The organism is Borrelia sp. P9F1 (assembly GCF_030436115.1).
In the GTDB taxonomy this organism is placed as follows: domain Bacteria; phylum Spirochaetota; class Spirochaetia; order Borreliales; family Borreliaceae; genus Borrelia.
This window is the reverse complement of record NZ_CP129407.1, coordinates 213,265-270,935: the sequence shown is the minus strand read 5'-3', so window position 1 is coordinate 270,935 and position 57,671 is coordinate 213,265. Positions and strand designations below refer to the sequence as shown.

49 protein-coding genes and 2 tRNA genes (1 of these 51 running past the window's edge) are annotated in these 57,671 nt (G+C 33.6%); 22 read left to right on the top strand and 29 right to left on the bottom strand.

Translation table 11 applies throughout. The features are described from left to right. The 4 genes in view from rpsU to QYZ68_RS01290 are tightly spaced (at most 22 nt apart) and all read right to left on the bottom strand, a layout consistent with a single transcriptional unit that may run on beyond the window. Positions 1-36 carry the 5' portion of a 30S ribosomal protein S21 gene (gene rpsU, locus QYZ68_RS01305; protein ID WP_301383792.1) on the bottom strand. 177 nt of this gene lie to the left of the window's left edge, so the window shows 36 of its 213 coding nt (coding positions 1-36); the start codon lies at positions 34-36; its stop codon lies off the left edge, out of view. Positions 37-52: 16 nt separating this feature from the next. Continuing rightward, the gene (locus QYZ68_RS01300) at positions 53-988 is read right to left on the bottom strand and encodes a M23 family metallopeptidase (RefSeq protein WP_301383791.1); all 936 of its coding nucleotides are present in this window, start codon (positions 986-988) and stop codon (positions 53-55) included. After that, a complete protein-coding gene (recJ, locus tag QYZ68_RS01295; RefSeq protein WP_301383790.1) occupies positions 988-3,102 on the bottom strand; it encodes a single-stranded-DNA-specific exonuclease RecJ in 2,115 nt (704 codons plus the stop codon). The genes QYZ68_RS01300 and recJ overlap by 1 nt, the downstream gene beginning before the upstream one ends. A 22-nt stretch (positions 3,103-3,124) precedes the next feature. Continuing rightward, entirely contained in the window at positions 3,125-3,811 is a 687-nt protein-coding gene (locus QYZ68_RS01290) for a hypothetical protein (RefSeq protein ID WP_301383789.1), read from the bottom strand. Positions 3,812-3,906: 95 nt separating this feature from the next. Between QYZ68_RS01290 and lon the strand changes: the two genes are divergently transcribed. Continuing rightward, the gene (gene lon / locus QYZ68_RS01285; protein ID WP_301383788.1) at positions 3,907-6,327 is read left to right on the top strand and encodes an endopeptidase La; all 2,421 of its coding nucleotides are present in this window, start codon (positions 3,907-3,909) and stop codon (positions 6,325-6,327) included. Here lon and QYZ68_RS01280 read toward each other — a convergent pair. The 7 genes from QYZ68_RS01280 to rdgB all read right to left on the bottom strand — a co-directional run bounded on the left by QYZ68_RS01280 (position 6,324) and on the right by rdgB (position 15,258). Then, positions 6,324-8,639, bottom strand: coding sequence for an efflux RND transporter permease subunit (locus QYZ68_RS01280; RefSeq protein ID WP_301383787.1), 2,316 nt, complete (start codon positions 8,637-8,639; stop codon positions 6,324-6,326). The genes lon and QYZ68_RS01280 overlap by 4 nt on opposite strands. Positions 8,640-8,649: 10 nt before the next feature. Further along, positions 8,650-11,187, bottom strand: coding sequence for a leucine--tRNA ligase (leuS, locus tag QYZ68_RS01275; RefSeq protein ID WP_301383786.1), 2,538 nt, complete (start codon positions 11,185-11,187; stop codon positions 8,650-8,652). A gap of 139 nt (positions 11,188-11,326) precedes the next feature. Then, positions 11,327-11,410, bottom strand: a tRNA-Leu gene (locus QYZ68_RS01270). A 19-nt stretch (positions 11,411-11,429) separates the two neighbouring features. Next, a complete protein-coding gene (locus QYZ68_RS01265; protein WP_301383785.1) occupies positions 11,430-12,038 on the bottom strand; it encodes a DedA family protein in 609 nt (202 codons plus the stop codon). Between the two features lie 9 nt (positions 12,039-12,047). Beyond that, a complete protein-coding gene (pcsA, locus tag QYZ68_RS01260) occupies positions 12,048-12,752 on the bottom strand; it encodes a phosphatidylcholine synthase (RefSeq protein WP_301383784.1) in 705 nt (234 codons plus the stop codon). A 14-nt stretch (positions 12,753-12,766) separates the two neighbouring features. Then, complete coding sequence (gene pepF / locus QYZ68_RS01255) at positions 12,767-14,536, bottom strand: oligoendopeptidase F (protein WP_301383783.1); 1,770 nt, start codon at positions 14,534-14,536, stop codon at positions 12,767-12,769. A 122-nt stretch (positions 14,537-14,658) separates the two neighbouring features. Continuing rightward, positions 14,659-15,258, bottom strand: a complete 600-nt coding sequence (gene rdgB / locus QYZ68_RS01250) for an RdgB/HAM1 family non-canonical purine NTP pyrophosphatase (RefSeq protein WP_301383782.1) — start codon at positions 15,256-15,258, stop codon at positions 14,659-14,661. Positions 15,259-15,477: 219 nt separating this feature from the next. On the opposite strand from rdgB, the gene QYZ68_RS01245 reads away from it, so the two are divergent. From QYZ68_RS01245 to QYZ68_RS01235, 3 genes are read left to right on the top strand one after another with little or no spacing between them, the layout of a single operon-like run. After that, complete coding sequence (locus tag QYZ68_RS01245; protein WP_301383781.1) at positions 15,478-16,503, top strand: M23 family metallopeptidase; 1,026 nt, start codon at positions 15,478-15,480, stop codon at positions 16,501-16,503. Beyond that, entirely contained in the window at positions 16,504-17,055 is a 552-nt protein-coding gene (locus QYZ68_RS01240; protein ID WP_301383780.1) for a bactofilin family protein, read from the top strand. After that, a complete protein-coding gene (locus tag QYZ68_RS01235; RefSeq protein ID WP_301383779.1) occupies positions 17,045-17,539 on the top strand; it encodes a YaaR family protein in 495 nt (164 codons plus the stop codon). Before QYZ68_RS01240 ends, QYZ68_RS01235 begins: the two co-directional genes overlap by 11 nt. A 246-nt stretch (positions 17,540-17,785) precedes the next feature. Here QYZ68_RS01235 and QYZ68_RS01230 read toward each other — a convergent pair whose 3' ends face one another. The 6 genes from QYZ68_RS01230 to QYZ68_RS01205 form a co-directional block, all read right to left on the bottom strand. Further along, positions 17,786-19,351 carry a glycerol-3-phosphate dehydrogenase/oxidase gene (locus tag QYZ68_RS01230; protein ID WP_301383778.1) on the bottom strand — a complete coding sequence of 522 codons (1,566 nt, stop codon included), beginning with the start codon at positions 19,349-19,351 and terminating at the stop codon, positions 17,786-17,788. 36 nt (positions 19,352-19,387) lie between these two features. Beyond that, the gene (gene glpQ, locus QYZ68_RS01225; protein ID WP_301383777.1) at positions 19,388-20,401 is read right to left on the bottom strand and encodes a glycerophosphodiester phosphodiesterase; all 1,014 of its coding nucleotides are present in this window, start codon (positions 20,399-20,401) and stop codon (positions 19,388-19,390) included. Between the two features lie 85 nt (positions 20,402-20,486). Next, a complete protein-coding gene (gene glpT / locus QYZ68_RS01220) occupies positions 20,487-21,848 on the bottom strand; it encodes a glycerol-3-phosphate transporter (RefSeq protein ID WP_301383776.1) in 1,362 nt (453 codons plus the stop codon). Positions 21,849-21,957: 109 nt separating this feature from the next. Beyond that, entirely contained in the window at positions 21,958-23,448 is a 1,491-nt protein-coding gene (glpK, locus tag QYZ68_RS01215) for a glycerol kinase GlpK (protein ID WP_301383775.1), read from the bottom strand. Between the two features lie 52 nt (positions 23,449-23,500). After that, positions 23,501-24,268 carry an MIP/aquaporin family protein gene (locus QYZ68_RS01210; protein WP_301383774.1) on the bottom strand — a complete coding sequence of 256 codons (768 nt, stop codon included), beginning with the start codon at positions 24,266-24,268 and terminating at the stop codon, positions 23,501-23,503. Between the two features lie 176 nt (positions 24,269-24,444). After that, the gene (locus tag QYZ68_RS01205) at positions 24,445-24,849 is read right to left on the bottom strand and encodes a hypothetical protein (RefSeq protein ID WP_301383773.1); all 405 of its coding nucleotides are present in this window, start codon (positions 24,847-24,849) and stop codon (positions 24,445-24,447) included. 255 nt (positions 24,850-25,104) lie between these two features. Between QYZ68_RS01205 and QYZ68_RS01200 the strand changes: the two genes are divergently transcribed. Both QYZ68_RS01200 and QYZ68_RS01195 read left to right on the top strand, forming a co-directional pair. Next, positions 25,105-25,707 (top strand): deoxynucleoside kinase, encoded by a 603-nt coding sequence (locus QYZ68_RS01200; protein WP_301383772.1) that lies wholly within the window; start codon positions 25,105-25,107, stop codon positions 25,705-25,707. A gap of 59 nt (positions 25,708-25,766) precedes the next feature. Then, positions 25,767-26,537: a hypothetical protein gene (locus QYZ68_RS01195; RefSeq protein WP_301383771.1), complete on the top strand. Its 771-nt coding sequence runs from the start codon at positions 25,767-25,769 to the stop codon at positions 26,535-26,537. On the opposite strand, the gene lnt is transcribed toward QYZ68_RS01195, so the two are convergent. Next, the gene (gene lnt / locus QYZ68_RS01190; protein ID WP_301384392.1) at positions 26,480-28,054 is read right to left on the bottom strand and encodes an apolipoprotein N-acyltransferase; all 1,575 of its coding nucleotides are present in this window, start codon (positions 28,052-28,054) and stop codon (positions 26,480-26,482) included. The two genes, QYZ68_RS01195 and lnt, sit on opposite strands and share 58 nt — an antisense overlap. Positions 28,055-28,195: 141 nt before the next feature. On the opposite strand from lnt, the gene QYZ68_RS01185 reads away from it, so the two are divergent. From QYZ68_RS01185 to QYZ68_RS01150, 8 genes are all read left to right on the top strand, one after another. Then, positions 28,196-30,202, top strand: coding sequence for a tetratricopeptide repeat protein (locus tag QYZ68_RS01185; RefSeq protein WP_301384390.1), 2,007 nt, complete (start codon positions 28,196-28,198; stop codon positions 30,200-30,202). A 32-nt stretch (positions 30,203-30,234) separates the two neighbouring features. Continuing rightward, positions 30,235-31,341: a redox-regulated ATPase YchF gene (ychF, locus tag QYZ68_RS01180; protein WP_301383770.1), complete on the top strand. Its 1,107-nt coding sequence runs from the start codon at positions 30,235-30,237 to the stop codon at positions 31,339-31,341. Beyond that, positions 31,338-32,183 carry a hypothetical protein gene (locus QYZ68_RS01175; RefSeq protein WP_301383769.1) on the top strand — a complete coding sequence of 282 codons (846 nt, stop codon included), beginning with the start codon at positions 31,338-31,340 and terminating at the stop codon, positions 32,181-32,183. Before ychF ends, QYZ68_RS01175 begins: the two co-directional genes overlap by 4 nt. 70 nt (positions 32,184-32,253) lie before the next feature. Then, on the top strand, positions 32,254-32,511 hold the full coding sequence (gene rpsT, locus QYZ68_RS01170) for a 30S ribosomal protein S20 (protein ID WP_301383768.1): 258 nt from the start codon (positions 32,254-32,256) through the stop codon (positions 32,509-32,511). 11 nt (positions 32,512-32,522) lie between these two features. Beyond that, positions 32,523-32,849 (top strand): HU family DNA-binding protein, encoded by a 327-nt coding sequence (locus QYZ68_RS01165; RefSeq protein WP_301383767.1) that lies wholly within the window; start codon positions 32,523-32,525, stop codon positions 32,847-32,849. Positions 32,850-32,852: 3 nt separating this feature from the next. Continuing rightward, the gene (locus tag QYZ68_RS01160; RefSeq protein WP_301383766.1) at positions 32,853-33,260 is read left to right on the top strand and encodes a bactofilin family protein; all 408 of its coding nucleotides are present in this window, start codon (positions 32,853-32,855) and stop codon (positions 33,258-33,260) included. A gap of 94 nt (positions 33,261-33,354) precedes the next feature. Continuing rightward, on the top strand, positions 33,355-34,899 hold the full coding sequence (gene rho, locus QYZ68_RS01155; protein ID WP_301383765.1) for a transcription termination factor Rho: 1,545 nt from the start codon (positions 33,355-33,357) through the stop codon (positions 34,897-34,899). A 58-nt stretch (positions 34,900-34,957) separates the two neighbouring features. After that, complete coding sequence (locus tag QYZ68_RS01150) at positions 34,958-35,203, top strand: type B 50S ribosomal protein L31 (RefSeq protein ID WP_301383764.1); 246 nt, start codon at positions 34,958-34,960, stop codon at positions 35,201-35,203. A gap of 33 nt (positions 35,204-35,236) precedes the next feature. Here QYZ68_RS01150 and QYZ68_RS01145 read toward each other — a convergent pair whose 3' ends face one another. Continuing rightward, a complete protein-coding gene (locus QYZ68_RS01145) occupies positions 35,237-38,158 on the bottom strand; it encodes an insulinase family protein (protein WP_301383763.1) in 2,922 nt (973 codons plus the stop codon). After that, positions 38,155-38,871: a hypothetical protein gene (locus QYZ68_RS01140; RefSeq protein WP_301383762.1), complete on the bottom strand. Its 717-nt coding sequence runs from the start codon at positions 38,869-38,871 to the stop codon at positions 38,155-38,157. Before QYZ68_RS01140 ends, QYZ68_RS01145 begins: the two co-directional genes overlap by 4 nt. Before the next feature lie 149 nt (positions 38,872-39,020). Here QYZ68_RS01140 and serS point away from each other — a divergent pair, with 149 nt between their 5' ends. Then, entirely contained in the window at positions 39,021-40,295 is a 1,275-nt protein-coding gene (serS, locus tag QYZ68_RS01135) for a serine--tRNA ligase (RefSeq protein WP_301383761.1), read from the top strand. Here serS and dusA read toward each other — a convergent pair. Further along, positions 40,285-41,292 (bottom strand): tRNA dihydrouridine(20/20a) synthase DusA, encoded by a 1,008-nt coding sequence (gene dusA / locus QYZ68_RS01130; RefSeq protein ID WP_301383760.1) that lies wholly within the window; start codon positions 41,290-41,292, stop codon positions 40,285-40,287. The genes serS and dusA overlap by 11 nt on opposite strands. A gap of 69 nt (positions 41,293-41,361) precedes the next feature. On the opposite strand from dusA, the gene QYZ68_RS01125 reads away from it, so the two are divergent. The 5 genes from QYZ68_RS01125 to QYZ68_RS01105 all read left to right on the top strand — a co-directional run bounded on the left by QYZ68_RS01125 (position 41,362) and on the right by QYZ68_RS01105 (position 46,656). Then, entirely contained in the window at positions 41,362-42,051 is a 690-nt protein-coding gene (locus QYZ68_RS01125) for an SIMPL domain-containing protein (protein WP_301383759.1), read from the top strand. Between the two features lie 23 nt (positions 42,052-42,074). Beyond that, positions 42,075-42,776 (top strand): 6-phosphogluconolactonase, encoded by a 702-nt coding sequence (locus QYZ68_RS01120; RefSeq protein WP_301384389.1) that lies wholly within the window; start codon positions 42,075-42,077, stop codon positions 42,774-42,776. Beyond that, positions 42,763-43,977 (top strand): flagellar motor switch protein FliG, encoded by a 1,215-nt coding sequence (locus QYZ68_RS01115; RefSeq protein WP_301383758.1) that lies wholly within the window; start codon positions 42,763-42,765, stop codon positions 43,975-43,977. The genes QYZ68_RS01120 and QYZ68_RS01115 overlap by 14 nt, the downstream gene beginning before the upstream one ends. Then, positions 43,977-45,758, top strand: a complete 1,782-nt coding sequence (locus tag QYZ68_RS01110) for an alanine--tRNA ligase (protein WP_301383757.1) — start codon at positions 43,977-43,979, stop codon at positions 45,756-45,758. Before QYZ68_RS01115 ends, QYZ68_RS01110 begins: the two co-directional genes overlap by 1 nt. Positions 45,759-45,834: 76 nt before the next feature. Next, positions 45,835-46,656: a ZIP family metal transporter gene (locus tag QYZ68_RS01105; protein ID WP_301383756.1), complete on the top strand. Its 822-nt coding sequence runs from the start codon at positions 45,835-45,837 to the stop codon at positions 46,654-46,656. Here the strand turns inward: QYZ68_RS01105 and pstB are convergent, their stop codons facing one another. The 4 genes from pstB to QYZ68_RS01085 all read right to left on the bottom strand — a co-directional run bounded on the left by pstB (position 46,657) and on the right by QYZ68_RS01085 (position 50,797). Next, complete coding sequence (pstB, locus tag QYZ68_RS01100) at positions 46,657-47,421, bottom strand: phosphate ABC transporter ATP-binding protein PstB (protein WP_301383755.1); 765 nt, start codon at positions 47,419-47,421, stop codon at positions 46,657-46,659. Beyond that, positions 47,422-48,903, bottom strand: a complete 1,482-nt coding sequence (gene pstA / locus QYZ68_RS01095; RefSeq protein WP_476390633.1) for a phosphate ABC transporter permease PstA — start codon at positions 48,901-48,903, stop codon at positions 47,422-47,424. It abuts the gene before it with no gap. 56 nt (positions 48,904-48,959) lie between these two features. Then, positions 48,960-49,868, bottom strand: coding sequence for a phosphate ABC transporter permease subunit PstC (gene pstC / locus QYZ68_RS01090; RefSeq protein ID WP_301383753.1), 909 nt, complete (start codon positions 49,866-49,868; stop codon positions 48,960-48,962). Between the two features lie 83 nt (positions 49,869-49,951). Further along, positions 49,952-50,797 carry a substrate-binding domain-containing protein gene (locus QYZ68_RS01085; protein ID WP_301383752.1) on the bottom strand — a complete coding sequence of 282 codons (846 nt, stop codon included), beginning with the start codon at positions 50,795-50,797 and terminating at the stop codon, positions 49,952-49,954. A gap of 131 nt (positions 50,798-50,928) precedes the next feature. On the opposite strand from QYZ68_RS01085, the gene efp reads away from it, so the two are divergent. Both efp and QYZ68_RS01075 read left to right on the top strand, forming a co-directional pair. Then, a complete protein-coding gene (efp, locus tag QYZ68_RS01080; RefSeq protein ID WP_301383751.1) occupies positions 50,929-51,507 on the top strand; it encodes an elongation factor P in 579 nt (192 codons plus the stop codon). Further along, positions 51,485-52,138: a hypothetical protein gene (locus QYZ68_RS01075; protein WP_301383749.1), complete on the top strand. Its 654-nt coding sequence runs from the start codon at positions 51,485-51,487 to the stop codon at positions 52,136-52,138. The genes efp and QYZ68_RS01075 overlap by 23 nt, the downstream gene beginning before the upstream one ends. Here QYZ68_RS01075 and QYZ68_RS01070 read toward each other — a convergent pair. The 4 genes from QYZ68_RS01070 to QYZ68_RS01055 form a co-directional block, all read right to left on the bottom strand. After that, positions 52,139-52,212: transfer RNA gene (locus tag QYZ68_RS01070), tRNA-Ile, on the bottom strand. It lies immediately after the preceding gene. A gap of 62 nt (positions 52,213-52,274) precedes the next feature. Next, complete coding sequence (locus QYZ68_RS01065) at positions 52,275-53,333, bottom strand: AAA family ATPase (RefSeq protein WP_301383747.1); 1,059 nt, start codon at positions 53,331-53,333, stop codon at positions 52,275-52,277. An 11-nt stretch (positions 53,334-53,344) separates the two neighbouring features. Next, on the bottom strand, positions 53,345-55,189 hold the full coding sequence (gene mutL, locus QYZ68_RS01060; RefSeq protein WP_301383745.1) for a DNA mismatch repair endonuclease MutL: 1,845 nt from the start codon (positions 55,187-55,189) through the stop codon (positions 53,345-53,347). Then, positions 55,186-57,531, bottom strand: coding sequence for a tetratricopeptide repeat protein (locus QYZ68_RS01055; protein WP_301383743.1), 2,346 nt, complete (start codon positions 57,529-57,531; stop codon positions 55,186-55,188). The genes mutL and QYZ68_RS01055 overlap by 4 nt, the downstream gene beginning before the upstream one ends. Positions 57,532-57,671 lie beyond the last annotated feature (140 nt).

The window sequence follows — 57,671 nt, the reverse complement described above, 5'->3', positions numbered from 1 at the left end:
TAAACCTTCACTCTTGTCCACATTGACAGTTACCAAAAAATCACCCCCTTTACTACCTCATCTTCTCAATATTATTGATTATTTTATTTTTGTCAATAAGCATATGCTTTAGGAAGAAGTCTGGATTTACAGCAACCCCATTAACTCTAACTTCAAAATGTAGATGAGGTCCTGTGGAAATGCCCGTGTTTCCAACATTTCCAATATATTCTCCAGTATGAACTATTTTATTTTCTTTAACTCCAAATTTTGATAGATGTAGATAAATTGTATATACACCTGGTAAGTGTTGAATAATTACAGTTTTTCCAGTAATTTCCCTGTCTCTTGCGAATACCACTTTTCCTCTTCCGGCTGCAAAAATAGGTGTTTTTTCTCTCTTAAAAGGTGCGTAATCTTTGCCTTTATGCATTGTTAGATTTGATATTTTTTTATTTTCCTGAGTATAAATCCTCTGGTCTCCATAAGGACTGCTTATTCTATATTGATCTTTGATAGGGTGAACTAAAGTATCGTAGTGGTATATTGAAGCATCTCCTATGTTTCCAATTATATTCCATAATATAAGAGCCTGTTCTTTCGCTTTTACGGACTTTTGATGCTTGAAAATCTTTGCTTTTTTTTTATCTAGCTTAATAGTTGTCTTTCTAAATTCAAATTTTTTTATCTCTATTTCCTTGATATATTTTTCATTTTCGAATTCTATTTCAATTTTTCTCACTCCTTCTTTAATCATTGGCGTAATTCCCAATAACGCTATGTAATATGTTTTGTTATCTACTTCAAATTTGAAAGGATAGGAGCTTAAAATAGGGTTTTTGTTATTACTCAGGAGCGATAGTTTTTTAAAATTTTTGTTGCTTGCGAAGTAAGTGAGCTCTCCTTGAAAGACTTCCCTTTGATAGTAGCCTCTTACCAAGTCATCTCTTATTTCATTTATATTGAATAGGCTTACAAACATGAGCAAGAAGCTTTTTATGATAAGCATTAATTTGCTCTCTTTTTAATGTCCATAATTTTTAGTATTTTATCACTTTGATTGTAAAAGTCTTCACTAACTGTGAATATTATATCTATACTTTGTCCATCTTTAATACCGAGCTCTTGAATGTTTTGAGTTCCATTAAAGTAAATAGCTCTGTATTGATCTTGACTATTTTTAATTTTCATAATTATATGCTTAGAGGTGCCATTTTTATCAATTGTTCTGAGATCCTGAATGTGTACATCCTCCATTGTTAAGATAAATTCTCTAAATCCATGCCCGTAAGGTTCAAACAAGTCAACTATTTTTAAAAGCTCTTGTTTTTTAAAGTCCTTAGGTATAATGGCATCAATGAGTATGGAGTCTTCATATTGGTCACTGTATTCTATTTTTTCAATAGCATGTTCAAGCTCCTTAATGAATTCATTTAAAACATTCTCGTAAAGCGTGAACCCAGCGGCTGCTTTATGGCCTCCAGAATTTATTAATAGAGAACATGGTATCATTGAAATTAAATCTTTCGAGTTGATTTTGTTGTTTGATCTTATAGATCCCTTGATTATGTTATCCTGTTTTGTTAGAAAAACGGCAACTTTTTGATAATAAGATGAGAGCCTTGTTGCCATTCTAGAACTAATTCCCTTTGGAGTATATTTGTCATAGCATACAATGAATTTATCATTTTTGAAAATGGTATTTTCGCTGTGTGTGTTCCAAGAAACATCTTCCTTACGTTTTCTTAAAGTATTTATGCTCTTGATTTCTTTAAACCTGTTTTCTATTTTATTAATGTCTTCGGTTAATAAAAATTTAATCGTAATATCTGCTTTTTCAAGCCTTCCTGTTGAATTTAACATAGGGGCAATCTTAAAAGCAATATCTGATGAACTTATTATTGGCTTTGTCAATATGTTAGCATCTTTTAGTAAACAGTTAATGGGAATTCTTTCTTTTAATGCAATTTCTTTAAGTCCTTCTTTTACAACAGTTCGATTTTCATTAATGATTGGCATATTATCAGCAATGGTTCCTATCGCAACAAATTTAAGGTTCTTAAGACATTTTTTTAGTAAATTCTTATTTGTTTCAAATATGATGTTATAAAAAACGTAATAAAGCTTGTCCTTAATATGAAGTTCTCTATACTTAAAATATTTTGTAATTTGAATAAGTTCTTTGAGTGTTTTTTTAGCGAATTTTGGATACTTTCTTATAAAATCTTCACTGATATCAATTGTTTCAATATCTATTTTTTGATTAAAGAATTCATTTAAAAGTTGATTTTGTTCATTTTTGTTAAATACAATTATGTGTTTACCTTTTGAAAACTCTTCTAGTTTGTTGATATTAATTTGTAGATCATCAGTGCTTTCTAGTAAGAGATGCTTTTTTAAAATGTAGTTGTGTATTTCTATGGCATTAATAACAATTTTATCATTCAGTTTTTCTAGAAATAAAAACACAATGTTTTTATTATAAAGATTGGTAGTAGATAGATAGAGGGCAAGACATGCTTTAAAGCTAACATAGCATCCAGCTATTTCTTTAAATGGAGATAGATCGCCTTTTAAATGGGGATTAATGATGATAATTTCTGTATCAAGCTCTTTGTTGGGAAGATGGTGGTCTGTAATAATTACTTCTATATTTTTCGATCTCGCATAATTTGCTTCTTCAATATTAGAAATGCCACAATCAACAGTAATGATGACTGATATTTTATCCTCAGATGCTTTGTCAATTAATTCCTTTGTAATTCCATAGAACTCTCCATTAGAGGGTATCTTATAGGTTACATTAATGCCAAAATCTTTAAGTGTCTCATACATGATGATCGTAGCTGTGATCCCGTCAGCATCCTTGTCTCCAAAGATTAATATACTTTCATTCTCTTCAATAGCCTCATTTATTCTGTAAATAAATTTATCTATGTTTTTTAGTAAAAATGGATTATGCATTAAATTCACACTATCTTCAATAAAGAATAAAAAGTCTTCTTCTTTAATCTCTCTTCTCATGAGTAGTGTCGCTTCAAGAAGGCTAATGTTATATTTTTTTGCGATATTCACTACATTCTCTTTTTTTACATCAACTTCTTTTTTTTTCCAAATTTTCATTTCTTGTTCCAATTTGATCTATTTAGAGTAATGCTTGTTCAAATTCTGCATTTATTTTATTTTTTATCATAAATTCAATAAGTGCTTTTGATTTATTGGTTATATTTATGAGCAAGGAAGGTCCTATGTTCTCTTGAATCGTACATTCTAAATATTTAAAACTTTCTGTGTCAATACAATGATTTTTATTGCTAGTACAATTTATGCAATTGAAACCATTAGTATACATGTCATAATAATAAAGATTCTCTATTCGTTTGCCACATGTGAAACACAAATTTGATAAGCATAAAAAACCCTTTATTATTAAAAATCTTATCTTGTATTGTAAATCGACTAAACTTGTTTTCTGAACAGATGAATCGTTAATAACATCCGTAGCCTCTATAAATAATACAAAGCATTCACCGTCATCAAAGCTTAAGCTGATTAGCTTTGCCCAAAGATGAACAATCATTAGTTTTTCATAAGTTAGATCTTTTAAAATAAATTCTTCGTCATCGACTTCCAATATTTTACATAAATTATTTTCCTTGACAATCTCAAAATTAGCCTTTACTAGATTATTAACATTTGACTTGAATTTCTTTATGGTGGAGCTGTAAATTATCGTATTAATAATCCCTTTTGAATAAAATAGGTTTAACAGATGATAATTCTTTTTATGAAAAGAAGATAGCACAATAGCATTAATTTTACTAAACCGCATTATACACTATTGTATAATAAAAAAATTCAATATTGAACGAATTTTCATAAAAATTTTCTTTTGTTATAATTGAGTTTAAGGAGATTTAATCTTTTATGGAAGAATTAAAAAATAATGACTCTAAGGGTAAGAAGCGTTCAAGTGGGTCTGCTGCCATTTTGCCTCATTTTGATAAGCCTGTGAGAGTTCCTTTAGTCGCAGTTCCATCTCATCCTATATTCCCTGGAATGTTTATTCCAATCATTATAGTTTCTGATTCTGATATGAAAGCTGTTGATTATGTTAATAAGGGTAATGGTATTGTCTCCTTATTTGTTTTGCGCGATAAATTTTTAGAAAAGACTGACAGTAAGAGTGATAAAGTAGCTATCAATTATAAACGAGATGTTTATTCTGTTGGTATTACTGCTAAGATAGTGAAAAAAATTAATCTTCCTGATGGTGGGTACAATATTTTTGTTTCAACTATTGACAGGGTTAAATTTGTTAAGGTTGTTCTTAATGAAGATTTTCCGATAATTGAAGTCGATTATTTAAAACAGATTCCTGTTAGGAAGGATGATATACAGGCGAAGGCTATTTACAGTAGCATTTTACTCAGAACAAAAGAGATATTTTCGCATAGAAAAATGCCTGAGGTTCAGTTAAATATGGTCAATATTGAGGATAAGGGTAGGTTATGTGATGTTGTCGCAGGAATGATTTCGTCTTCTAAAGATTCGCATCAAGAAATTCTTGAAACTTTAAGTGTAAAGGATAGGCTTAAAAAGGTCTTGGAATTAATTTATGAAGAATTAAATTTGATTGAAATTCAAAATAAAATTACTAGGTGTATTCAAGAGAAGTTAGAAAAACAACAAAAGGAATTCTTTTTAAAAGAACAACTTAAAGCTATCAAGGCTGAACTTGGTTTAGGAGACGATAAGAATAGCGATTTTATGAAACTTAAAGGCAAAATTAACTCTTTGGCGTTGAAGGGTGAAGCGTTGGAAGCAGTTGAGAGAGAGCTTGAAAAGTTTTCATTTCTTGAGACAAATTCGTCAGAATATATTGTGGTTAGAAATTATCTTGAGCTTATTACAAATCTACCTTGGGAAGAATCTAGGATTGATTTTGATAAGTTTGATTTGCAGAAAGCAAAAAAGATTCTAGATAAGACACATTATGGGATGAAGGAAGTTAAAGATAGGATTATTGAATATATTTCTGTTCTTAAACTAAGGAAATCCCAAAGGGGAGCTATCATGCTTTTAGTTGGGCCTCCTGGAGTTGGTAAGACTTCAATAGGAACGGCTATTGCTAGGGTCCTTAAGACAAAATTCTTCAGGTTTTCTGTGGGTGGTATGAGAGATGAATCGGAGATTAAGGGGCACAGAAGGACTTATGTTGGGGCCTTGCCCGGGAAGATTATTCAGGGATTAAGGATTACAAAAACGAATTCTCCAGTTTTTTTAATAGATGAGATTGATAAAGTTTCAGTATCTAATTACGGGGATCCATTTTCAGTTCTTCTTGAGGTTTTAGATCCAGAGCAAAATATTAATTTTAGGGATCATTACCTTGATTTGCCTTTCAATATTTCTAATGTATTTTTCATTTTAACAGCTAATTCCGTTGAGACAATACCTAATCCTTTGTTAAATAGAATGGAAGTGATTTATTTATCAGGATATGTGGATGATGAAAAAATAGAAATAGCAAGAAAATATTTAATTTCTAAGGTTTTAAGGGAGAATGGAGTTAATAAAGATGCTTTGAAATTTCAAGGTTCGGCTCTTGTACAGATTGCTAGAGAATATGCAAGAGACAATGGGCTTAGAAATTTTGAAAAGTATATAAGGAAGATTGTAAGGAAGGTTGCAAGAAAGCTTGTTGAGGATGAATCTATTAAATCGTACCAAGTATCTAGGGAGAATTTGGAAGAATATATTGGTGTGCCTGTGTTTAGAGAAGAGGAGTTTTTAAATAAGACTATGTCTCCAGGTATGGTCATGGGACTTGCTTGGACTAATTATGGGGGTTCAACCTTGATAATTGAGACTGTCAAAACTGAGGCCAAGTCTTCTGGAATTAAGTTGACAGGTAGACTTGGTGATGTTATGAAGGAATCTGCCAACATTGCGTTTACCTATGTAAATAGCATTAGAAATACTTTAGGCATCAATAAATCTTTTTTCGAAAAGTATATGATTCACTTACATATTCCAGAAGGAGCTATTCCTAAGGATGGACCTTCTGCTGGCATTACCATTGCTAGTGCTTTTATATCGCTGGCTCTTAATAAGGAGGTCCGGCCTCATCTGGCTATGACCGGAGAATTGTCATTAACAGGGAATGTAATGGCTATTGGAGGGTTAAGAGAGAAAATAATTGCGGCTAAACGAAGCGGAGTTGAGCATATTATTATTCCTATGGCAAATAAAGCAAACCTTGATGAGATTCCTATTAACATCAAGAGTGGAATAAATTTTCATCTAGTTAGTAATATGGGTGACGTCATTAAGTTATTATTTTAAACGTTTGGATTGAGCTTTGCTGCGTCGTGGTACTGCCTCTCATCTACAGTCTTTGATGTTTTGACTTTGGGTTTGAATAGATAAATGAGTAGTGGAAGCAGCGTTAATGAAGCAAGGGAAGTGGTTAGCATTGTAAACGCTATGATGGTTCCAAGCGTTGCAATTATTTTGTAAGTAGAGAATATCAATGTTAGGAACCCTATGCCTACTGAGATTGAGTTTGCGAAAATTCCATTAAATACATTTGGAATTGATTCAAGCAAAGCCTTTTTATAGTTATTAAATTTTTGGTAGTTTAATTTGAATGCATTAAAGAAATGAATAGAGTAATCTACTCCTACACCCATACTGACAGATGCAATTGTTGCTGTTGCAGGATTTAGTGTTATCCCGAAAAGTCTCATTACGGCAAAATTCAAGAAAACGGACCATGCGACTGGAATCGCAATTATGATCCCAGTCTTGATTGACCTGAAGAATAACATTAGCAATATTGTTATTGCGCTAAGTGTTGTAATGATGTTAGTAATTTGTTCTGATACCATAGTTTTAGATATTAATATTTTGTCATATGCCCCGGAGAAGTGATATTCATATCCTGGCATATGCTCATTGAGTAAATTACTTACATAATCTGCGAAAATTTTTATTTCTTCGGTTGAATTCTTGTCAATTCTTACAATAATCGATATTTGAGACCAATCGTCATTGACGTACATTTTTGTCAGGTTTTTCATGGAACTGCTTCTGCTGGTTAGCAAAATTAGCTTGTTTAGTATAGATTGACTTTCAGGAAGCCTGTATTCATTCGGATTTTCTTTTTTAAATTTAAAATTCATAAATCTTATGATCCCATTTATTGAACTAGACTGCGTTCTATCAGTAAATGAATCAATTTTATCTGTAATTAAGTCCAAATTTTGCATATTTTTTGCGTTTTTGAATGCTCCAGGAGTACCGTTTATTTCAATCTTAATAATGGAAATTCCTCCTATCTCCTTTTGCATCAAATTTAGTGTCTGTTTTACACTTGTATATTCTTGGAAATAATCTTTTTCATCAAAATTAATTTCTATCCTTAGAAGGCCTATAACAGATATAAATAAAATAAATAAAGTTATGACAGATGAGAGATATTTGTTGCTTAATATCCAATTTGTGATCTTTTGGTTTGTTGTTGAGAGCCTTTCAAGAAAACCGTTTCTAGTGGTTTTATTTTCCTTTATTACTTTATGTTTAAATGGAATGTAAACTAATACCCCAGGCAGTATTAATAAAGACATAATCATTCCAATAAGCACTCCTGTTGCCATAAAAATCCCCATCGTTCTGTAAGCATGAATCGAGGAAGCCGTCAATGACAGGAAGCCAAGAGCCGTTGTAAGCGAGGTTAAAAGTATTGGTACTCTTAAAGTTTTTATTGTAGTAATTATTGTTTTTCTAGATAAGGGTTCGCTCTTTATTCTCTTAAGTATTCCGTTTATTATGTGAACAGCATTAGCACATCCAATCGAAATAAGTAGTACAACCATTGTGGTTTCCGGAACGGTAATAGGAGACCTTACAAGACCCTTGATTCCAAAAGTCCAAGCTAATGCAAGTGTTGCAATGAACACAGGGATGAGTGCTCCTGCTATGTTTTTTACAACAAGATAAAGCGATAATATGACTACAAGAGTAGCCAGGGGACCCAAAAAGGTAAAGTCGTCAGCCATATAATTGAGTATTTTTTCTCTTACCACAAGATCGCCTGTTAAGTAAAGCTTAAGTTCATCGGTTTCATACCTTTTAATTGCGGATTCCATTTCTTCAAGTTCGGTCTTCAGACTTCTGCTAAAATTTATCTTTTCGGTTTCTGTGGGCACCACTACGAAGTAGGTTAAAGTTTCATCGTTATTTAAGAATGTGTTTTTTACAAATGATGTTGAATTTACCTTCTCTTTTATTTTAGCTATTTCTTCATCTGTGTATTTGTCTTTTTTAAATTGCGGAAAATAAGTAAATATGCTTGTAACAGAGTTAGGTGTTACTTTCAATATACCAGTTATATCATTTGCCACTTTATTAATTTTTTCAAAGGTTTCCTTATCAAAAATACTCTTTTTATTCTTAAATATTACGATTGTTGATAAGAGTGAATTACTTTTGTCTATATCTATTATTCTTTCAGTCTCTTCTGTTTTGGGAATAAGCTTTAGAATATTAGAGTCGAATTCTATGTTTTTCCAAAAAATCCCTAAAAAAACAGTTATTAACGCGAATACTAGGAATATAAGGACCCTATATTTAATGGTTAGTTTCTCAAAGTCCATCTCTGCCTCTTCATCTTGTTACTATGTTTATGAGCTTATCTTTAACCGTAATTATCTTTAATATTCGCCTGTTTTCTATATTTTTCATAATTTTTTCATTTCTTAGTGCAATTTCTCTAAGATTATCTTCATTTGTTCCTCTATCTAGTACAATCTTATCCCTTATTTTCCCATTGACTTGCAACGTAATCTCCCTTGTATCATCAATAATGAGATTTGGATCATATCTGGGCCACTTCGCACTCTTAAACATGCTAGATCTTTCTTCCATATATTCCCACAGCTCCTCCCCCAAGTGAGGGGCAAAAGGAGACAGTATGATGACAAGGGGTTTAAATATTTCCTTGTAGTTTTTATCATATTTCAAAAGCTCATTTACAAATATCATTAGTGATGATATTGCGGTGTTGAAATTTAGACTTTCTATGTCTTCTGTCACTTTTTTTATCGTCTTGTGGAGTTGGGACATTATTTCCCTAGGTGCTGCCTGTGTTACTAGTTCTTTATTTTTAATGGTCCAAATTTTATTTAAGAACCTAAAAACTCCAATTAATCCTTTTGTATTCCAGGGTTTTGAATCAGTTAAAGGCCCCATGAACATTTCATAAATTCTAAATGAATCAGCCCCATATTCATTTAAAATATCATCTGGGTTGACGACATTTTTTAATGATTTTGACATTTTAGCGACTGTTTGCTTCAGTTCTTTGTCACTATCTTTAGCAAAAAATTTATTGTCTCTCTGTATAACCTCATCATTGGGAATTAGAACCCCGTTTTCATCCTGATAAGCAAATGATGTTATCATCCCTTGGTTTACAAGTTTTAAAAAAGGCTCTTTTGTATTAACGTGGCCTAGATCATACAATACTTTGTGCCAAAATCTTGCGTACAGAAGATGTAGCACCGAATGTTCAGCGCCCCCAACGTAGAGATCAACTGGCAACCAGTAGTTAATTTTTTCTTTACTAGCAAATTCTTCTTCATTGTTAGGATCAAGATAGCGAATATAGTACCAGCATGAACCTGCCCATTGAGGCATCGTATTCGTTTCTCTCTTGTATATTTTCCCCCCATATTCGACATTTACCCAGTCATGAATCCTTGCTAAAGGAGATTCACCCGTCCCAGATGGCTCATAATTTTCTATTTCAGGAAGTCTTAGTGGTAATTCACATTCTTCCAGTGGTGTTGCGTTTAGATTTTCGTCAAGTACAACAGGAATTGGTTCTCCCCAATATCTTTGCCTCGAGAAAATCCAATCTCTAATCCTATAATTAACCTTTTTCCTTCCCTTACCATTTTTAATGAGCCATTCTACCACTCTTTCTTTTACTGCACCAGTATGTAGATTATTAAATTCCTCAGGCGTGTTAACGGAAATACCATCTTCAACAATTGGCTTTTCTAATATTTCGCTTACTGCGCAATTTCCTAACTTTAAAACTACTTGTTTCATGCTTAAATTGTACTTTCTAGCAAATTCAAAATCTCTCTCATCATGGGCTGGAACGCTCATGACAGCACCAGTGCCGTAAGATCCTAAAACATAGCTACCTATCCATATAGGAATCTCTTCTTGGGTAATTGGATTAATAGCGTATGCACCCGTAAATAGTCCTGTTTTATCTTTTTCAAGAGAAGTTCTCTCAAGGTCGCTTTTAAGACATTCTTTATTTCTGTAATCCGATATAGAAGATTTAAGCTCATCTTTTGCTATTTTATCCACTATACTGTTCTCTGGTGCCAGTACCAAGTAGGTCACCCCAAATATCGTATCCGGCCTTGTTGTAAATACTTTGATTCTCTCCCCGCTACCTCTTACCTCAAATTCGATCTCAGCTCCTGTTGATTTACCGATCCAGTTTTTCTGCATTTCTTTAACCGACTCAGGCCAGTCTAACTCTTCAAGATCCTCGGTTAATCTTTCCGCATATTCTGTAATTTTAAGTATCCATTGCCTTAAGTGTCTCCTTTCTACCTCGTGGAGGCCACGTTCAGATTTTGGCCCGCTAGATGTATGTATTACTTCTTCATTCGATAGTACTGTTCCAAGATCAGGGCAATACCAAACAGGCATTTCCTTTGTATAAGCTAAACCCTTTTTGTACAATTTTAAAAATATCCATTGTGTCCATTTGTAGTAGTTCTCATCATGAGTTTTAATCTCTCTGTCCCAGTCATATGCAAATCCCAAAGCTTTAATTTGCTCTTTAAATTTTTCAATATTATCTTCTGTTATTTTCCTCGGATGCTTTCCTGTTTGCATTGCATAGGTTTCCGCAGGGAGTCCAAAGCTATCAAATCCCATCGGATGAAGTACATTAAATCCGTTTAAAAGTTTATATCTTGCCAATATATCAGTAGCAGTGTAACCCGAAGGATGTCCGACATGAAGGCCATTAGCAGAAGGATAAGGAAACATGTCAAGAATGTAAACTCTTTTCTCTTTAGGGATACCAGGATCCTCATCAACCTTGTACGTTTTATGTCTATCCCAATAACGCTGCCACTTTTTCTCTATTTCTCTGAAATTATACCCAGACATCCAGCCCCTCAGTAAATTAATCGTTGTGGCCCAAAATCTTCAAACCACCTCCACATTCTATAGCTATTTTGCTAAAAAGTAAATCAATCCTCTGGCTCTCTATTGTCATTGAAAACGAAGGCAATGGCTTTTTCAATCATGCTGTGGACTGGACTTGAACCAGCACGAGCTTTCACCCACTAGCCCCTCAAGCTAGCGTGTCTACCACTTCCACCACCACAGCGCACAAGCAATTATATTTTTTATTCAAAATGTTTGTCAACTTTTTGTATCTTTCTTTTTCTTATAAAGCAACAGACTAAAATGATGATTATTAAAACAACAAACGCTATTAGTAGTAGCATTTTTATTTTAGGAAATATCGCCTTAAATGATTCACCCATTTTAAAACTTAGTGTAAAGTAAACCGTGATTGATGTAATAGCTGCAAAAAAATCAGCTAAGAAAAAATGACGAGGTCTCATGTTTCCCATACCTGCTGATATAAATATTGCGTTTCTAACCCCAAATGGAATAAATCTTCCAAAAAATAAAGTTAGACTCCCATATTGCCCATAGTAGTAATTCATTGTGTTGATGAGTTTGTTAACTTTCGTTTTCTCTTTGAATAATTTATATGCCAAAAGTTTTCCTATGTAGAATGAAATTATATCTCCAATGTAGGCTCCCCAAAAAATACCTAAAAATATGAAGATTGTGTACTCACTTCTTCGACTAGAAAGTATGCCCCCCATTATGACTATTGCATCTTCAGAAATTGGGATATTAAACCCTGCAAGAATAAGCAGTGTAAAAAATACTATCGGAGCATAGCCTATGTTTAAATCTATAAATTCTAGTATTACGTGCATAAACTCTCGTTATTTTTCTCTTGACTTGTATGTTAAATACAAGCTAATCAAGGTGAGATACAAAAAATAAAAAACAATCAGCATTTTTGATACACTTAAGTAAGCTTTCGGTAGCTTTATGAATATTGTCAGTGTGAAAACAGAAGAAGTCAATATTGTGAGGGGAACGGTTAGAAACTTAAATTCTTTGGTTTTGGATGGATAAACGAATTTAATAGGTGCAAAACTTAGGGCAATACATATCAATACCATCACAAAATTTGAAGTTTGTCCTATATCGAAAATGAGATTGAAAATTATTAAAAAATTCCATAAAGAGGGGAATCCCCTAAAGAAATCATCTCTTGTTTTTGCATCTGTCCTTGAGAATTGATATGCTGATGCGAATAAGATACCAATACAAGCTATTGTTTTGTGTTCACTTTTTAAAAAGTATCCGTAATAAAAAAATACAGCAGGAATAAATGTGTAGTTTATATAATCCACGATGTTATCAAGGAGTGCACCATCAATTGTTGGTATTAATTCTTTTATATTAAATGTTCTTGCTAATGTTCCGTCAATTCCATCAATCAAAAGACCAATGATTGTAAGTTTTAATAGAAGGGAATAATCTCTACCTACTATGGCAATTATTGAGTAAAAACCAACCACTAACCCAGAGGCCGTTAAAATATGTACCGTCCAAGCTAAGATGAGATTTAAGTTTTTCAAAAGCCTGCCCTTTCCTAAAATAATTGCCTTACGTCTTCAAGACGATCTTTGAATATGTTAATTGTATTCTCTATCGTTGATTTTAAAGTTAAATCAACTCCGGTAACTTTTAAAGAATCTAGAGGGTATTTTGAACCTCCTGTCTTTAAAAATTCTATGTAGTTCTTTATTGCATCTTTTTTGTTGTCTTTTATGTTTTTGTATATCAAAAGAGCAGCTGTAATGCCTGTTGCATATTGATACACATAGAAAGACGAATAAAAATGAGGAATTCTCAGACATTCTAGGGAGCTATTTTCATCAAATTTAAGACTTGGACCAAAATATTTTTCTAGTAATCCTGCATAAGTTGCTCTCAGTGTATCTTTTACCACAGGCTCGCTCTTGTTGATCATTCCATGAATAATGTATTCAAATTCAGCAAACATCGTTTGCCTGAAAAATGTTGCAAGTAGATCGTCAATTTGGGTTAATTTTATGTATTTTATTTTTTCAATATCTTTTTCATTTTTTAGTAAGTAATCTGCAAGTATCTGTTCATTTACTGTGGATGCTATTTCTGCTTCAAAAATAGAGTATTGATAATGGGGGAATGGATTATTTTTAATGCTGAAATAAGAATGCATAGAATGTCCTGCCTCGTGTGCTAGGGTAAACATTTCCCTTATCGATTCGTCTTTATAATTCATGAGTATGTACGGTTTACCATTGTAAGAGCCTGCACTAAAAGCACCAGATCTCTTTCCTTTATTTTCATATTTGTCAACCCAACGATCTTGAAAAAATCCTTTCCTGAGTACTTCAGTATATTCGCTTCCCAGTATTTCTAGAGATCGTAAGATTGTAGAACAAGCTTCATTAAAGGAATTTTTAAATATGATGTCTTTCGTCAGAGGGACGTAAACATCATAGTGATTAAGATACTCTTGTTTGAGTATGTTTTTCCTAAATTCATAGTATTCATGGACAACAGGTAAGTTTTCGTTAACTGTTTCAATTAGATTCAGATAAACCTTTTTGTCGATATTATCTCCAAAAAGCCTCATTGAAATAGTGTCTTCAAATTTTCTTGTTTTGGCCAGGAATTTACTTTTATTTATATCAGCGATTAAAAGACTAGCCAATGTATTTTCATGTTTCTGATATTCTTTATAAAATTTTAAAAAAGCGTCTCTCCTTATTTCTTGGTTTTCACTATGAAGAAATAAGCTGTAAGTGGAATTGGTTAAAGGCTTCCCATCGATCTCTCCAAATTCCATGTCAGCATTAGTTAATACAGAAAATATGTCATTATAAGATGAATGAAGAGACGTATAATTGGCTAATATTTTCTCTTCATCCTCACTTAAAATATGTTCTTTTTCTCTTAAGATGTTTTCAATAGCCACTTTTTTGTCTTTAAGTTCTGTATCTTCAAGCCATTCCTCTATTTGTTTTGTGTCTGTTTTCAGTATTTTTGGAATAAAAAATGAAGTAGCATTTGACACTTCCGTTTCCAAATTAACATTCATTGTTCGAAGTTCATTTGAAGTTTTGTCACTTACATCTGTTTCTAACTGGAGGTGCGTGTAATAAGTTGTTCTTTCTAATTCTTCCCCAATTTCGTAGTAGGCATTTAAGGCTTGTTTGAATATGTTTAAATCAAACACTAATTTCTCATATTTCTTAAACTCCTCAATTTTTAATTTGATTTCCCCTATTTTCTGTCTATATTCTTCACCATTCTTAAACAGAGAAGACAAATCCCATTTATCATCCTCATTGACTCTGCTTCTATCTATCACTAAATTTTCCCCTTTACTTAACACGATATCAACCCTAATTACGAACAGTAACCATTCTAAATCTTTGCTTTAAATTTTACAATAAACGGAAAATTTATATATAGCTGATCCTAAATTTAGTATTAAGCCAGATGATCCATTATAAAATCTTTAAATTTCGCAAACGCAATTCCTCTGTGAGATATCTTATTTTTTTCTGCAAGACTTAACTCGCTGAGTCTTTTATTGTTATTAGTCAGAAATATTGGATCATACCCAAACCCATTCTTTTGACAACAGTTAATATCAGAAGCAATGCTACCATTAAAGACGCCTTCAAAGTTATTTATTTGTCCATCCGTTGAAATATGGCTAACCATACATACAAAATATGCTTTTCTATTTGTCTTACTTTTCATCAAATCGATAATGAGCTGATTTTTCTCATGAGTAGTAAGTTTTTTCCCGAGTTTATATTTACCATATCTTTTGGAATAAATACCAGGCTCTAAATTTAAGGCCTCAATGCACAGACCAGAATCTTCACTAAAGACGTGATACTTTCCGTCTAGAAGCTCAAATAGAGCTTTAGCTTTAAGTAAAGAATTTTCTTTAAAAGTGGTTCCTGTTTCTCTTACACCAAAATTCTTAGGAATTTCAAGTCTTACGTTATGAACATCTAAAATCCCCTTCACTTCGTTTACCTTGTTTACATTCGCAGTTGCAAAGAATAATGTTCTCATTGTATAAATAATAAACCATTTATTTTGGTTTGTGTATTTTTGCTTCACTTTTGGCGTCATTATGGTTTTTTGAGTGGCTAATTTGTGAATTGTTTATGAGATAATAACTATGGGATAGAGCAGATTTTGGAATAGGATCGTGCTTTTAAAGTAATTGAGGCCTGGATTGCGAACGAGTTTGCCGGGGGCTTTTTAGGGATTAGTGAGGTAGTGTTCTTGATGAGAAAGAAAATGAGATTTAGAATGATCTTATTTTTAAAAGGATTGGGTAAGGTTTTTCTTACAATCCTTAGCTCTTTTCTTAAATTTTTAAGTAATACTTATTCTTTTTTCAGCCAAAATGTTAGCTTCATGATTGTTCCTCATGTTAAGGGGAATGTTAAGAATATAAAGATTTCTTTCTTAACTCTTTTTTTATTTTTTTTATTTTTTTCTGTTATTTTTATAGGATTCGTTTTACTGGCTATCAATTATGTTACTCTTACATCTATTGTTAGGTCTACTGAGAAAAATTATGAACTTGCGGAAACTGAGATTGAGGATTTCAGAAACACTGTTGTTGAGATTAATTCTGTTGCCAGTAATTTTTCTAGAGTACTAGACGAGCTCAGAACTGCCTTGAAAATAAAAGGGAATGACATTGATTTGACCCGCAACAAATTTGATGGCGATCTTTCAGATTTCCTTGATTTGCAGGTATTAGAGGCTAACGCAATTAAGGAATTGAGTGATCTTAAAAATGTTAAAAGCACAATAGAGGGCTCGATTCCTCCTCTTAAGAGCATAGTTAAATTGCTTCATTCACAAAATAAATTGTTAAATGATATTCCCTCGCTTTGGCCGATCGTTAGAGGAGATGGTATTATTTCTCTGCATTTTGGGCCGGCTATTGAGCCTTTTACTAGACAATGGTATATTCACAAAGGAATAGATCTTGCGGGTGTGAGAATCGGGACAGCTATTGTTGCAGCCGCTGATGGAGAGGTTATTAGGGCTAGTCATCAGTCTACAGGCTATGGAAACTTTGTACAAATTAAGCATAAATATGGACTTTCAACTCTTTATGCCCATCTGTCTCGATTAAACACCTCAAAGGGCTCTTATGTTAAGAAAGGGCAGGTGATTGGATTTCTTGGTCAGACAGGGTATTCTACAGGACCTCATCTTCACTATGAAGTTCGCATAGGGTCTCAGGTTGTAAATCCAGATATGTATTTAAATCTATCAACGGGAGCTTCAAAGTAGGTGTTGAATTTTTTGAGTTCAAGTAATAGGAAAAAAGTAGCATCAACTTTTGTTTTTGATGAAATCAAAACGATAGTTGGAAAGAATGATTTTTTTAAGGGAGAATTAATCTCAAATAACTTTATTCGCATTGATGGAGATTTTCTTGGAAACATTAGTTCTACTAAGAGAGTCATAGTAGGAGAAACAGGAAGAATTAAGTCAAACATTAATGCAAATGAGATTGTTATTTCTGGGATAGTTTTTGGAAATATATACGCTGACAACAAAATTAAGGTTTTTCAGTCGGGGTGTGTGATTGGTAATATTTCGTGCAGGTCAATTGAAGTTGAAGAAGGTGCCATTATTGATGGATATATGAACATAGGTACTGGAAACCTTGGACTTTCTGAGAAGGATGTATTTATTTATACAGGTTCTTATAAGATAAATGAGGATATTTTAGTTGAAGTGAATAAGGGGCTGAAAAGAGAGAGAATTGATAGGAGTTTTCAAATATGTGATGGTAGTAAATACTTATTCAATGATATGAGTAAGGCAGATGAAGATTAATAATTCAGTAGCAGGTGCTTTAAGTCTTGAACCGAGAGATTATGAGAAGAATAAGAAAAAGGTTGATGTAGGTAAATCAGGTGTTTTTTCTTCGGTATTCAAATCAGAATTCATAAGAGAAGATAAACATTTTATTTTGCTTGAAAATGGGGAATTTAATCTTGATTTTATTAAGAGTATGTTGGATGAGATTAATGATATTGGAGAAAAGCTTTTAAGCGAGCCTTCTCGTCAGAATGTAATTCTTTATAAGAAAACTATATCGGAATTTTTATCTGTTGTTGTGTCTTCCTCTGTTTCTCTTAAAGAGCAAAAGGGAGGGAGTACAGGAGAGCTCAAGAGGCCCAAGTATTGCATTATTAAAATTATTAATGAAAAGCTTGATAAACTTGCTTATTCGGTACTGCAGAACCAAGGTTCTCAAATTAAACTTTTAAGTAGTCTTGAAGAAATACAGGGATTGCTTGTAAATTTGCTTAGATGAGGCCAGTATGAAGGTCATAATTTTCTATGTAATTTTTTTATATCTAGATAATCTAAGGTATGGAGGTAGTCAAGTTATGCAATGGTTGTCTATGTTTTACACTCTAGCTGTTCTGTTGCTATTTCAAAGTTGTTGTGCTGCTTTTATTTGACCTTTTGGTGACACGGGATGTCATTATAAGTTGCATATCATTTTTGTAAAAACATCACTGAAGTTAAGAGGGGGATTCAAGAATCCCCTTCTTAACTAGACTAAATATTTTTGTGCTGTCTCTGAAAAAGTTTTTATTTGGTCATTTTTCCATTCTTCGGATTTGCCGAGTCTTTGCATCATAATCTCAGCAACCCTTGGTGTGGCTTCAATTGTAGCTTTTGCATTCAATAGTAGTGATCTTGTTCTTCTTGCTAAAACATCTTCTACAGTTTTTGCTTGTTCGAATTCAATGGCAAATGTGATTTGAGCTTCATTTAAAGATAAATCTTCATGTATCTTATTATTAAAGCCTTCCATTTCGTTTAAGATTTTAAAATCACTTCCATAGACTCTAAAGGGTTCAGGAATTTTAAGCACGTCTTCCTTTGTCATGTATCCGTGCAATTTTAGATTTTCTGTATTAGAGATTGAGTCCGGTATTAATTTTTCATCTATTGCTGTCTTTAGTGTCTTTTCAGCCATTTTTCTGAAAGTGGTATACTTCCCCCCAGCAATTGTGATAAGATTCGACTCCGAGATAAATATTTTTTCATCTCTTGATATTTTTGAGGTGTTTTGCTCTCCTTTAGGGTCTACTATGAGCGGTCTAATACCTGCATAGGCACTCTTAACATCACTTCTCTTTATTTTAGTATTTAAATAATCGTTCATATTATCTATTATGAATTCAATTTCACTTTCTAGACACTTAGGTTCTTCTTCAATTTTATCTATTGGGATATCTGTACTTCCACAAACAACTCCATCGTACCAAGGTAGGGCAAATAAGACTCTATTATCACTTGTTTTTGGCATAAGCATTGCATAGTCTGTATGAAATTTATCTTTCTTAATTATTAGATGTGTTCCTTGAGAAGGCCTAATGATATTAGGGGCGTTAGGATCGTCTATTTTTCTAATCTCATCTGCAAAAATTCCCGTTGCATTGATTATGCATTTACTCTTTATAGTAACTTGTTTATCAGTTATTCTGTCTTTAATAACAGCCTCTGATATTTTGCCATGCGCTTTGATAAAATTTACAAGCTCTGTATAGTTAAACGCAACGCCACCTTTTTCAGTAAAAGTTCTAAGCATGCTTATAGCCATTCTAGAATCATCAAAGGAGTCATCGTAGTACAAAACCGAGCACCTAAGTCCTTCTGTTTTAATGTTTGGTATTTTCTCTATTGTTGCGGATTTTGATAGTAACCTTGTTTTGTACTTAGCCTTTTTATGCTTCCCAAGAAGATTGTGATACCAACTTAATCCGAAATAGTAGTATGGGAGGCTGAAGATGTTATATATGGGCGTAACAAAAGCACATTCATTAACCAAGTGAGGGGCATTTTGTTCTAACAAAGCCTTCTCGTGTAGCGCCTCTTTCACCAAAGGTATATTAAATTGAGCCAAATACCTCACTCCACCATGTATCAGTTTAGTTGATTTTGAAGATGTACCCTTCGCATAGTCAAACTTTTCAACAAGCAAGGTTTTATACCCTCTTGTAACGGAATCTATGGCAATACCCAGACCTGTAGCACCCCCACCGACTATTATCAGGTCAAAATCTTGGCCATCAAGATCTTTCAATTCTTTTTTTTCGTTTTCTCCACTCATAAAAATTAAATATTCTCCTTGTTATTAATAATAAATTTATTTTCTTATAAAGCCCAGTACCACATCGGGGAAATCTGTAAATACTCCATCCACCTTTGCTTTGTTAAATAGTAAATTTAATAATTCGTCTGCTTCTTTTACATAAGAAGGCAATGCATCAATTCTTACAGTATAGGGATGAACTTCCATCTTGTGTTTATGTGCTAAAGGAATAAGGCCTGTTATCTTTCCATCAATTATGACTTGAGGTATCCAGGGTCCAATTCCGTCAGAGTACTTTGCAACTTCTGCTATACCTTCCTCTGATTTAATATACTCATAGTCTGTGGGTGCCTCATTCCAATCATTTTCGCCAATGAGCATTACAAGTTTCCCCTTATAACCAAGCTCCTCTCTTATCCTTTTAAGTTCTTCAAAATCAAATAACTGAAGATAAACGTTGTCTTCTTTTGATTTATAACCATATTTGTGTAGAGTTTCTACCACAATCCTAGAGATGTCCTTCCCTTGTTGTTTATGCCAAAAAGGTTTTTTAATTTCAGGGTAAATTCCAACATTTCTCCCTGTACTTTTGTTTAATCCTTGTATGAATTGTATTTCTTCTTCCAGAGTTGGGACTCGGGAATTATATTCATTTAAGGTAAAACGGTTGGGGTATACTGGTTTTCCAGTTTTAGGATCAAATCTCTCTCTAAGTTTTAGTGATTTGATCTCTTTTAGTGTAAAGTCTACGGAATAATATCTACCATCTTCTCTGATCCTTTTGGGAAATATTTCTGCAACATTTGTTGTTGTGTCAATTTCTGGATCGTGCATTATGATGGGGATGTTATCTTTTGTCAAAACAATGTCCTGCTCTAGGTAATTAGCCCCCAAAGCATGGGCGTATGCCTTAGCTTCTAGGCTGTGTTCCGGCAAGTAGCCACTAGCACCTCTGTGCGCTATAACCAAAGGTGATGCCTTCTTTATGCCTATTTTTTTCTTCTCACAAGAAAAAACGAGAAGAGAAATTATTACTAACAGTAATAATTGGGGATTTATTTGTTTCATATTGAACCTCTCATATTATGATCACTACATTATATAGTTGTTAATCCTCTATTTCCATGTAATCACTATGTTATCTTGTTATCACTTACTTTGGCTTTCCGTTCACTTTTTGTTCTTGTCTAAACGTTAAACCCATGAAAGTTATTGCAAATATGCAACAAATTATTAATAGATAAAAATAGGTATTCCAATTGAAGTATTGCAACACAAATCCTGTAATAGCACTGGCAGTTACAGAACCTCCTATATATCCAAATAATCCTGTAAACCCTGCGGCAGTGCCGGCAGCCTTTTTGGGTGCAAGATCAAGAGCATGAAGGCCAATGAGCATAACAGGCCCGTAAATTGAGAACCCTATTATTGCCAAAAGGATAGTTGTAAGTGTCGGAGTATTTTCTGGTAATTGCCAGTATACAACTACCGTGATGAGAGTGGCAGCCATAAAAATTATTCCAGTTTCAGTTCTTCTTCCCTTAAAAATTTTGTCGGATATCCATCCGCAAATTATTGTTCCAGGAATAGCTGAAAACTCATAAAGGGAATATGCCCATCCTGAATTTTTTATAGAAAAATTCTTGACTTGTAAGAGATATGTGGGTGCCCAGTCCAGAACACCGTATCTTATAAAGTATACAAATGCATTAGCAATAGCTATATACCAAAGTAGTTTATTGTTAAGAACATATTTTATGAATATATCCCTTGCGTTAAGTTCTTCCTCAACCTTTTTTGTGTAGTTTTCGGGATAATCGTTTTTATACTCTTCAATTGGAGGTAGACCTACAGATTGGGGAGTGTCTCTTAGTGTGAGAAGAACAAATATTGCAATTCCTACCACTATGCCTGCTGGTACGTAGAGCACAGCTTCCCATTCATTGAAGTGAAGTAAGGCCCAGGAAGATATGATTCCAGAGAAGGCCGCTCCCGTATTATGCGCTACGTTCCAAGTAGCAACGGTTATTCCTCTCTCTTTTGTTGACCACCAATGAACCATAGTACGCCCGCAAGCTGGCCATCCCATGCCTTGAACCCATCCGTTTAAGAACATTAGAATGAACATGAGCACTACGGCCGTCATGGTATCAATTAATTTCCATGGAAATAAACCGAATATAACAGTGATTGTTGCCGTTAATAGTAATCCCAGCGATAGAAAATACCTAGGATTGCTTCGGTCCGATACGCTTCCCATTATAAATTTAGAGAAGCCATATGCGATTGAAACGCCAGATAAAATTAATCCCAATTGACCTTTCCCAAAACCAACTTTTTCAAGCTCTGGCATAGCAAATGAAAAAATCTTTCTTGTTAAATAAAACCCAGCATATCCAATGAATATCGACACGAATATCTGAAGCCTTAGTCTTTTGTACAACGAATCTTCTATGTTCTTGTCTACTCTTTTGATGTGGGGCGCTGGATTTAGCAAATTAAATAACTTTCTCATATTTTATCTCCCCTGTGTTTATTAACACACCTATCCGTTAAATACTAAACACAGAATTTCAAATTTACCAGTCTGTTAGCATTTAAAACAGACCAGTAATATTTAGTTGTTATTTAATCCAGGCCTTTGCTCTATCAGTGACCCTGCTCCAATGATAAAGTAAATCTTCTCTTTTGCTTTTTTCCATTGAAGGTTCAAAGATTTTATCTGATTTCCAAAGGCTTGTAATCTCTTCAGCACTCTCCCAATAACCCACGGCAAGTCCCGCAAGATAAGCAGCCCCAAGGGCGGTTGTTTCTGTAATCTTTGGTCTTACAACATTACATTGTAAAACGTCTGCTTGAAATTGCATGAGTAAATTATTTTTACTGGCCCCCCCATCAACTCTGAGTTCTTGTATTTCGAAGTTCTGGATGGAATTTTTCATTGCGGTTAGTATATCAAAGCTCTGTAGTGCAATGCTTTCAAGAGCAGCTCTTGTTATGTGCGCTTTTGTTGTTCCTCTTGTAAGTCCAATAATTGTACCTCTGGCATAGGAATCCCAGTGGGGAGCCCCAAGCCCTACGAAAGCTGGAACGAAATAAATGCCCCCGTTGTCGTTTACGGAAGCTGCCAATGCTTCCGCTTCAGAACTTTTTCTGAAAAAATCAAGATTATCTCTTAACCATTGAACTACGGCTCCCCCAATAAAAACGCTTCCTTCAAGGACATAAGTTGTTGAGTTGTTTATTTTCCACGCGATCGAGGTTAAAAGATTTTTATCATTGCTAACTGCTTCCTTACCTATGTTAACAGTGGCAAAGCAACCAGTTCCATATGTATTCTTAGCCATTCCCTTTTTAAGACATGCCTGCCCAAATGTAGCTGCAAATTGGTCACCAGCAATACCTGAAATAGCGATTTCTGCTCCAAACAGTGAAGAGTCAGTTTTGCCGTATATTTCAGAGCTTTGCTTAAGTTCAGGTAAAATCGCTTTTGGTATGTCCAATATTTGCAAAATCTCATCATCCCATTCTAGTGTTTTGATGTCTAAGAGCAAAGTTCTTGACGCATTAGAGTAGTCTGTAATGTGTGCTTTCCCCTTAGTAAGATTCCAGAGTAGCCAAGTGTCTATTGTCCCAAAGCACAATTCTCCTTTCTCAGCACGCTCCCGAGCTCCCTTAACATTGTCTAATATCCATTTTATTTTCGTGCCACTGAAGTAAGCATCCAGTACAAGACCTGTCTTTTGAAAAATAATTTTATCTTTTCCTTCTGCTCTGAGGGAATCGCAGATTGATGCTGTTCTTCTGTCTTGCCAAACTATTGCATTATAAATTGGATATCCTGTATTCCTTTCCCAGATAATTGTTGTTTCTCGTTGATTTGTGATTCCAATTGCTGCAATTTCATTGGGAAAAGTTCTTGCATTTGCTAGTGCTTCTGCCATAACTCCCAGTTGGGATCCCCATATTTCATTAGGGTCATGCTCGACCCAACTTGCTTGTGGGTAAATTTGTGTAAATTCTTTTTGTGCAAGCCCTTTTATATTAGCATTCTTATCAAATACTATCGCTCTTGAACTAGTTGTTCCTTGGTCAATAGATAGGATGTACTTCATAATAATTTCTCCTTCTTTAACATTATTTGAATAACTAGTGTCTGGGCCATTTCTAGTATTTTTCTTTTTCTTCTAAAGCAAACCCATAAACCATAGCACCCAGAATTGCACCAATTATTGGACCCAAAACGGGAATGAGTGATACATGAATATCACCAAGACCGTGGTTTTTAAAACCTGCCACTAAAAGCAGTAATCTTGGTCCTAAATCTCTTGCTGGGTTAATGGCATAACCATTCATTCCTCCAAAGCTTATTCCAATAGCTAACACTATCGCCCCAATAATAAACGGAAAGAATGGGTTCCCAGCACCTTCCTTTACAAATTGTCCGACAATCAAAACTAGAAACATAAGTAAAAATGTTCCAAATATTTGGTCAATAAAACCAGGCATAAAACCAGTAACAGCAGGAAAAGTAGACATAATGCCTTGAGTAGTTTCAAATGCAGGGTCTATTTCTATCCATTTCGGATAAAACACAATTAGTGTCATTAAAGCTCCAAAAAAAGCCCCAAGCATTTGTGCTGTTATATAGTGGAATAGTTTTGATATCGGAAATCTTCCGGTGACAGCTAACCCAATGCTAACAGCAGGATTTAAATGCGCTCCACTAACTCTTGCAGCTGTGTAAACCCCAAAAGTTACACCTAATCCCCATCCAAACACTATATTTGTATAGCCTCCCTTTATCACTTCCCCTATTACAGCTGGGTTTGATGGGAATAGGACTGTCATAGCTACAGAACCTGTTCCAAGTGCTAAGAGAATGAATGTCCCTAAGAATTCTGAAGCAAACTCTTTAGAGCGTGTATAAACCATATTGAACCTCCTTATGTTTAATATAGGTTTACTTTGAAATTAACTTTCTGTTATTTTTATTGGATTTTATTAAAACATTACTATTTGCATAGTGATCCACAGACTCATTCCAATCCAGTGAAATGATTTCAATATTGAAGAATGCTATTTTCGAAGTTTTATTTTCATCAATCATTTCAAAATTTTTGCCTGATATACCAAGGAAGCCCGTTACTGTACTTACCTTTTGCGGATCGTGCACATTTTATGTAAAGTTTGTTTTCCAGCCCAGTTCTCTTGTACATACGGTGAGTAAAGTACTGATGTTTAAAACTTTTGTTTCGCAATAGATTTCCTGATGTGGATCTGCTGTCATAAATCAAAAGACCCTGTTTTTGAAAATTACAATCCTCTTCATCCAGAGAAGTACAACGCGCTTCACACAACTTAAGACCTTGCAACGATTTTCCGCCTCCGCTTGAGACAATACAAACGCTCGTACCGATGATCTGACTAGGTGTGATTCTTGCAAAAGCTTCCATTGTGCCATCAAGAAGTAGCAGCGTCTCATTTAAGTCAGCCACCACAGATTCGATATTCATCCAAATACCCCCCAAGATTGAGCCACAACAGTCGAGTAATTTCTATACTTAGAGATTCTATTTTTTATCATTGTTAATGTCAATGGTTTTATAAGTGTTAATGTCAATGGTTTTATAAGTTCTATGCCCATGGATTAGTTTGTTTGAAACAGTTGAGTTATTTTTTGCCTACCATTTCATGTTTTTGAGTGTTTAAATAATTTTGTTTTTTAACTATATTATGGATGTTGATTTAAATCTTGGAGGCAAATTTTTGTGATCATAATTGAGGGTTTAATTGGGGCGGGGAAGACTACCCTTGGAGGTATTTTATCTAGGGAGCTTAATATTCCTTTTTATAGTGAGTTGAATAATGAATTCACACTATCAATTTTAGATAAATTTTATAAGGATAAGGCTAGATGGGCTTTTCCAGTTCAGATTAATTTCTTAAATGAAAGATTTAAGCTAATAAAGTCCATATTTAAAACCAAAGGAGGCATACTTGATAGATCCATTTATGGTGATCGTGTTTTTGCTTCCTTTTTAAATGAAGGGCTATACATTTCCGATGAAGAGTATAAAATATACATTGATTTACTCTATAGTATGTTAGAACATTCTCAGATGCCTACATTGATGGTATACCTTGATTGTAGTGTTGATGAAGCTGAACGGCGAATTAAGAATAGGAATAGAAGTTTTGAGATGAGAATTTCCAGAGAATACCTTGATAATCTTAATGATAAGTATTTGAGTTGGTACGATGATTATGATTTATCTCCCAAATTGAGGCTTGAGTATGATAGTATCAACATTTTTGACGAGGAGCATAAAAACAATCTTGTTTCTTTGATTAAAGAGAAACTTGTAATATAATTTAACTGCGGGTTGTGGTTTTTTGCCTTGAGGGAGTCTTTGTTTTGTTGGAGGTTGGTGTGAGAAAGTTGTTTTTGTCTTTTTTATTTTTTTCTTTGTCTTTTGTGGGTTTGTTTGCAGAAAGTGATTTTGTAGCTGATGGTAGGCAGAGGGAGTTGGCTATTTTTTACTATGAAGTGGGTCAGAGATATATTGATGTTGGTAAGGTTAAGAAGGGGAATCTATTTCAAAGGAAGGCCTTAGAGATTTATCCCGGACTTAAAGAAGGGGTTGATTTTAAGGTTGCTATAGAGGAAATTGACTCTAGGATGAGTATGGAAGGAGAGGTTAAGTCTCTTGCGTTTGAGGAAGTTAGGCTTGATGAGATACCGGGGATAGTTCATGATAAGATTGAGATCAATGAATTAACGAATGCTCCTAAGATAGAGTACGTTGCCCAGAAGGCAAGAGAGAATGGCAAGGAGCAGGCAGTTAAGTTTCAATTTAATAAGTTTGCAAGGGCTCTTCTTTTACAAAAAGTTGATTTGCTAAATTCCGTTGTAGCAGATGAGGTTAAAGTTTTGGATAAAGTTGAGACTAAAGGTGTTCTTATTTCAAATTTTGAGGATGCTTTGGGTGCCATTGATAAGGATGAGTTGGGTTATCTTTCGGTTGACGATTTTTATGACCTGAAATCTTTAAAGATTGTTAGAGATTCCGATGCTCGCTACAATGTTCGAGTCAAGACTAGAAAAAATGTTATTACTAAAAATATCCCATTTTGGAGCGGTAGTCAGACCTTGGGCTTTTTAAAAGATGGGGATAGGTGGGTTTTGTCTTCAATAAGGTAGGATTTGAGTATCATTATTGCAAGCATTATTGCTAGGATATATATGAAAGAGTCTCCAATGTGTTCGTAAATCGTTGTGAGCCTTGGGGGTAGTTTGATTTCGGAAGTTAGGTGTCCCTCTTTGAATGTTTCTAGGTTTCTTGTGTTTTCTCCGTACTCGTTGATTACCGTGGTTATCCCAGAGTTTGTTGCTCTGACGGTTTTGATCCCGTTTTCTATGCTCCTAAATTTCGCTACTACGAAATGTTGCCATTCTGATGAGTTTGTGTTTGACCAGGAATCGTTTGAGAAGTTCAGGAGTAGATTCGCGCCTTGTTTTTTATAAGTTCTTGCAAGGTCGGTGAATGCGTCATCGTAACATATTAAAAGAGCCAATCGGAATTTTTTCAATTTAAAGATTTCAATCTTGTCTCCGCTAGTTTGTCCCGAGATTCCGAAATTTTTAAGAAAAAATTCTCTTACGAATTCGTAGCCGTGAAACGGTACTTTTTCTGCAAATGGAACTAAAAATATCTTGGAATATATGTTTGCTATATCGAGGTTAGGTTTTATTGCATAGACCGAATTTTTATGTGTTCTTGATCTTAGATCTATGTTTGAGGGTGAGCCGATAACAAAATGAGATTTGCTCTCTGTTATTAGTTCATTTATTGAATCGTACAATTTGAGTAGTTCTGGGTTATAGTGTACATAGTCTTTGTAGGAATTAAATGGAAGGGTTAGCACCCCTTCGCTCCAGAGTACAAGTTCTGTATCTGGGTTTTCTTTTAAGGCTTCTTTGGTAAGACTAATGGATCTTTTAATGCTTTCCTTGTAGTTTCCAGGTAACCAGGGATCAATGTTGAGTTGAATTGCTGAAATATTTAGTGCATCTATTTCTTTATCTAGCATTGGGTTTATTTCTATTTTTTTAATAAATCCGTAAGCAAAAGATGTGCCTACTAACACAATGGAGAGTATAGTGCTTAATGTATTTGTTTTAGTTTGTTTGATAAAAAGGGTTGCAAGACCTGCATTGAAAAAATAAACAACAAATGATACAAAAAATACTCCGAAAACATCAGCTACTTGTATTAACTCATTAAAGTTATTTACCATGAATGCAGAAAATCCCCAAGGATATGCAGAAAATCCAACTGATTTTGAGTAGTCGTAAAGTGTAAAAAGTATGGCTAGGGTTAATGTTTTACTCTTAAAAGCTTTTAGGGAGTAATATAGAAGGTAACCTAACGCTAAAGAGTAGGGCATGTATCCTATTACCGCTCCCAAGAATGTAAACAGACCGAATGAATGGAAGAATGCAAGCCAAAAATTTTGCAGGCTATTAGCCACTAAAAAATAAAAGATGGTTAGAATAATTATTTTTTTTTTGTCTTCCATTTGAATTAATGCAATGAAAAGCGGCACATAAGCGAAAAGACCAATAACTGAATATCCTGTATCTTTTATTTCGTTTGGAATTGCTAAAGTTGTAAGAAGGCTTGAGAATAGGGCTAAGTAAAAGTATCTTGTTTTCATATTTCCTCTTTTTATCATCTATAAAATGTATATTGCATATTTAGCGTAGGTGTTAATATGCAATATTGCATAGTATAATATATGGTATGCAATACATGATAGTCCTAAATTTAGGTAGTATCGCTTGGGTAGAAGAAAATGATGTTGTTTTTTAATGTGATTATTTTGCTTGTTGGGAGCACGTTCCTTTTAAATTCTCAGGGAATAGTTACAAACAAAGATGCGCAGGAAGAGTTTAAGTGGGCTCTTACTTCCTATAATAGCGGATTTTATGATGATGCTTTGTTATCCCTTAAAAAGGTTTTAAGTTTTGATCCTAATAATCCGGATTATCATTTTTGGACGGGTAATGTTTATTATAGATTAGGGTACATTGAAGAAGCTTTGATGGAATGGAGAAATTTGGAGGCTCAGGGGTATAAGGTTGCTTATCTTAGGCAGCTGGTTTCTACAATTGAGCAAAGAAGGGGTGTATTTTTAGAGCACGAGCTTGGTATTGAAAGACTTATTAGGGTAGCTTCTCTTGACAACTCTATTTATGGGCGACCACATGGTTATCAAATTACGTCTTTGAAAGCAGATCAGTATGGCGGATATTATGCTGTTAACTTTGTAGGGAATGAAATACTTCATTTTGATGCTAATAATAACATTGGTGTTTTGGTTAAGGATGGTGTTAATCATTTAAAGTCTCCTTATGATTTGGTTGAACTTAATGGCTTGCTTTACGTTACTCTTTACTCAAGAGATGAGATTGGTATATATGACAAAACGATGGGGGTTAAAAGAGGTTCTATTGGAAAGAAGGGAACAGGGATTGGCGAGTTGCTTGCTCCTCAATATATGGCTATTGATGATAGAAATTATATTTATGTAAGTGAGTGGGGGAATAAGCGAGTAAGTAAATTTGATCCTGAGGGTAATTTTATTCTACATTTTGGTGCCAAGACAGTGGGTTTTATGGGACTTTTGGGGCCTACAGGCGTTACATATTTGAATGGGAACATTTATGTTGCCGATGCGCTTAAGGGTTCTATTGAGGTTTTCGATACCAGTGGCAATCATCTGTATACTGCTCAAACCTCTATTGAAGGCATAGAAGGACTTAGTAGTGACATTGTGGACAACAGTATCATTATATCTTCAAAATATGGCGTTTATAAATATAATGTTTTAGCTAAGACGTTTGCTAAGCTTTTAAAAGCAGATAGAATCGATTCAAAAATTTCATCTTCGATTATTGATGTCAATAATCAAATTATTGTTTCAGATTTCAATAATGCTAAAATTTCGATTTATAAAAGTGATGTTAGTATCTATGGCAGTCTAAATGTTGATGTGAGGCGAGTAATTAGAGATGAGAATTCTAAGATTTATGTTGAACTTAATGTTAGCAGTAGAAATGGATTACCGGTTGTAGGACTTAAGAGTGAAAATTTTGCGATTGCTAATGAGGAATACTATATTGTAAGCCCTAAAGTTTCTTATGACGTTAATATTTCTAATAAAATGGATATTGCAGTTGTGTTTGATAAATCTTCGGGTATGAAAAATTATGAAGCAGAGCAGATTATGGGTGTAAATACTCTTATAAAGAACAAAAAGAATAAGAAGTTTAGTTTTGTAAATGCAACAAGTGTGCCCTTAATAGATAATATTGATAGCTTGTTAAGCACCATTAATAAGGCGAATTCTCTTGGGTCTTATGATTCAACTTACGTAAAGACAGATGTGAGCTTAAAGCTAGCAGGTTCTGAGCTTATGTCGAGGAGCGCAAAAAAGGCCGTTCTTTATTTTAATAATGGAGCCTTAGGTCGTTCTGCTTTTGATACATATTCTGTAGACACTATTTTAAATTATTATAAAAATAATGATGTTAGATTTTATTTGATATTGTTTGGAAATAACCCCATTGATTCTAAATTGCAATATTTGGTAGATGAAACTGGAGGAGCCGTGGTTCCTTTTTCATCTTATGAGGGAGTGTCTAAGGTTTGCGATTTGGTGATGAAACAGAGGACGGGAACTTATTTGCTTGAATACAATTATCCAGGCACCCAGGAGCCTAGTGGATATTTAAATTTATCGGTTGAGGTCAATTTTAATCAGCAGACAGGTAGGGGAGAATTTGCGTATTTTGTTAATTAGATTTTGATTTGTCTTTTTTAGGAGTTTTGTTTATGTCACTTAATGTGGGGATAGTGGGATTGCCTAATGTGGGCAAGTCTACTCTGTTTTCATCTTTAACATCATCAAAAGCGGGAGTAGCTAATTATCCTTTTTGTACTATTGAGCCAAATGTAGGCATGGTACCAATACCTGATGAGAGACTTGAAAAAATTGTAGATTTGATTGTTCCTGAAAAAAAAGTGCCCGCTGTGATGGAGTTTGTTGATATTGCAGGTCTTGTTAGAGGAGCTTCTAGGGGCGAGGGACTTGGTAATAAATTTTTAGCTAATATTCGTGAAGTTTCGATTATTGTGCATGTTGTTAGATGTTTTGAAGATAGAGAAATTATTCATGTCAATGGGGATATAGATCCGAGAAGAGATATAGGCACAATTAATACAGAACTTTGTCTTGCAGATCTTGCCACTGTACAAAAGAGTATTTTAAAGAATGAAAAGAACACAAAGGGTGCCGATAAGAAGGTTTGTGAAAACTCAAAGAGAGTTATTTTAATGCTTAAGAGGCTTAAAAAGCATTTAATGGATGTTAGGCCGGCAATTGAAGTTGAGTTTGATGAGTTTGAAAATGAGTACGTTAAATCTTTAAATCTTTTGACTATCAAGAAGGTTATATATGTGTGCAATGTTGATGAAAATTCTCTTTGTGGTAATAAATACACAGATATTGTGAAGAATATTGCTTTAAGGGAAGGTAATGATTATTTGATTTTGTGTGCAAAGATTGAAGCTGAGCTTGTTGAAATTGATGATTTGGATGCTAGAAAAGAAATGCTTATTTCTCTTGGGATAGAGGATAGTGGGTTGAACAATTTAATAAAGAAAACTTATTATGCCCTAGGACTTAGAACTTATTTTACTGCAGGTGTGCAAGAAGTTAGAGCTTGGACTTTTATTGATGGAATGAAAGCTCCAGAAGCTGCTGGCATAATACACAGTGATTTTCAGAGAGGTTTCATTAAGGCGGAAGTATATTCATTTGATGATTTAGTTGAATTTCAAAATGTGCAAAATTTAAAGGAGAAGGGAAAGATTAGGCTTGAGGGAAAAGATTATTTGGTAAGGGATGGCGATATAATTTTCTTTAAATTTAATGTTTGAATGATGTTGTCAATATGGGTGGATGGTCCTTTTATATAAGCAGATTAGTTTTTATTTTTGTGTTAAATGTCGGATTTGCTGTGTTCTATATCTCTTTTTATACGGATATGTTTGGCATTTTTGTATTTTGTTTAATATTAATAAATATTTTTGTAATTATTTCTTACTTGGGATACCATTACGACATTGAGTTTAAAAATGATGATATCTTGTATAAGAATTTATATTCCAAAGTTAGTTTTGGTTTTGATGATATTTTGTGGGTCAAGAAGAGATTGATAGATGATATGTTAATTTTGGGATTAAGTAATGGGCAAAAAATAAAACTTTGTTTTTTAAGAAAGGAATATTTAGTTGAGTTTTTTACAAAACTTAAAAGTGCAAGAAATGACTTGTTTATTGTAAAAGCGCAAGAATTGCCGGTGAGATATTATATATCTGGTGTTTATTTAATGACTCTTTTATCTAAAATTTTGATTAGTCTTTTTGTCTATTATATTTCGTTTAGTAACATAATGATATTTCTGTTTATTTTTTTCATTGACATTAAGGGGTTACTAAGAGATATTTTAGGCCTAAAAGATTTAGTTGTTTTTTATGAGTTCAGAGAAAGTTCTGTTTTTCAGAGGAAAGTATTTTCTAGTAAAGAATATTTTTATAAATTTTTTCATAATGTATTGCTTAATGATTCTGGGTTAAGTACGAATTATTGTTTATCTTTTATTTATGATGATAGTAGTAGTAATCAACTTGGTAGAGTATTTATTAGCGAAAAAGGGATGTCTTATTCTATGCAGGGTTCTTTTGCGTATGTCTACAAGTATTACATTAAGGCAACTTAATTTGTAGATTGACTATATTGCGATTAATTGGTATATTTACTACCATGTTGGCTGTATTAAGGAGTTTGGTTTGGGAAATAATCCATCGGCATTAAAGAGAGTGCGGCAGAATTTGAAGAGGAATTTAAGAAATTCAAGTGTCAGGAGCGAGTTGAAGACGGTAGAGAAGCGTTGTGTTGGGATATTGAGGGCGGGGAGGCGTGAGGAGGCTTTGGAATTTTTTAGGTTTGTGTCAAAGAAGTTAGACACTGCTGCTAGGAAAGGGATTATTCATAAGAATAAAGCTGCCCGTAAGAAATCGAGTTTGAGTGTTTTGCTTTTAAAGTAAGGAAATGGTTTATGTCTTTTTCAAGAAGGCCCAAGATCACTAAGTCGGATATTGTTGACTTGATAGATTTAAATATTAAGACTAATGGTGGTAAGATAGAAAAAAAGTATGTGAAGCTTGTGGTTGATGCTTTTTTTGAGGAGCTTAAGAATAGGCTTTGCCTCAATAGTGTTGTGGAGTTTAGGTCTTTTGGTACGTTCGAGGTTAGGAAGAGGAAAGGGCGGCAGAATGCTCGTAATCCTCAGACTGGGGAGTATGTTAGGGTTGATGATCACCATGTGGCTTATTTTCGGCCAGGGAAAGACTTAAAAGAACGAGTTTGGGGAATTAAGGGATAGTTGATGTCTCCTGATGTTAGAGATGATTACAAGTGGGATTGCAGGCTAGATGCGAGTTTGATTTTTAGAGGAAAGTTAAAATTCGAGGGTGCCTTGTACCTTGATTCTTCTTTTGAGGGTGAGATATTTTCAGAAAGAGGGGTTCTTTTTATAGGGAGAAACGGTAAGGTCGTTACTGACGTGGTGACTTGTGGTACTTTGATCGTTGAGGGGATTTTGAAGGGAAATGTGAATGCTGGTAGTAAGGTTTATTTAAATAGTGGTTGTAAGATATACGGCGATATTAAGACAAAAAAGATATTTATTAATGATAACATAGTTTTTGATGGTAAGTGTGAAATGGTTAAGTCTAATGAGAGCATAGATTTGTTTGCTTTTACGGTTTCACAGATAAAAGATACTTTTCAATGAAATAAAACGTTATATGCTTTTTGATTGTTGTTAATGGTTTAGATATTTCTTTTTAGAAGCGCCCTTCTTAAAAATTTGTCTCATAGAGGAGATTATGGATAAAAGATTTGAGGAATTTGATTTAGAGGATGAAATGAAGCGTTTGAATTCTTCTAAAGAGTTAAAAATTGAAGATAATTCTAGGAAAAAGATAGTTAAGGTTGTGGCCAAAAAGGAGGCTTGTGGTGCGTCTAAAAAGGCTGATAATGATCGATTGAGGATAGTCAATGAGGGGACTACTTCGGATTTTGATTACGATATGTCTAGTTCTGACCTAGAAAGCAGTATTAAAGATCTTGAGCAGGGTAACATTGTTAATTTCTTAGGTGGTAAGGATAGCACAACTATTAACACTCTTTATGATAAGCCGATTACCGAGGTTAGAAAAGTTGTTGAAGGGCTTGGAACTAATCATACTATTGCGGTGACAATGAAGAAGACAGAGTTAATATTTTTACTTGTTAAGATATTAACAGAACATAACATTGGTGTTTTATTTACAGGAGTGCTTGATGTTTTAAGTGATGGGTATGGGTTTTTGCGTACAGCATCTAATTCTTACCTCTCAGGTGGTAATGACGTTTATGTTTCGCCTTCTCAGATCAGGCTTTTCAATTTAAGGACAGGTGATATTTTGTATGGACAGATTAGATCTCCGAGGGACGGTGAGAGATTTTTTGCCATGATTAAAATTAAGAGTATTAATGACCAAGATCCTACTTTTGCACAGAATAGAATACCTTTTGATAATTTAACACCTTTGTATCCTAGTTCAAAATTAGATCTTGAATATGAGAATTGTAACATCTCCACAAGACTTATTAATCTTTTTGCTCCCATTGGAAAGGGACAAAGAGCTTTGATAGTTTCGCCTCCAAAGGCTGGAAAGACTACTTTACTCCAAAAAATAGCTAATGCAATAACTACTAACTATCCAGATATTATTTTGATGATTTTACTTATTGATGAGAGACCGGAAGAGGTTACTGACATGATTCGTAGTGTTAGGGGGGAGGTAATTGCATCTAATTTTGATGAACAAGCTAGTAGACATGTACAGGTTGCCGAGATGGTAATTGAGAAGGCCAAAAGGCTTGTTGAGAATAAGAAAGACGTTGTCATTCTTTTGGATTCTATTACAAGGCTTGCAAGAGCTTATAACCAGACCATGCCAACTTCCGGTAAGATACTTTCTGGAGGAGTTGATTCTAATGCCTTGCATAAGCCAAAGAGGTTTTTTGGTTCTGCTAGAAATATTGAAGAGGGGGGGAGTCTTACCATTATAGCTACGGCTTTAGTTGATACTGGAAGTAGGATGGATGAGGTTATTTTTGAAGAATTTAAAAGTACTGGTAACATGGAGTTGATCCTTGATAGAAGTTTGGCAGACAGGAGGCTTTTCCCTGCTATTAATATTAAGAAATCGGGGACAAGGAAGGAAGAGTTGCTTTTAAATGAAGAGGAGCGTTCTAAAATTTTGCTCATCAGAAAGATTTTAGGGGGTGTTGACGATTACGAAGGAGTGGAGGCTTTGGTTGAAAAGATGAAAAAAAGTAAAAATAATGAAATTTTTTTAAAGACCATGAGTAATGGAGATTAATAAAATTGACTTTGTTTTAAATTTAAACTAGACTTAGTTGGGTTAGTAGAGAGGTTTTATGAAAAAGAATATACATCCTAAGAGTGGTTTGGTGGTGTTTAGGGATGGGTCTAATGATGTCATGTTTTTGACTAGATCTACTTTGATTTCAAAGGAGACGGTCAAGTATAGCGATGGGAATGAGTATCCTTTGATCACTGTTGAGATTACAAGCAAATCTCACCCTTTTTACACGGGGCAGCAGAAATTTGTTGATGCAGCAGGTAGAATCGATAGATTCAACAAGAAATATAAAAAAGCTTAGATACTTTTTACTTTTCTTGTCTCTTGTTCACGTTTAGTGTATCTTTCTTATTTTGTATCTAGTTCCGATTAGAGATTCCAGCTTTTGTTTCTCGTTTTCATAGGTTTCATTATTAACAAGTGATGTCATGCTGTTCTTTTGCCTTAGCTGGCTTAACACTTGTTCAGATGTGTTCCTGATATCTTTGGCCGTTATTTTGAAGTAAGAATTCCTGATGTTTTGTCTCAGCTCGTCGTTAATGTTTAATAGCTTTCTCTTGTAACTCTCAAGTACTTCTCTGGATTTTGTTTTTACATTGGTGCTAAGGCCGATTACTCCTACTAAGTAAGTGTAGAGATCTTCATTTTTTATTTTATTGTTATTGGCTAATTCTTCTAATGATTTTTCAAAGGCCTGATACGTTTTCACAAAGTTTGGGTCTCTATACGATGCAAAAGAAAATATTCCGTTTGTAATAGACACAAACGTTCCATATGCTCCACCCATAACCCTTATTTTTTCCCAAAAAATTCCGCTTTTTAATATGTGAGCTAGGAAGCTTATTTTTGGATATTCTTCATCTGTGATTTTATAGCTTATGAAGCTCATGCAATTAAAAGATATTTTTGACGGAATAATAATTATTTCCTTTAGTGGTTCCTTTAATGATTTTATTGTAGCTAATGCACTTGTGTAGCTTTTTTCAATTAAACTTTCTCTCAGTATAAACAATTCGCTTTCCAGAGCTTTAATCACGTCATTGGTATCTCCTATAATCAGAGATGAAAAACTATTTTTTAAAATTATCTTATTTTTTATCTTTTCTAAATTACAGGCAAGTTCTTTCAGCGATTCTGCATCTGTTTTAACTTTCTGCCAAAACTCCCTGCCCGTAACTCCCATTTGAAGTTCTCTTAAGTAGTTGTTCAAGCTTAGCTTTGATTCTGATCGCGTTATTGCAAAAGTATGTCCTTTAGGGATTAAAATCGATTTAAAATCATTCTTAAGATTTAAGACCACCTCTTTTAATCTATTGTAATCATTAAAATTTATATTAGTTAAAATTTCTCTGATCAGTACAAATGACTCTTTAATTTTGTTATTAAATGATTTAAAGTTTACGTTAAACAAATTTACAATATTCCCATCAATGTCTTCCTCGTAACTTTCGTATATGTTTAAATGTCCCAGAGTATTTTGAATTTTGTTATTTAGATCTACATAAGAATAATTTTTAGTGGACAAATCTTGAATAGCTCTTCTGAACAAGGAAAGAAGTATAAAATCTTCTTTTTCTAAAAAATCTAATCTAAAAAATAAATATACATTAAAAATGTTGTTGTTATTTTTTAATTCAAATGTGTGTGTCTTAAGTTCTGGGATTTCGTTAAGATTTAAGCTTCGTTCAACTTCTTTTGGTAAATCTTCTATCCTAAGCATTGGAAGTTTACTAATGTCAGACTTAAGATCTCCTTTTCTTTGATAATCTTTAAATTGATTATAGTCTTTCGTGAACTCTGCAAGTTTTTCGGGGTCCTTCTTAATTTTGATCTCTACATCCATTAATTTCTCTTCTATCTTTTCTTCCATTTCCTTAATAGTACAATCAGATGGTGTGAAGTTGATTAATGTGTAATGGTTGTTGTTTATTAGGTATTTCTCTATTAGGTATTCAAAATAAAGTTCTCCCTTTTCTAGTTTGCTTTTAATTTCATCCAAATGACAATTAATTTTTAAAGTGTCAGAAGGATGCATGCCATGCATCCAACCTTTAAGGCTTTTGATCATTAATGATATAGCCAGTCCTTGTCCTTTTTCCTCTTTTAGTGCAAATTCGTAACCGAAAAGAACACCCTGTATCAGCTCTTTTGGAATCTTTACTTTAACAAGATTTTTAAGTTCATTGAAAACCATATTCTTAAATTCTTCCGCTTTGCCCGGAATTACATTTTGCAATCCAAACGAGAATATACATTCCCTTATGTCTGTATTGATACCACTAATGTCATCTATACCGTCTCCAATTTTACTTTTCAACATGTTTATAATGAATTGACAAGAATCGTCTAAAAGAATTTCTGATAAAATTACAAGACCAACACTCTCTTTTATGTCTTGAATATCGGCACATAACCAATTGATTGTATATACTCCGAGTGTATTTTCATTTTCTCTTGGAATGAGATAATTTAATGATTTGCTCTGTTTCCATCTTTTTGTTTTTTCTATATCATAGGCAATGTTTAATTTTTCTGCTTTGTAGGGTCTTATTATGTATTTTTCAATAAAATCAAGGTTTGTATCAGTTTCGATATTTCCAAATAAAAATATTTTACAATTATTGAGCGTGTAGTGTCTTTTATAAAATTGAATAAACTCCTCATATGTAAGGTCAATAATATCAACTGGATTGCCTCCAGAGTCATATTGATAAGTTCCTTCACAAAATAAAGAATTAGTGGAAACTTCACTAATCAAAGAATTTTTACTAGAATAGACACCCTTCATTTCATTTAAAACAATTCCAGATAATTTAAAGTGATTGGGGTTAATATTGTACCCTTCTTGCATAAAGGCTTCTTTTTTAAGTAATGGATTAAAAACAGCGTCAGCATATACCTTAAACAAGTTAAAATAGTCCTTCTGTATTGTAGAAGCTGCTGGGTATAAGGTTTTATCTGGAAACGTCATTGCATTTAAGAAAGTATTCAAGCTTCCTTTCATTAAATAAAGAAAAGGATCTTTTATCCTATACTTTCCTGAACCGCAAAAAACGGCGTGTTCCAAAATATGAGCAACTCCAGTATTGTCCATAGGAATTGTCTTGAATGCTATGCCAAAGGCATTTTCTTTAAATGAATCGTTTTTAAGTTCAAATATTTCTAGGCCACTTTCATGCCGAAAATAACAACCTTCAGCATCATATTCTTCTAGATATGTCTTTGAGATTAATTCGAATTTTTTTTTTCTCTTCATTTTTGATCGATTTTATCCTTAATATACTTTGCCACTTCCTCTTCACTAAATTCGAATACATTATCCGTATCTTCTTTTTCATCCAAATTAAATACATAGGCGGGAAATTTTATGACTACGCTTTTATCCTTAAAATAAATCACTGCTTGCTGTAAATCGAAGAGCAAATCGCTTTGGACTTTTTCTGTAATTTTGCTCATAAAGAAAGGAAAGGCTTCCTCAACCTCAATGACCTCGTCTATGTTGTGTATGTAATCTCCATTGTCGCTAATATAGTAACTTCTATAGTTTGTAATGGATATGTCCTTTATGTCTTGAATTGCAGATACTATTATTGTATAGGTATTGTATCCATGGTAGATTTCGTAATCTAGCTTTAAACTTGGTCTTTTAGAACCTTGCCCGGAGTTGTGTGCAATGCTTTCCAAGTTTTTGACGATTTCGTTTGCATAATTTTGAATATCGTTGTTGAACTCTTGGATGCCTCCGTCCGCTACTGTGTTGCCTATTACTTTAGGCAGTCTAATCTTGTATTTAAATAATGCGGATTCCTCTTCCGAGGAAATTGATGTAATGATTAACTCATCAGTTTGGCTGTGGTTTGTGTTAATGTCACCAAAATCGATATTTTTAGTTTTCTTTGTACAACCTACGAAAATCACTAACAAGGACACTAACACGAATTTTTTTTTTACTGTTAATAATGCGAGCATAAATCAACCTCCCGCTGCAAAGGCAACCCAATATTATTCTCAGGTTATTATATAATAATTCTTGTGTTAATTAATATAGATCGATTTAAATTTTATTTTGATTTAATTAGCTAATTAACTTTAGTTAAATTTATTGTGGGAGTTCCCGGATGCTTGATATGAAGTTTATAAGAGACAATATGGATCTTGTTCGTAAAAATCTTAAAGATAGAGGTCTACAGTTAGATATTGATATTTTAGTTGTTCTTGATGATGAACGCAAAAAGCTTGTTACTAGAATAAGTGAACTTAGTGCTATTAGGAATGAAAATGCTAATGCTATGAAAGGGAAAATTGATGCTACGCATAGGCAGGCTTTATTAGAAAGTGGAAGAGCCTTAAAGGCAGAAATTACGGCTTTGGAAGAAAAATTAGAGCATATAACGTCTAAGCTTTTAGTTGAGCACAAAAAGATTCCAAACATTTCTGCTCCCGATGTACCTATTAGTGATAGTGAAGATGGAAGTGTTTTAGTGAAAACTTCGGGAGTTATTCCAGAGTTTAGTTTCAAACCAAAGGATCATTTAGAAATTGGAGTCAATTTGGGCCTTTTTGATTTTGAAAGAGCGCGTGAAGTAAGTGGCAATAAGTTTTATTATCTTAAAAATGAAGGCGTTTTGTTGGAGCTTGCATTGATTAATTTTGCTTTAAATAAACTTAGTCTTAAAGGGTTTGATTTATTTATCACACCAGATGTTGCAAGGGAATTTATAGTTGATGGAATTGGATTTAATCCTCGTGGGAGTGAGGGCAATATTTATAAAATTGAGAATACGGATAAATATCTTATTGGTACAGCTGAGATTACTCTAGGCGGATACTATCATAATACAATACTTGATCTTAAATCACCAATAAAAATGGCAGGACTTTCACATTGTTTTAGAAAAGAAGCCGGAGCAGCTGGGCAATTCTCTAAGGGGCTTTATAGGGTACATCAATTTAGTAAAGTTGAAATGTTTTGTGTTTGTAGGAGCGAAGAGTCTGATTATATTCATGATGAATTTTTGGCATTAGAGGAGGAGATCTTTAGTGATCTCGAGATACCATACAGAGTTTTAAATGTTTGTACTTTTGATCTTGGTGCACCAGTTTATAAAAAGTATGATATTGAGGCTTGGATGCCGGGGAGGGGGGAGAATGGAGAATATGGTGAGGTCACTTCAACTTCGAACTGTACAGATTACCAGTCAAGGCGCCTTAGGACTAGATATAGGGAAGATGGTCAAAATAAGTTTGTGCACATGGTGAATGGAACAGCAATAGCTTCAACAAGGGCCATTATTGCTATCATTGAAAATTTTCAAGATGAAAGGGGAGGTGTTAGAATCCCTAAGAATTTGATTAAATACACGGGATTTGATTACATATCACCTAAGAATTAGAATGGAGAGCGCTGTCTTTTAAGTTTTCCATTGCTTTTAGTAGTATTTCATGGTTTTTGAGGTTTTTAGGAAATGGCGCTGTTAGAGCTTGCCTGAATTTGCAAGCCCCTTCTTTAGCAAACATTATTCCCATTATGTGTTTTAGCACTGTACTTATTGAGAAATAATCATTGTATTCTCTAATATATTCTGCCATTTGTAATAACAGTTCTTTTCTTGTTGGGATTTGTTCTTTTTCTTCTAAAAATTCTCTTGAAGCTGTTGCAATAAAGTAAGGATTTTCTGCTGCTGCTCTTCCAATCATGACGGAATCTACGTGCAATAGGTGTTCTTTGATATGCTTGTTGTTGTTAATGCCTCCATTTGTTTCAATAAATAAATTTTTGTGTTCCTGTTTTAATTTGTATACAAATTCGTGCCTAAGTTTTGGAATATTTCTATTATGTTTAGGTGAGTATCCATTTAATACGGCTAATCGTGCATGGATAATAAAATTTTTGATTTCAAATGTTGCAATTTTGTCTACAAATTGTTTAAGCTCTGTATAAGTTTCTTCGTAGTAATTTTTCTCATGGTTCCTTATTCCTATTCTGTTTTTAATTGAGACTGGCTTATTTGTGTTCTTTCTCATAGCCTGCAAGATTCTGCCCACTTGAGCTGGATTTTTCATTAAGCAGGCTCCGTAATTAGCATTTTGGACTCGGGGAGATGGACAGCCAATGTTAAGATTATATTCATCAAAATTGAATTTGTTTTCAAGAATTTCTATCGCTCTAGCAGCGTCGTTTTCACAGTTTGTTGCTATCTGAATCGCAATTGGAGAATCTGTAGAAGTTTGCTTTACAACCTTGCTTAAGTCGCCCATTGTAATTGACTTTGCAGAAATCATGGGGGTGTATAGGGTAACTTTTTTCGACAACAGTCTTACTAGATATCGAAAATGTGCATCTGTAACATCTACCATAGGTGCTATTGATATTTTTCGTTTTATTAACATTACATAATATGTTAAAATAGATTCCTTGATTTAGCAATTTATTTTTCTTAAAGGCCAGGAGGTGTTGTGGTGTTGGGGCGAGTGTTGGGTTTATTTTCGTTATTGGCGGTTTTATTGTCGTCATGGATCTTGTCCAATGGTATAAGCAATATTGGGATTAAGAATGAAAATTACATTACTGTTAAGGGTCTAAGTGAAAGAGAAGTTGTATCAAATTCTTCAAGTTGGAATCTACAGTATGAGCTAGTTGGTAATACTGTGGATGAAATTAATAGGTTAAATAATGCAAATTTGATAGCAGTAAAAGAATTTTTCGTTGGTTACGGCTTTAATGAAAGTGACATAAAGATTGGATCTATGAACTTTAATATTGGAAATTATCAAGGAACTCTCTACAAGTATAATGCATATGCTTCTTTAAATGTTTATACTAGGGATGTTGATAAGATGGAACAGGCAAGCAATAACATTATCAAGCTTTACAATAAGGGAGTGCTCTTAACTAGTAATTTTGGGCCAAATTATTATTTTGATAAAATCAATGATGTTAAACCTGAAATGCTGGCAGATTCCATTAAAAATGCTAAATTGGCGGCCTTGGAGTTCGCAAATAATTCGGGTGCTACTTTGGGAAAAATTAAAAATGCAAGTCAGGGGTACTTTGAATTTCTTCCAGTTGATAGAAGTTTGGGAAGTCATGAGCTTTATTTAAGGAAGATGTTAAGGGTTGTTACTACAGTTTCTTATTACTTGGATTAGGAAGGTTTATTGAGGGAAGGATGATGGAATTTTTATACTCTAATAAAGAAAGCGATTTGAGTGGTAGGTTCTTTGATTTTTTTTTAAGTAGCGTTAGTCAGGATGATTTTACTAGCATTGGGATTTGCGGTGGACGCAATATTATTTCTTTTTTAAATGTTTTTAATAAGAATAATTATTCACTTAAGAAGTCTCATTTTTTTTTAGTAGATGAGAGATGTGTTGATCTTGGTAGTGATGAGAGTAATTTTAGGCTTTTGAGTGAAGGATTTTTTTTGGAAATGATAGAAAAGAATTTAATCCACAGTTCTAACCTGCACCCGTTTATTTATGATGAGTTTGATGAAGCGTCTTCCATCCACAATTACAACGTTGAATTTAATTCTAGATTTACAAGATTAGACATCAGTATTTTGTCTGTTGGTGAGGATGGGCATATTGCTTCACTTTTCCCTTCAAGAAAGCTTTTGTTTTCTGAGATGGAAGGATACCAGTATGAATATGATGCTCCAAAATCTCCAAGTAAAAGAATAAGTTTGACTCCTAAGTCTTTAAGATTGTCTAAGTCTTGCGTTTTGCTCTTTATGGGGGAAGAGAAGAGGGGTGCTTTGGAAAATTTTTTAAATGCAGAGATTTCTTTAAAGGAGTGCCCAGCCAAGATTTTTAATGGATTTTCCCGTTTATTGGTTCTTACAAATATTGAGGGGGTCTATGCAGGATCCTAGACTTTCTAAGTATCAGAATGCGAAAAATTTAGGAACCAAAACTTTTAACACCAGTTACAGGGAAAATTTGAGTGGCAAAAGTTCTGATGCGGAGATGCAAGGTTCGATGCTGAAGTCTTGGATTAATCTTGTTAAGAAGGATAAGCGCGTATCTGAGGGTGAACAGGTATCTCTTAAGGAATCTCAAAGGCTGGGATTTATTCGTAGAGAAAGTAAGATTACAAAGATAGCAAAGTATTTCCTAGCTATTGGGCTTGATAGATCGTCAAAGATTATGTCTGAGCTTGATGATGATCATATAATCTCTATTACCGAAGAAATTGCCAGGATTAAGTATATTACTCCCAGTGATAAAAGGCGAATCATCGAAGAATTTGAAGAGCTGGTCAGGCGTGAAAGCAGATGTTTAAAGATTGATAATAAATTTACTTATGAGTTGTTGAATAAGTCTTTGAGTAAGTCAAAAGCAAAGGAAATTTATAAGAGAGTTACGGGAATTGATCCTTTTGTGCCTTTTGATTATTTATCTGGTGTCGAACATGAACAGCTTTGGGCTTTAATTAGGGATGAGAATGTGAAGACTCTACTTATAATATACAATTACTTGGCTAGAGAACAGAAGAAGTATGTTTTTTCTATGTTAGAAGATGACATTAAAAAACAATTTATTAAAGAACTTGCTAAGCCAAGGCAATTCAATATGGGTATGGTTGAGATTATTTCTGATAGGCTGAAGGGTAGGTTTGAAATTCAGGGGAAGATTAAGACTGAGAAATTAGATGGGTCTAGAATATTGGTTGATATTTTAAGTTACATGGATTCTGAGGATGAGAAAAATCTTTTAAAGAATATTGATATGAAGGCCTTGAATCCAGTAAAAGATAGTGAGATTAAGGAGAAGATATTTGACATTGATGTAATACTGCGTATTGCAGATAATGATATGCATAATATTTTAAGGGAATTTACAGATAATAATATTGCCATCCTTATTAAGGATAAAAGTGATGAGGTTAGAAATAAGATTCTTTTAAACGTCTCAAGGAGGCGTAAAGAAATTATTTTAGAAGAAGAGTCTTTTTTAAGAAGAGTAAAGAGAAAGGATGTTAGGCAAATGACTGCATCCTTTCTCGATTACATTAAAGAGTTGATCTTAAATGGTGCGCTGACGGTGTATAGAAAGAACGAGGAGTTTGTTTAGTGGAACTTGGTGAGCTACGTAGAAAGTATATAGAGTTTTTTAAGAGTAAAGGTCATGCTGAGATATCGGGTAAATCTTTAATACCCGACAATGATTCCACTGTACTTTTTAATACAGCAGGCATGCAACCGCTTGTTCCTTATCTTCTTGGAGAGATACATCCATCTGGTGACATGTTAGTAGATGTTCAGAAATGTTTAAGAACAGGAGATATTGATGAGGTTGGAGATTTTAGTCATTTAACTTTTTTTGAAATGCTTGGGAATTGGTCTCTTGGTAGCTATTTTAAAGAACGTTCTGTGAAGTATAGTTTTGAATTTTTAACCTCGCCTAGCTATTTAGGTATACCAAAAGATAAACTTTATGTGAGCGTTTTTGAAGGCGATGACTACGTTCCACGGGATACAGAGACGGCGGGTGTTTGGGAAAGACTTGGAATTCCTAGTGATAGGATATTTTATCTATCAAGGGAACATAATTTTTGGGGTCCTGTAGGGAATGTAGGTCCTTGTGGGCCAGATACTGAAATATTTGTTGATACAGGAATAGATAAGTGTTCCATTGACTGCGACATTACATGTGGATGCGGTAAGTATTTTGAAATTTGGAACAACGTTTTTATGCAATACAGGAAAAATGAGGACGGGAGTTATGAGGAACTGTCACGGAAGTGTGTTGATACGGGCATGGGGGTTGAGAGGACTGTTACATTTTTGCAAGGGAAATCTTCAGTTTATGACACAGAGGCTTTCAGACCTATAGTTAAGAGGATTGAGAAAGTATCTGGGAGAGTTTATGGACGAAATTTGGATGACGACAGGGCTATGCGGATAATTGCAGATCATGTTAAGGCAAGTTGTTTTATTCTAGCTGATAATTTTGCAGTTCTTCCTTCTAATGCAGGCCAAGGGTATGTCTTAAGAAGAATTATTAGAAGAGCTATTAGATATGCAAAAAAACTTGAGATAGAGTCTCATTTTTTGGCCAATCTTGTTGATTCTGTTGAGGAAATTTATAAGTCTTTTTATAAAGAAATAACAGAAAAGAAAGATTTTATTAAAAATGAGCTTGAAAAGGAAGAGGAGAAATTTTTTAAAACCTTGCGTCAGGGTGAACAAGAATTTGTTAAACTGATTCAAAAATTATCGGTAAAGGAGATTCCTGGTGAGTTTTCTTTTAAGCTTTACGATACTTATGGATTTCCTTTTGAAATAACGGAAGAACTTGCTTCTGAACATGGGTTTAGTGTAGATAGATTGGGATTTGAAGAACATTTTAGAAAGCATCAAGAGGTTTCTAAGAAGGGAGGTGATAAGGTTTTTAAGGGGGGGCTTGCTGATTGTACATATGAAACCACTAAGTTACACACAGCCACTCATCTGTTGCATAAGGCGCTTCAATTGATATTGGGTGAGCATGTAAGACAGAAGGGAAGTAATATTACTGCAGAAAGACTGAGATTTGATTTTAGTCATCCTCACAAAATGACAGATGATGAGATAAAAAGGGTTGAGGACATGGTCAACTTACAAATAAAGAATGCATTGTCTGTTAAAAAATCTATAATGAGCTTGGATGATGCCATGGCTAGGGGCGCTATGGCTCTTTTTGGTGAAAAATATGACGATGTTGTGAGTGTATATGAGATAGGTAGTTTTTCAATTGAAGTTTGTGGTGGCCCTCATGTTAAGAATACTAGTGAGCTTGGCACTTTTAAAATACAAAAAGAACAGGCTTCTTCTTCAGGTATAAGAAGGATAAGGGCAAGTTTAACTGACTGATGGGCAGTGATTTTGCCGACTAATTGATAAACAATAATTAGTCAATGTTAATTAATTAAATTTAGGAGGATACTTTATGTTTGAGCGTTTTGGGGAATATCTGTTGACTTTGCATCCCGTTTTATTGGGATTTTTAGGATCTACTTTTACTTGGTTTACTACGGCCTTTGGAGCAGCGGCTGTCTTTTTTTTCAGGAGAGTAAATAATAAGATAATGGACGCTATGCTTGGGTTTTCAGCAGGTATTATGATTGCGGCTAGTTTTTTTTCACTTATTCAACCCGCAATAGAGAGAGCTGAAGAGCTTGGTTATGTTACATGGATGCCGGCTGTTTTTGGTTTTCTTTTAGGAGCTTTTTTTATATATGTTGTGGATGTGTTTGTGCCAGATCTTGATAAGCTTACATTTATTGATGAAGATTTAACAAGACACGGGAAAAAGGATTTTTTGCTTTTTACGGCTGTTACGCTACATAATTTCCCGGAAGGGCTTGCTGTTGGTGTTGCATTTGGGGCTTTAGTTGCTACTCCTGATATACATACTTTGGTTGGGGCTATGATTCTTACTTTAGGAATTGGTATTCAGAATATGCCAGAAGGTGCAGCAATCTCTTTGCCCCTAAGACGAGGGAATGTTCCTTTGTGGAAATGTTTCAATTATGGACAGATGTCAGGTTTGGTAGAAATTTTTGGAGGTATTTTAGGTGCTTATGCAGTTTATACTTTTACCAGAATTTTACCCTTTGCCCTATCTTTCTCGGCAGGAGCAATGATCTATGTCTCAATTGAACAATTGATACCCGAATCTAAAAGGAAAGATATTGACAGTAAGGTACCAACCATATTTGGAATCATTGGATTTACTTTAATGATGTTCCTTGATGTTTCTTTGGGTTAATTAGCCAAATTTACCAGTGATATATTCTTCGGTCTTAATGTTTTTAGGATTGAAGAATAATTCATCTGTTGGGCTTTCTTCTTCAATGTATCCGTTAAGGAAAAATGCGGTTTGGTCAGATATCCTCCCGGCTTGTTGCATGTTATGGGTAACTATTATAATGGTATAGCTTTCCTTTAAATTAATTATTAACTCTTCAATCTTTCCTGTAGATATTGGGTCAAGAGCGGAAGTAGGTTCGTCCATCAATATTACATTTGGCTCAATGGCAAGGGTTCTTGCAATGCAGAGTCTTTGTTGCTGTCCTCCTGAAAGGCTTAGTGCGTTTCTGTTAAGCTTATCTTTTACTTCATTCCAAAGAGCAGATTTTATTAAAGATTTTTCAACAACTTCATCAAGTTTTTTTTTGTCTTTAATTCCGTGAATTTTAGGGCCATAGCTTATGTTGTCATAAACAGACATTAAAAATGGATTAGGAGTTTGGAATACCATTCCAATTTTTTTTCTAAGTTCAAGAACATCAAAATTATTTGAGTAAATGCTTTTACCTTCATAAAGTACTTTTCCTTCTATTTTAACGCCTTCCACAAGGTCATTCATTCTGTTAAGCGTTCTGAGGAATGTTGATTTTCCACATCCAGATGGACCTATTAAAGCTGTAATGCTATTTCTCATTATAGATATATTAATATTACTTAATGCTTTAAAGTCCGTATAAAATAAGCTTAAGTTTTCTGTTTGAATGATTGCTTTATCTTTGTTCATTTATTTAATCCTATATAACTTACTGATTAAAAATTTTGATATCAAATTTATTAAGAGCACCATTATAATAAGTATTGATGCTGTTCCAAACCCTTTGTCTAGGTGTCCTTCTTGAAATAGTAACAATAAGTGTACGGTTAAACTTCTTGCAGGCTCGTCTAGAGCGCCTGCAAGCCCTAAATTTGTTCCCATTGTAAATAAAAGCACTGCCGTCTCGCCAAGTGCTCGACCTATTGCAAGAACTATTCCCGTTAAGATGCCTGGACTAGCTGCGGGTAATAAGATTTTAACTATAGTTTCTGTTTTGTTTGCTCCCAGAGCAAACGAAGCGTATTTATATGATTTAGGGATCGATTTAAATGCTTCTTCGGTTGTTTTAATAATCATTGGTAGTATCATTAAAGAGCTTGTTATGGCTCCAGAAAAGACACCCATTCCAAAAATTGGAACAAAAAACATGAGCCCAAATAGTCCGAAGATGATTGCAGGAATTGAGGATAAAATGTCAACACTCATAGATGTTGTTTTGTAAAATACCTTATTTGAAGTGTATTCCGCAAGCAGTATTCCTGTGCCAATTCCTATCGAAATTGAAATTGTGGCTGTCAATAATATCACATAAAAGGTATTAAGGATTAAATAAGAAATACCTCCATATGCACCAGAGTTTCTTGGGGTGGATAATATGAAATTTAAATTTAAGGGCATACTCTTTTTTATGTAGTATAGCTTGAGAAAAGGGGCATTATTTTTATGGAAAGAATGCCACGGCACAATGGCAACCGTACCCTCTTTTTCTTCTACTTCCTTTATTGCATTCTGATCATAAGCTGAGTATTTTATAACATTTGAGTCGATGTTTTTAAGGATTAAGTCATTCCAAGTTTTTTTTCCTTTGAGTAATTTTTCAGCCATCCCTAGGCACAATGTGTTGACAATTTCATTTTCGCTCTTTTGTAGTGTTTTTTTGCCTACTAAAATAGACATAGATTTAATTTTTACGGATTTAATCTCTGGATATTTCTTAAAATTCAATTTTTCAAGTTCTTCTTTTGTTAGAAAACCAATAGCACCCGAAGTTTCATTGACGGTTCGCATCATTTCTTCATTAGATTTTTCTACTCTTATATATCTGTTGTTAAATTTGTTATTCTGTATAAAAGTTGTAAGTATAACTTTTCCGGGTAGGTTTGACTCTGAAATTGCAACGGGTATCGTGTCTATGACTTGATCAGATATGCTACCCCAATGTGAGATTTTGTTATTGTATATGTCATAGATGTCTTTAGTAGTAAGTTCATCTATTTTAATACTTTTATTTATAATAAAGGCAATCTTGATTATCTTGTCCTTAAACGTTAATGGTAGAAAATGGTTTGATTCATTTAAAAACAATGTTTGTTTTTTAGCGGAAAAAAATAATGAATTGTATAATACATAAGATATTAGAAAGAATAATAATGCTATTAAAGAGTAAGAAATTAATTTTATTATGGAAAATGAAATCTTATTTAACAGTTTGTTCACTTGAACTGTATTCACTTGATTTTTAGCCTCTTGGATGAAGAGAGAATAAAGTACTTAATTGAATTTATGACTATTACTGATAGTAATAAAACCAAAGCTGTTGAAAATAAGGCTTCTCTGTGAGTACCGGACGCATATCCCATATCTATTGCAATATTTATTGTAAGAGTTCTGATAGGTGAAAATATATTTTTTACAAATAGAGGGGAACCCCCACCGACCATTAAAACGGCAATCGTTTCACCAATAGCTCTTCCGATGGCTAGTATTACTCCAGCTAGGATTCCTCTTCCGGCGGAGGGAATCATCACTTTATATGTCGTCTGCCAGTCTGTTGCAGCTAGTGCAAGAGACGCTAGCTTGTACGATTTTGGAACCGCTTTAAGCGCTGTGTATGAGACACTAATTATTGTAGGAAGTATCATTATGCTTAAAACTATAGCCGAGCTTATTAGATTGTATCCTAAATTGTCTTCTCTCTTGAATGTGTTCTTTATAAAAGTGGCTATAAACGTGCTTCCAAAAAAACCATACACTACGCTTGGAATTCCTGCTAGTAGTTCTATTATGGTTTGTAGTAATTTTTGATAAATTCCTTTAGCCCTTTCAAAAAGATAAATCGCAAATCCAAGACCAATTGGTAATGCAATGAGGACAGAAAAAAGCGTTGTTAAGGCAGAATTTATAATAAACGACAGTATCCCATAAGACTTTTGTATATTGCTGGTAGGATCCCAGTCGGTGCTAAATAGAAAATTGGAAATCTTAATTCTATTGTGAAGGAAGGGTGCTATCCCATTACTGACAACAAAAAGAATCAACAACAATATCGACAAAGCACTAACCGCTGCGGATGCGAAAATAAAACAGTTAAACCCCAAGCTAACGACACTTCTTTTAGTTTTTAAATTTAACGCCATTCCCTACAAGAATCCCTCTATAGAACTTCAATAAAACCCCTTTTAAACTTAAAAAGTTAGGTTAAAAGGGGTTTTAGGCATTATCACTCGGGGTTTGCAATCCCAATGAAGCCTTGTTCTTCAATAATATCCTGGCCACTCGGACCTAGGATAAATTCAATAAAGTCAAGCGTATTCTTATTCTCAGAAACATTAGTTGTGATCGCAATCAAACTTCTCTTTATATTGTATTTATTCTGTATTATCGTTTCCTTTGTAGGGTATACAGTATTTATTGAAAGTGTGTGCAATCCCTTCTCCATAGAGTTTCTTGCGTATCCAAAACCAATATAACCAATTGAGTATGGAGTAAGACCTGCCTTCTCAATCACTTCCCCATTGGATTTTACCACAATTCCGTCCTGCCTAAATTGAGCCTCTTCAGGATTTTTCAATATTCTTTCAAGAATTAATTTTCTAACAGATGAATATGACCCGGAGGACGAATCTCGGTTTATGAAATTAATCCTAGCATCAGGACCCCCAACTTGTTTCCAGTTTGTAATATTTCCATTAAGTATTCTTGCCAAATCAGATTCTGAGATATTTGTAATCTTAACATCAGGGCTTGTGATAAATATCAAAGTGTCATAAGCAATAACAGTCACTTTAGCTCCCCTAGCTACCTCTTCCTCAGTAGCATCTCTTGATGAGATTGCCATCTTGTAAATACCATCAAATAATCCCTTAATTCCGACACTACTTCCCTGAGCATCATAAGTTACTTTAAGCTGATCGTTTATCTTTCTGTAGCTCAATATCATCTCATCCATAACAGAAGTAGCAGTGGTGGATCCACCAACAGGGATAACATTCTCGTTGCCTCTAGTTGTACAGCTGATAAACGAAAAGAATAGCGAAACAATAAAGAGTACTTTGACATTTCTCATTAAACTCACTCCTTTTACGACTATATATAATATCATTAATTTTAGATAAGTCAATTAAATAGTAAAAATAGTAAATATTTTAATTTTTTGATATAACTTACTGTGCAGGTTATAAATTGATGGGGTACTAGATGGGTGAAATTAAGTCTGGAAAGATTGAAAAAGGTAGTTTTTTACTTTTAAAGGGCGTGCCACATGTTGTCCTTGAACGAGAGTTTTCTAAAACAGGTAGGGGAGGGGCTATTGTAAGATTGAAACTTAAAAATTTAAAAAATAAATCTGTTGTTAGGGAAGCTTTAAAGGGTGCAGATACAGCGGAAGAAATTGAGGTTTTGGAGGTAAAGTCTCAGTATCTTTACAGAGAGGGTGAGAGTTTTATTTTTATGAATTTGGAAACTTATGATCAGTTTAGTGTCAATTTAAGAGATGTTTCAAATCTTGAGGATAAGGTTTTCTTTTTACAAGAAGCAGAAGTTTATTCTCTTGTTAAATGGGAAGATGAAGTTATTGATATTAAGTTTCCTCCTAAAATTGTATTTGAAGTTGTTGATGCTGAGGTTGCTGTTAGGAGCGATACCGTAACTAATGCGATGAAGAATGTAACTCTTCACACGGGTCTTGTAGTAAAGGTTCCTATTTTTATTAATGTTGGAGATAAAATCTTGGTTAATTCTGAAACAAAGGAATATGCTGAAAGAGTTAAAGACTAAAATATTTCTGACGGTTTTTGTTATTTTCTGTTCTTGTGAAATAAGCTACCCTGAGGTAAAAGAGCTTGATTATGTAATCAATTATTATTTCGACAAGAATAGTGTTGATTATTCTATGTCTTTTGATTTTGCTGTTAGAGTTTTAAATGCCAAAGATATAACCAAGTTTGTTATTGAAAATGTAGATACTAAAGAATTTATTGAAGTTTCCAAGAGTAGGTATTCTTCTCTCTTTGTTGAATCTATTTTAGGTAAAGATATTCTTTATTGTAAAGATTTAATGTTTAATGTTGCTGATAAGACTTTTGAAAGTTTTGTGGCTCAAATACATCTTTTCGATACTGGTATGAGAGTATACGGAAAAGACATTGTCATAAATTTAAGTTTATCAAGTGAAGAATTAGCTTTGATTCACGGTTACGTGTATAAATCTAAAAATATTTCGAAACTGAATGAGGCTAGCGGAAATAAGGTATATTTTATTAAAACGCCCAAGGATGAGATTAAGTTTTCAGATCTGGTTGTTAGGATCGAAGACATGTCCGACATTCAAGTGGATGATAACCTGGACAACTACATAGGGTTTTACTACATGGGGAAGAACTCCAATCTATTCTTTAAATTGAACTAATGGGCCCACCAGGACTTGAACCTGGGACCTACCGATTATGAGTCGGGTGCTCTAACCAACTGAGCTATGGGCCCTAAAGGAATCAAATACAGCTTTCCTGACGCCTCTCCACGCTCTAAGCCATTATATTGATTTTTTATTTATTGTCAAGTTCATCAATTTCATCTTGTATGATTTTTATTCTTGAATTTAATTTATTTAACTTGTTTTCAATAGATTCTTTATTCCTTATGAGTTGCTGCATTTTTGTTTTAATTGTTGCTATTTCATCTATTTTGATTGTTTTTGTCAATTCTTTATTCAGCTCCAGTATCTGTTGATTCAGGTTTTCTATTTGTTTTAACAATGGATTAATTGATCCGGCCTTACTTAATCCTTTTTCTACCTTTGCCATCTCAATAAATTCTTCGCCTATTTTTTTAAAAATATCTTCTCTGCTTGTTTCAACAATGTTAATCTTGCTTTCTATCTTATTTTTGTTATTAATTCTATACCTTATGCTCTTATTTTTTGTCTCTTTTATTGTATCGTTTAATGTTTCTATACCTGTTCCAGTCTCATTCATTAATCTAACTTCTTCAATTAGTTCTACGCTTAATTCCCTATTTTCTATAAATTCGTTGACTAAGCTTTCTAAGTTTTCTGAAGACAGATGTTCCTTTAATATCTTTTTCTCAAACTCTTTTGCTATTTTCCTCATATTTACATTATTGAGAAGGTTCCTTATCATTAGCGAGACATTTCCAATAATTTTTTCAAAGAAATTTGGTCCCCCTCTAGGTTTTATTATTTCCGTTTTTTTATGCTCGTTTTTCTCAAGAATCGACTTGGTAAAATTCATCTTGTATTCTAGAATTGGTTGTAAGTTTTTTGGGTAATTATTTATCAATGCCACTATGGTCTTAGTAAGCTTAATTCTATAGGCTTTGAAAATATTTTTTTGACTGTCTTTGCACTTTTTAAGATTTTTGTATAATTCCCTTAGCTTATTTTCGATGTCTTCCGCTTTGCCTAACTCTGCCTTAAGTTGAGCTAATTCCTTCTCAATCAGCTTTAAAGAGGTATAAGAGACTAATTGTTTAAGTTCAATTACGTTGCCACTCCTAAGAGCCCTACCAAGCTCGGATAATTTTTTAGTCCTCTCTAACTCTATCTCTTGAATTTTCGATTTAAGATTCTTGACCATAAACGACATCTGTGTCTATTTTATTTTCTGTTGACATTTTTTTCAAGTTCAAATTTGGAAATTTTACAGTAAATTTTTCTTCCGTGTGGGCAATGTTTTAGGTTTAAATTGAAAAATTCACTTATTAAAAAATTGCTAAAATCAGAGCTTATTGTGTCATTTTTTTTAATAGCCTGCCTACAGGCAACAGTGGCATACAAATCAGATTCCAAAGAGTTAATAGTTTTGCTTTTCCTTGACTGGAAGAATTGGATAATAACATTTTCATGCTTGTTGCAAATATTTGGAATGGATTTAAGTTGATAAGTTTGTTTATTTGTTTTGATAATTACAATGTCTATTCGCTTATATTCTTCTATTTCACTTTCAAGTATTTTTTCTGCATCTTCACAATCTACTTGAAACTCAATTGGTACGAGAAGTTTCTGTATAGTTTTTTTTGAATTTTTAAGATTGTTATATATAATCGTTTCATGAAGTGCATGTTGGTCTAGGAAAAAGATATCATCGTCTTTCTCTACCATTAGGAATTCAGAAAATATTTGTCCTATGTATCTGTATCTACACACTTTTTCTCTTGGGTTTTTAATTGCATTGATCATTGTAGAAGTTTTGAGAAAAATATTTTGTATATGGGTTTTAAAGGATGGTCTATCGTTTTGAGTTGGTCTGTGACTTTCAAATTTGACCTTGTCCTCTATTATATTTGTTATTTTGTTGCTTTGAGCTTTTTCTAAAATTAATTCTTCGTTGTTTGTAATTTTGTAAGGTTGAAAGTCTAAATTTTTTGATTCATTTTCTTCAGGTTCTAACAGATGAGCATCATTTGTCAATTGTCTTTTGATTATTATGTTGTGATAGTCTTGTAAAATCTCTCTTTGTTCTCTGTCAAAGAACTCATTGATATTGCTTGAGATTTGTTTGTGGAGGAAAGGTAGATTGAAAAATCGTACTTCTTTTTTTTGAGGATGTATATTAAAATCAACGTGTCTAGGGTTTACTTCTAAAAACAGATAACATATTGGAAAATTTCTGGTTGTTAATATTCTGCTGTGTCCGTCAATTATTGCTTCAGATAAATTTTTCTCTTCAACGGGTCTTCTGTTGACAAATATTTTTATATTTCTTCTATCTTTTCTCGAAAAATTTGGAGGAGCAAAAAAAAATTTCATTTTGACGTTTTCATATTCTGCTTCTATTTTTCCAAATTTATTATGCTCTATTATCTCTCCATACACACTTTGAACCCTATCTATTAATTTTTCCTTAAAATAAACTTTTTTCAGTTCATTATTTATGCTTAGTCTAAAATCAATTTTAGGATGAGAAACAGCCTTTTCTTCAAAAACTTTTAAACACATTTTTGTCTCAATAGATTCTTTTTTTAAAAATCTTTTTCTTGCGGGAAATTTGTGGAATAAATTTGTAACGTCTACTATGGTTCCATTTATTGGAGATTGTTTTTTAAAATATTTTTCAATCCCGTTTTCAACTTCAATTTGATAACTTTCTTCTCCTGTTGTTGAACTTGTTATTGTTAGATTAGAACAAATCGCAATGCTAGAGAGGGCTTCTCCTCTAAAGCCCAGTGTTTCGATCCTTTCAAGGTCTTGCTCTGCATTAATTTTTGAAGTAGTGTGGGGTAGGTAACATATCTTTAAGTCCTCTGGATTTATTCCGCTGCCATTGTCTGCTATTAGTATTCTTCTCATACCACCCTCTTCAATAAAAACCTCTATTTTATCTGCTCCAGAATCTATTGAGTTATCAAGTAATTCTTTTAAAATAGAGGAGGGTCTATCTATGGCTTCTCCTGCTGCTATTTTTTGTACTAAGCTTTTATCCAAAAATTTGATCTTGTTCATTGCCCTACAATTTTTATTATCCTTCTATTTTGTGTGTAATTAGGAAATTTTTTAATGACTTCTCTAAGTCTTTTATCACTCCCGTTTTCATTATATTCTATCAGTCCTAATGCATGGAGAGCTTCTGGGTTGTTTGAATCTAGTTTAATATACTCTTCTAGTTTTTTCATTGCTTTTTTGTTTTCCTTAGCAGCCAAAAATGTAACGGCTAAGTTATATTTAGCCTCAATATCTGAGTTAGCTTCCAGTTTTTTAAAAATATTTATTGCTTTTTCGTAATTTCTTTGTTTTTTATAAAGTTTTCCAAGATTATTTAATGCTACTGGATGATTCTTGTTACTAATTTTTTCAAGTATTTCAATTGCTTTGCGCTCATTTCCCAATTTTTCGTATGCTATTGCTAAATTTATGTGAGCCGTAATATTTGCAGGGGTTTTTGAAATGATAGTGTTATAGAGTGTTATTGCCCTGTTATAGTTTCCTTCGGTTAAAAAGATTGATGCTTTTAAATATAAATATTCGGGTTTTTCTGGGTTCACAGTGAGAGCTTTATTTACAGCTTCCAGAGCAGCAATGAGACTGTCATTTTCAAATTTTGCTATTGCTAGATTGTAAAGTGCAATGTCATTTACTTCCTGCAATGAAGCACTTGCCATATTTAGGTATTTTTCTCCGTTTTGAAAGTCTCCAATGTGATTTGCAGCAATTCCTGCTTTTATGGCATAGTTAGGATTTTTATTAATATCGTGAGCTCTTTTAAAACTTAAGAAGGCTTGTGTTTTATCGTTATTTTTTTCTTCCGCTATTCCTTTTTTATAAAAAGCAGTGTCATAATTTTGGTCGATTGCAATTGCTTTTTCAAAGGCTTGAATTGCTTTCTTGTTTTCATTTAAAATTAGCAGGATTGTTCCTATATTTATGTATGCTTTTTTGTTGTTTGGATGAACTGTTAGTGTATCATGGAAAGCTTTAATTGCTTCTTTGTGTTTCTTTAGTTTAAATTTAATTACCCCAATTTTGTAGTAATCTTCTGCTTTTTTTGTAATGCTTGCAATTTTTTCATAAATCTCTTCAGCCATCTTGAAATTACCTTTGCCTTCATTTGTTAGTGCCAGTGTTTTAAGGGAAATTAAATCTGTTGAAGTTCTTTTATCGGTCTCTTCTGTTTTGATTTTATCATCCAATGAAATATTCTGTGTAGTGGAAATTTCTTGCTTAGAGCTCTCTTTTACAAAAAGCTCCTTATTTAAAGGAGCTTTTTGTAGGCTAATTGATTTAAATTCATCATATTGCTTGATTAGATCAAGCAGTGCCTGGGCGGCTTCTTGATATTTTAATTTGTCAATTAAAGTGTTCACCCTATTAAAATTATCGTTTAATCCCCTTTTAATGAGTTCATTAAGTCTTGTCTTCCCAGTAGAAGGATTTCCAGTATTAATATTGTCTAATATTTCATACAGCTCTTTTTTTATAAAGTAGCCATAGGGTCTCTCTATCTTTTCAACAGTCTGACTCTGTGGTTTAGGTAGAATTCTTGGAGTGGGTTGCTCTATTTTTATTGGGGGCTTTATTTCTAAAGAATCAGGCTCTTCTTTGGGGCGTTCAGATTGGCTCGTTGCCTTTGTTTTAGAACGGTTTGTAAGTTTTTCTCTAGAAACATCCTCGCTTTGTTTATGTTTTACTATTTCTTTTTTCTGATTTTCTAATTGCTTATCTTTAGTATTTAACTCTTTGTTTAAGCTATCTTTTAATTTTTTTAAGTTAAGTAAATTCTTCTGGTTATCAGTAGATTCTTTGTTGTTTACGTTCGACTTTTGCTTATTCTCAATTTTACCTTTATTGTTGCCTAAATTTTCAGGTACTTTACTGCGTCTAAACTCTAAAATATCTTCGTCTTCAATACCAGTATCTTCCTTTCTATCAGCATAGTTTTCCACTTCTGTATTATCTTTAATGTATCTATTATTAAAATCAATATCAGAGTCTCCATTGTTAATGGGTATTAATTCTTCTTTTCCTTGTATTTTATCTAATATTTGATTAGCGGTATCTCTTTGCAAGCTTTTTGATTCAAAAGGACTATTATTGGCAAGTTCTGCTAATGTACCCTCAAGCATTGCAATATCAGTGTTTTTTGGATACTTATCTTTCAGTATTTTCGTTATTGAATAAGCTTTTTTGTAGTCCCTATCCATAACACTATTTTTTACTTCATTTAGCATTATCTCCTGGTTTCTTTTGTCTAGTCTGTCTTTATACACATAATAACCAAGTGACGCGAATGAAGAAATAAGCAGAAATATTAAAACTAATAGTATAGGTAAGCTTTTTCTGTTATTCATCTATGGTTAACTCCTCTTGCAAATTAATTTTTTCTAGTTCAATTAAAGAATCTGTCTTCAAATTACCCTCAAATTCTTCTTTAGGACTATCTTTACTATCTTTACTATCTTTACTATCTTTACTATCTTTACTATCTTTA

Bases quoted from the DNA above. Each gene is read 5' to 3' on its own strand.
- glpT (WP_301383776.1), bottom strand. From the start codon at position 21,848: ATGAGAAAGTTATTTAATTTGCTAAATCCAGCGCCCCACATCAAAAGA.
- QYZ68_RS01235 (WP_301383779.1), top strand. From the start codon at position 17,045: ATGAAGATTAATAATTCAGTAGCAGGTGCTTTAAGTCTTGAACCGAGA.
- QYZ68_RS01075 (WP_301383749.1), top strand. From the start codon at position 51,485: ATGCTGAAAGAGTTAAAGACTAAAATATTTCTGACGGTTTTTGTTATT.
- efp (WP_301383751.1), top strand. From the start codon at position 50,929: ATGGGTGAAATTAAGTCTGGAAAGATTGAAAAAGGTAGTTTTTTACTT.
- QYZ68_RS01230 (WP_301383778.1), bottom strand. From the start codon at position 19,351: ATGAGTGGAGAAAACGAAAAAAAAGAATTGAAAGATCTTGATGGCCAA.
- glpK (WP_301383775.1), bottom strand. From the start codon at position 23,448: ATGAAGTACATCCTATCTATTGACCAAGGAACAACTAGTTCAAGAGCG.
- QYZ68_RS01105 (WP_301383756.1), top strand. From the start codon at position 45,835: ATGTTTGAGCGTTTTGGGGAATATCTGTTGACTTTGCATCCCGTTTTA.
- QYZ68_RS01085 (WP_301383752.1), bottom strand. From the start codon at position 50,797: ATGAGAAATGTCAAAGTACTCTTTATTGTTTCGCTATTCTTTTCGTTT.
- QYZ68_RS01185 (WP_301384390.1), top strand. From the start codon at position 28,196: ATGTTGTTTTTTAATGTGATTATTTTGCTTGTTGGGAGCACGTTCCTT.
- QYZ68_RS01145 (WP_301383763.1), bottom strand. From the start codon at position 38,158: ATGAAGAGAAAAAAAAAATTCGAATTAATCTCAAAGACATATCTAGAA.
- mutL (WP_301383745.1), bottom strand. From the start codon at position 55,189: ATGAACAAGATCAAATTTTTGGATAAAAGCTTAGTACAAAAAATAGCA.
- rdgB (WP_301383782.1), bottom strand. From the start codon at position 15,258: ATGAGAACATTATTCTTTGCAACTGCGAATGTAAACAAGGTAAACGAA.
- QYZ68_RS01290 (WP_301383789.1), bottom strand. From the start codon at position 3,811: ATGCGGTTTAGTAAAATTAATGCTATTGTGCTATCTTCTTTTCATAAA.
- dusA (WP_301383760.1), bottom strand. From the start codon at position 41,292: ATGTTAATAAAACGAAAAATATCAATAGCACCTATGGTAGATGTTACA.
- ychF (WP_301383770.1), top strand. From the start codon at position 30,235: ATGTCACTTAATGTGGGGATAGTGGGATTGCCTAATGTGGGCAAGTCT.
- QYZ68_RS01165 (WP_301383767.1), top strand. From the start codon at position 32,523: ATGTCTTTTTCAAGAAGGCCCAAGATCACTAAGTCGGATATTGTTGAC.
- QYZ68_RS01115 (WP_301383758.1), top strand. From the start codon at position 42,763: ATGCAGGATCCTAGACTTTCTAAGTATCAGAATGCGAAAAATTTAGGA.
- pstC (WP_301383753.1), bottom strand. From the start codon at position 49,868: ATGGCGTTAAATTTAAAAACTAAAAGAAGTGTCGTTAGCTTGGGGTTT.
- QYZ68_RS01055 (WP_301383743.1), bottom strand. From the start codon at position 57,531: ATGAATAACAGAAAAAGCTTACCTATACTATTAGTTTTAATATTTCTG.
- leuS (WP_301383786.1), bottom strand. From the start codon at position 11,187: ATGTCTGGGTATAATTTCAGAGAAATAGAGAAAAAGTGGCAGCGTTAT.
- QYZ68_RS01120 (WP_301384389.1), top strand. From the start codon at position 42,075: ATGGAATTTTTATACTCTAATAAAGAAAGCGATTTGAGTGGTAGGTTC.
- QYZ68_RS01265 (WP_301383785.1), bottom strand. From the start codon at position 12,038: ATGCACGTAATACTAGAATTTATAGATTTAAACATAGGCTATGCTCCG.
- pstB (WP_301383755.1), bottom strand. From the start codon at position 47,421: ATGAACAAAGATAAAGCAATCATTCAAACAGAAAACTTAAGCTTATTT.
- QYZ68_RS01245 (WP_301383781.1), top strand. From the start codon at position 15,478: ATGAGAAAGAAAATGAGATTTAGAATGATCTTATTTTTAAAAGGATTG.
- QYZ68_RS01300 (WP_301383791.1), bottom strand. From the start codon at position 988: ATGCTTATCATAAAAAGCTTCTTGCTCATGTTTGTAAGCCTATTCAAT.
- QYZ68_RS01065 (WP_301383747.1), bottom strand. From the start codon at position 53,333: ATGTCGTTTATGGTCAAGAATCTTAAATCGAAAATTCAAGAGATAGAG.
- QYZ68_RS01140 (WP_301383762.1), bottom strand. From the start codon at position 38,871: ATGCTCGCATTATTAACAGTAAAAAAAAAATTCGTGTTAGTGTCCTTG.
- serS (WP_301383761.1), top strand. From the start codon at position 39,021: ATGCTTGATATGAAGTTTATAAGAGACAATATGGATCTTGTTCGTAAA.
- lnt (WP_301384392.1), bottom strand. From the start codon at position 28,054: ATGAAAACAAGATACTTTTACTTAGCCCTATTCTCAAGCCTTCTTACA.
- recJ (WP_301383790.1), bottom strand. From the start codon at position 3,102: ATGAAAATTTGGAAAAAAAAAGAAGTTGATGTAAAAAAAGAGAATGTA.
- QYZ68_RS01160 (WP_301383766.1), top strand. From the start codon at position 32,853: ATGTCTCCTGATGTTAGAGATGATTACAAGTGGGATTGCAGGCTAGAT.
- QYZ68_RS01205 (WP_301383773.1), bottom strand. From the start codon at position 24,849: ATGAATATCGAATCTGTGGTGGCTGACTTAAATGAGACGCTGCTACTT.
- QYZ68_RS01280 (WP_301383787.1), bottom strand. From the start codon at position 8,639: ATGGACTTTGAGAAACTAACCATTAAATATAGGGTCCTTATATTCCTA.
- rho (WP_301383765.1), top strand. From the start codon at position 33,355: ATGGATAAAAGATTTGAGGAATTTGATTTAGAGGATGAAATGAAGCGT.
- glpQ (WP_301383777.1), bottom strand. From the start codon at position 20,401: ATGAAACAAATAAATCCCCAATTATTACTGTTAGTAATAATTTCTCTT.
- lon (WP_301383788.1), top strand. From the start codon at position 3,907: ATGGAAGAATTAAAAAATAATGACTCTAAGGGTAAGAAGCGTTCAAGT.
- QYZ68_RS01210 (WP_301383774.1), bottom strand. From the start codon at position 24,268: ATGGTTTATACACGCTCTAAAGAGTTTGCTTCAGAATTCTTAGGGACA.
- QYZ68_RS01150 (WP_301383764.1), top strand. From the start codon at position 34,958: ATGAAAAAGAATATACATCCTAAGAGTGGTTTGGTGGTGTTTAGGGAT.